General features: G+C 70.1%; 45 protein-coding genes and 2 pseudogenes (2 of these 47 cut by a window edge). 22 read left to right on the top strand and 25 right to left on the bottom strand.

From position 1 onward, the window contains the following. On the bottom strand, positions 1-312 hold the 5' end (the start) of the coding sequence (locus HALOF300_RS01225) for an ABC transporter substrate-binding protein (RefSeq protein WP_156738824.1). It extends 1,146 nt beyond the left edge of the window; only the first 312 of its 1,458 coding nucleotides appear in the window; the start codon lies at positions 310-312; its stop codon lies beyond the left edge, outside the window. 39 nt (positions 313-351) lie between these two features. Then, positions 352-1,986: a hypothetical protein gene (locus HALOF300_RS26835; RefSeq protein WP_197522207.1), complete on the bottom strand. Its 1,635-nt coding sequence runs from the start codon at positions 1,984-1,986 to the stop codon at positions 352-354. On the opposite strand from HALOF300_RS26835, the gene HALOF300_RS01220 reads away from it, so the two are divergent. Then, a complete protein-coding gene (locus tag HALOF300_RS01220; protein WP_197522206.1) occupies positions 1,960-2,868 on the top strand; it encodes an ROK family protein in 909 nt (302 codons plus the stop codon). The genes HALOF300_RS26835 and HALOF300_RS01220 overlap by 27 nt on opposite strands. Before the next feature lie 64 nt (positions 2,869-2,932). Continuing rightward, on the top strand, positions 2,933-4,819 hold the full coding sequence (locus HALOF300_RS01215) for a beta-N-acetylhexosaminidase (RefSeq protein WP_156738822.1): 1,887 nt from the start codon (positions 2,933-2,935) through the stop codon (positions 4,817-4,819). 16 nt (positions 4,820-4,835) lie between these two features. Here the strand turns inward: HALOF300_RS01215 and HALOF300_RS01210 are convergent, their stop codons facing one another. The 4 genes from HALOF300_RS01210 to HALOF300_RS01195 are packed head-to-tail and all read right to left on the bottom strand — an operon-like array spanning position 4,836 to position 13,953. Beyond that, on the bottom strand, positions 4,836-5,543 hold the full coding sequence (locus HALOF300_RS01210) for an IclR family transcriptional regulator (RefSeq protein ID WP_156738821.1): 708 nt from the start codon (positions 5,541-5,543) through the stop codon (positions 4,836-4,838). Between the two features lie 39 nt (positions 5,544-5,582). Further along, entirely contained in the window at positions 5,583-7,649 is a 2,067-nt protein-coding gene (locus tag HALOF300_RS01205; RefSeq protein WP_156738820.1) for a beta-galactosidase, read from the bottom strand. Further along, a complete protein-coding gene (locus tag HALOF300_RS01200; RefSeq protein ID WP_231954943.1) occupies positions 7,646-9,949 on the bottom strand; it encodes an FAD-dependent oxidoreductase in 2,304 nt (767 codons plus the stop codon). The genes HALOF300_RS01205 and HALOF300_RS01200 overlap by 4 nt, the downstream gene beginning before the upstream one ends. Further along, complete coding sequence (locus tag HALOF300_RS01195; protein ID WP_156738819.1) at positions 9,946-13,953, bottom strand: golvesin C-terminal-like domain-containing protein; 4,008 nt, start codon at positions 13,951-13,953, stop codon at positions 9,946-9,948. Before HALOF300_RS01195 ends, HALOF300_RS01200 begins: the two co-directional genes overlap by 4 nt. 211 nt (positions 13,954-14,164) lie before the next feature. Here HALOF300_RS01195 and HALOF300_RS01190 point away from each other — a divergent pair, with 211 nt between their 5' ends. Further along, a complete protein-coding gene (locus tag HALOF300_RS01190) occupies positions 14,165-15,559 on the top strand; it encodes a hypothetical protein (RefSeq protein ID WP_156738818.1) in 1,395 nt (464 codons plus the stop codon). Between the two features lie 109 nt (positions 15,560-15,668). On the opposite strand, the gene HALOF300_RS01185 is transcribed toward HALOF300_RS01190, so the two are convergent. The 3 genes from HALOF300_RS01185 to HALOF300_RS01175 all read right to left on the bottom strand — a co-directional run bounded on the left by HALOF300_RS01185 (position 15,669) and on the right by HALOF300_RS01175 (position 18,805). Next, positions 15,669-16,886: a Gfo/Idh/MocA family protein gene (locus tag HALOF300_RS01185; protein WP_156738817.1), complete on the bottom strand. Its 1,218-nt coding sequence runs from the start codon at positions 16,884-16,886 to the stop codon at positions 15,669-15,671. 120 nt (positions 16,887-17,006) lie between these two features. After that, positions 17,007-17,828, bottom strand: a complete 822-nt coding sequence (locus HALOF300_RS01180; RefSeq protein ID WP_156738816.1) for an ABC transporter permease — start codon at positions 17,826-17,828, stop codon at positions 17,007-17,009. Next, the gene (locus tag HALOF300_RS01175; protein WP_156738815.1) at positions 17,825-18,805 is read right to left on the bottom strand and encodes an ATP-binding cassette domain-containing protein; all 981 of its coding nucleotides are present in this window, start codon (positions 18,803-18,805) and stop codon (positions 17,825-17,827) included. Before HALOF300_RS01175 ends, HALOF300_RS01180 begins: the two co-directional genes overlap by 4 nt. A 250-nt stretch (positions 18,806-19,055) precedes the next feature. Between HALOF300_RS01175 and HALOF300_RS01170 the strand changes: the two genes are divergently transcribed. Further along, positions 19,056-19,724 (top strand): hemerythrin domain-containing protein, encoded by a 669-nt coding sequence (locus HALOF300_RS01170; protein ID WP_156738814.1) that lies wholly within the window; start codon positions 19,056-19,058, stop codon positions 19,722-19,724. A gap of 472 nt (positions 19,725-20,196) precedes the next feature. Beyond that, complete coding sequence (locus HALOF300_RS27665) at positions 20,197-20,355, top strand: hypothetical protein (RefSeq protein WP_408636716.1); 159 nt, start codon at positions 20,197-20,199, stop codon at positions 20,353-20,355. Here HALOF300_RS27665 and HALOF300_RS01160 read toward each other — a convergent pair. The 6 genes and pseudogenes from HALOF300_RS01160 to HALOF300_RS01135 form a co-directional block, all read right to left on the bottom strand. Then, positions 20,288-23,224 carry a glycoside hydrolase domain-containing protein gene (locus HALOF300_RS01160; protein ID WP_156738812.1) on the bottom strand — a complete coding sequence of 979 codons (2,937 nt, stop codon included), beginning with the start codon at positions 23,222-23,224 and terminating at the stop codon, positions 20,288-20,290. The two genes, HALOF300_RS27665 and HALOF300_RS01160, sit on opposite strands and share 68 nt — an antisense overlap. A gap of 4 nt (positions 23,225-23,228) precedes the next feature. Beyond that, entirely contained in the window at positions 23,229-24,401 is a 1,173-nt protein-coding gene (locus HALOF300_RS01155; RefSeq protein ID WP_156738811.1) for a Gfo/Idh/MocA family protein, read from the bottom strand. Beyond that, positions 24,398-25,441, bottom strand: coding sequence for a LacI family DNA-binding transcriptional regulator (locus HALOF300_RS01150; RefSeq protein WP_156738810.1), 1,044 nt, complete (start codon positions 25,439-25,441; stop codon positions 24,398-24,400). The genes HALOF300_RS01155 and HALOF300_RS01150 overlap by 4 nt, the downstream gene beginning before the upstream one ends. Positions 25,442-25,517: 76 nt before the next feature. Further along, positions 25,518-27,194 (bottom strand): type 2 periplasmic-binding domain-containing protein, encoded by a 1,677-nt coding sequence (locus HALOF300_RS01145; protein WP_156738809.1) that lies wholly within the window; start codon positions 27,192-27,194, stop codon positions 25,518-25,520. A gap of 37 nt (positions 27,195-27,231) precedes the next feature. Further along, entirely contained in the window at positions 27,232-28,134 is a 903-nt protein-coding gene (locus tag HALOF300_RS01140) for a carbohydrate ABC transporter permease (RefSeq protein ID WP_156738808.1), read from the bottom strand. A 1-nt stretch (position 28,135) separates the two neighbouring features. Continuing rightward, a pseudogene (locus HALOF300_RS01135) lies at positions 28,136-29,018 on the bottom strand (ABC transporter permease). A 274-nt stretch (positions 29,019-29,292) separates the two neighbouring features. Between HALOF300_RS01135 and HALOF300_RS27195 the strand changes: the two are divergent. Beyond that, complete coding sequence (locus HALOF300_RS27195; RefSeq protein ID WP_408636714.1) at positions 29,293-29,427, top strand: hypothetical protein; 135 nt, start codon at positions 29,293-29,295, stop codon at positions 29,425-29,427. Positions 29,428-29,751: 324 nt separating this feature from the next. On the opposite strand, the gene HALOF300_RS01125 is transcribed toward HALOF300_RS27195, so the two are convergent. After that, the gene (locus tag HALOF300_RS01125) at positions 29,752-30,195 is read right to left on the bottom strand and encodes a hypothetical protein (RefSeq protein ID WP_156738807.1); all 444 of its coding nucleotides are present in this window, start codon (positions 30,193-30,195) and stop codon (positions 29,752-29,754) included. A 147-nt stretch (positions 30,196-30,342) separates the two neighbouring features. On the opposite strand from HALOF300_RS01125, the gene HALOF300_RS01120 reads away from it, so the two are divergent. After that, positions 30,343-31,290, top strand: a complete 948-nt coding sequence (locus tag HALOF300_RS01120) for a helix-turn-helix transcriptional regulator (protein WP_156738806.1) — start codon at positions 30,343-30,345, stop codon at positions 31,288-31,290. Positions 31,291-31,393: 103 nt separating this feature from the next. On the opposite strand, the gene HALOF300_RS01115 is transcribed toward HALOF300_RS01120, so the two are convergent. Beyond that, positions 31,394-33,196 (bottom strand): gamma-glutamyltransferase family protein, encoded by a 1,803-nt coding sequence (locus tag HALOF300_RS01115; RefSeq protein WP_156738805.1) that lies wholly within the window; start codon positions 33,194-33,196, stop codon positions 31,394-31,396. A gap of 129 nt (positions 33,197-33,325) precedes the next feature. Between HALOF300_RS01115 and HALOF300_RS01110 the strand changes: the two genes are divergently transcribed. Continuing rightward, positions 33,326-34,666 carry an ABC transporter substrate-binding protein gene (locus HALOF300_RS01110; protein WP_156738804.1) on the top strand — a complete coding sequence of 447 codons (1,341 nt, stop codon included), beginning with the start codon at positions 33,326-33,328 and terminating at the stop codon, positions 34,664-34,666. Between the two features lie 75 nt (positions 34,667-34,741). On the opposite strand, the gene HALOF300_RS01105 is transcribed toward HALOF300_RS01110, so the two are convergent. The 4 genes from HALOF300_RS01105 to HALOF300_RS01090 form a co-directional block, all read right to left on the bottom strand. Continuing rightward, the gene (locus tag HALOF300_RS01105; protein ID WP_197522205.1) at positions 34,742-36,463 is read right to left on the bottom strand and encodes a collagen-binding domain-containing protein; all 1,722 of its coding nucleotides are present in this window, start codon (positions 36,461-36,463) and stop codon (positions 34,742-34,744) included. A 187-nt stretch (positions 36,464-36,650) separates the two neighbouring features. Then, entirely contained in the window at positions 36,651-37,442 is a 792-nt protein-coding gene (locus tag HALOF300_RS01100) for a deoxyribonuclease IV (RefSeq protein ID WP_156738802.1), read from the bottom strand. Between the two features lie 46 nt (positions 37,443-37,488). Continuing rightward, positions 37,489-37,908, bottom strand: a complete 420-nt coding sequence (locus HALOF300_RS01095; protein ID WP_156738801.1) for a hypothetical protein — start codon at positions 37,906-37,908, stop codon at positions 37,489-37,491. Between the two features lie 92 nt (positions 37,909-38,000). Next, complete coding sequence (locus HALOF300_RS01090) at positions 38,001-38,444, bottom strand: methylglyoxal synthase (RefSeq protein ID WP_133107194.1); 444 nt, start codon at positions 38,442-38,444, stop codon at positions 38,001-38,003. Positions 38,445-38,646: 202 nt separating this feature from the next. Here HALOF300_RS01090 and HALOF300_RS01085 point away from each other — a divergent pair, with 202 nt between their 5' ends. Then, positions 38,647-39,102 (top strand): DUF402 domain-containing protein, encoded by a 456-nt coding sequence (locus HALOF300_RS01085; RefSeq protein WP_197522204.1) that lies wholly within the window; start codon positions 38,647-38,649, stop codon positions 39,100-39,102. On the opposite strand, the gene HALOF300_RS01080 is transcribed toward HALOF300_RS01085, so the two are convergent. After that, positions 39,062-39,697 (bottom strand): transcriptional regulator, encoded by a 636-nt coding sequence (locus tag HALOF300_RS01080; protein WP_156738799.1) that lies wholly within the window; start codon positions 39,695-39,697, stop codon positions 39,062-39,064. The two genes, HALOF300_RS01085 and HALOF300_RS01080, sit on opposite strands and share 41 nt — an antisense overlap. 2 nt (positions 39,698-39,699) lie before the next feature. Then, positions 39,700-40,086, bottom strand: a complete 387-nt coding sequence (locus HALOF300_RS01075; RefSeq protein ID WP_156738798.1) for an SANT/Myb-like DNA-binding domain-containing protein — start codon at positions 40,084-40,086, stop codon at positions 39,700-39,702. 67 nt (positions 40,087-40,153) lie between these two features. Here HALOF300_RS01075 and HALOF300_RS01070 point away from each other — a divergent pair, with 67 nt between their 5' ends. The 5 genes from HALOF300_RS01070 to HALOF300_RS01050 all read left to right on the top strand — a co-directional run bounded on the left by HALOF300_RS01070 (position 40,154) and on the right by HALOF300_RS01050 (position 44,441). Further along, the gene (locus HALOF300_RS01070) at positions 40,154-41,377 is read left to right on the top strand and encodes a PEP/pyruvate-binding domain-containing protein (RefSeq protein ID WP_231954942.1); all 1,224 of its coding nucleotides are present in this window, start codon (positions 40,154-40,156) and stop codon (positions 41,375-41,377) included. Continuing rightward, entirely contained in the window at positions 41,340-41,939 is a 600-nt protein-coding gene (locus tag HALOF300_RS01065) for a histidine phosphatase family protein (RefSeq protein ID WP_156738797.1), read from the top strand. The genes HALOF300_RS01070 and HALOF300_RS01065 overlap by 38 nt, the downstream gene beginning before the upstream one ends. Before the next feature lie 67 nt (positions 41,940-42,006). After that, positions 42,007-43,152 carry a pectin acetylesterase-family hydrolase gene (locus HALOF300_RS01060; RefSeq protein WP_156738796.1) on the top strand — a complete coding sequence of 382 codons (1,146 nt, stop codon included), beginning with the start codon at positions 42,007-42,009 and terminating at the stop codon, positions 43,150-43,152. 60 nt (positions 43,153-43,212) lie between these two features. Continuing rightward, entirely contained in the window at positions 43,213-43,521 is a 309-nt protein-coding gene (locus HALOF300_RS01055) for a DUF6412 domain-containing protein (protein ID WP_156738795.1), read from the top strand. 122 nt (positions 43,522-43,643) lie between these two features. Then, positions 43,644-44,441: a YidC/Oxa1 family membrane protein insertase gene (locus HALOF300_RS01050; RefSeq protein ID WP_156738794.1), complete on the top strand. Its 798-nt coding sequence runs from the start codon at positions 43,644-43,646 to the stop codon at positions 44,439-44,441. On the opposite strand, the gene HALOF300_RS01045 is transcribed toward HALOF300_RS01050, so the two are convergent. Further along, the gene (locus tag HALOF300_RS01045; RefSeq protein WP_156738793.1) at positions 44,423-45,517 is read right to left on the bottom strand and encodes a hypothetical protein; all 1,095 of its coding nucleotides are present in this window, start codon (positions 45,515-45,517) and stop codon (positions 44,423-44,425) included. The genes HALOF300_RS01050 and HALOF300_RS01045 overlap by 19 nt on opposite strands. A gap of 230 nt (positions 45,518-45,747) precedes the next feature. Between HALOF300_RS01045 and HALOF300_RS01040 the strand changes: the two genes are divergently transcribed. Continuing rightward, the gene (locus tag HALOF300_RS01040; RefSeq protein ID WP_156738792.1) at positions 45,748-47,697 is read left to right on the top strand and encodes a hypothetical protein; all 1,950 of its coding nucleotides are present in this window, start codon (positions 45,748-45,750) and stop codon (positions 47,695-47,697) included. Positions 47,698-47,757: 60 nt separating this feature from the next. Then, the gene (locus HALOF300_RS01035; protein WP_156738791.1) at positions 47,758-48,513 is read left to right on the top strand and encodes a phosphotransferase; all 756 of its coding nucleotides are present in this window, start codon (positions 47,758-47,760) and stop codon (positions 48,511-48,513) included. 303 nt (positions 48,514-48,816) lie between these two features. Here the strand turns inward: HALOF300_RS01035 and HALOF300_RS27190 are convergent. Continuing rightward, positions 48,817-49,668 (bottom strand): annotated as a pseudogene (locus HALOF300_RS27190) (heparinase II/III domain-containing protein); the annotation flags it as partial. 1,113 nt (positions 49,669-50,781) lie between these two features. Here HALOF300_RS27190 and HALOF300_RS01025 point away from each other — a divergent pair. The 6 genes in view from HALOF300_RS01025 to HALOF300_RS01000 are tightly spaced (each overlapping or abutting the next) and all read left to right on the top strand, a layout consistent with a single transcriptional unit that may run on beyond the window. Beyond that, on the top strand, positions 50,782-51,984 hold the full coding sequence (locus HALOF300_RS01025; RefSeq protein WP_156738789.1) for a glycosyltransferase family protein: 1,203 nt from the start codon (positions 50,782-50,784) through the stop codon (positions 51,982-51,984). Beyond that, positions 51,971-53,260 carry a glycosyltransferase gene (locus tag HALOF300_RS01020; protein ID WP_231954941.1) on the top strand — a complete coding sequence of 430 codons (1,290 nt, stop codon included), beginning with the start codon at positions 51,971-51,973 and terminating at the stop codon, positions 53,258-53,260. Before HALOF300_RS01025 ends, HALOF300_RS01020 begins: the two co-directional genes overlap by 14 nt. Beyond that, entirely contained in the window at positions 53,257-54,483 is a 1,227-nt protein-coding gene (locus HALOF300_RS01015) for a glycosyltransferase family 4 protein (RefSeq protein WP_156738788.1), read from the top strand. The genes HALOF300_RS01020 and HALOF300_RS01015 overlap by 4 nt, the downstream gene beginning before the upstream one ends. Next, positions 54,470-56,350 (top strand): ABC transporter ATP-binding protein, encoded by a 1,881-nt coding sequence (locus HALOF300_RS01010; protein WP_156738787.1) that lies wholly within the window; start codon positions 54,470-54,472, stop codon positions 56,348-56,350. Before HALOF300_RS01015 ends, HALOF300_RS01010 begins: the two co-directional genes overlap by 14 nt. Continuing rightward, complete coding sequence (locus HALOF300_RS01005; protein ID WP_156738786.1) at positions 56,334-57,635, top strand: phosphotransferase; 1,302 nt, start codon at positions 56,334-56,336, stop codon at positions 57,633-57,635. The genes HALOF300_RS01010 and HALOF300_RS01005 overlap by 17 nt, the downstream gene beginning before the upstream one ends. Then, positions 57,632-57,671, top strand: partial view of a phosphotransferase family protein gene (locus HALOF300_RS01000; protein WP_156738785.1) — the start only. Its footprint extends 1,091 nt past the window's final position; only the first 40 of its 1,131 coding nucleotides appear in the window; its start codon is at positions 57,632-57,634; the stop codon falls past the right edge of the window. The genes HALOF300_RS01005 and HALOF300_RS01000 overlap by 4 nt, the downstream gene beginning before the upstream one ends.

Here is a 57,671-nt window from a genome sequence, read left to right as displayed (position 1 = left end):
CGGCGCGTTGCCCTGCTGGAACATCAGCTCGATGGCGCTGAGCTGCTGATCGGACGGATTCTCGACGACCTTGATCGTGATGCCGGGGTTGGCGGCCTCGAAGGCGTCGAACTGCGCGCGGTAGAACTCGCTGGCACCCGGCGGGTCCGGGATCAGCGCGATCGTCAACTCAACGGGGGAACCACTGCTGGAGCCACCGCCGCTCGGGCTGTCGGAGGATCCACACGCCGCGAGGCCGAGACCGGCCGCGGCGCCGAGGCCCCCGGTGAGCAGTCCGCGACGAGAGATCTGGGCAGGTCGAAGGTAGGTCATGTCGATGCTTCCTTGTGAGGTGAGGTGAGGTGCGGTGGCTCAACGGTGGGCCGACCGCACGTCGGCGAGGCCGACCCGGGATCGTTGGGTGAAGGGGTCGGTGTCGGTGAATGCGACGAACGCGCCGTCCGGGGAGAACCCCGGATGCCCGTGTCGCGGGTGCACATCGCCGAAATGCATCTCGGCGAGCGTGATGGGTGCGAACTCTCCGGTCATGCTGATGAGTTCGATGCGGCCCGCAGATGCCTCGGGATCGATCGGGTCCTCGGGTGAAGTCGGGAACAGCCATGGGGGGCGAGTCGGTCCGGCGTCGACGACCGCGAGGTCGCCCTGCCGGCTGATCGCTGCGTGGTTGTAGTCCGCGGCCTCGGAAATCAGCCGTGGCTCGCGCCCGTCGGGCCAGATCTGCCACAGGCCCGGCGTCCCTTCGCACGGCGTGTTCGAGGGCTGGGTTGTGTCCGCCGCGACGGTCACGCAGCTGACGTCGTGGAAGGCCCACGCCTCGTGACCGGTGGGGACGATGCCGGCACCGGCGATCTGATCCCAGATCTTCATGCCACGCGGAGCGTGCACCGGGTGCATGACCCAGAGTCGGTTGTAGGGACCGTAGTTGTGCTTGAAGCGACTCTGGTTCGCGAATCCGATCCAGTCCGGGTCTGCCTCGCAGTACTGGAAATGGGCGAGTTCGGTTGCGGAGTCGAGGAGCTGCGTCGCTTCACCAGTGGTCAGGTCGATCTCCACGAGCACCGTCGGGCCCGTCTTCTTGCCGAGCGGGTAGTGCGACGCAAGACAGCGGTCGAAGTCGGGATGGAGCGTCACGATCACCGAGAGTTCACGGTTCGGCGGAGGGGTGAACACCGGCCGGGTCCGTACGCCGTCGGCATCGATGTCGACGGCGATGACCTGGTTGCCGGACATGGTGACGATCCGGCTGCCATCGGTTGCGACGTCGTACCAGCCGTAGGGGTTGGCATCGTCGGCAGGGCGCTCGAAGCGGCAGAGCTCGCGGTCTGTGCCGGTGGCGATGTCGATGAAGTGCAGGCTCATCTCGGCGGGAGCTAGGTCGATCTGTCCGACCACGACCCCGGTCGTGACGCCCCCGGCGTCGGTCACGAACCCGTTGAGATGCGGGTAGGTGAAGTACCTGTACTCCTCGAACTGAGAGAGGTAGCGCGCTGAAGACATCTGAGGTTCCTCGTTCGTTGGGGGGCGACTCTTCGGCGGCTGCAGCGCCACGTACTGGCCCTGCTGAGGATCCTGCCCGTCCAATTGTGCGGCTGTCAACCCCGTGACCTGCATGTTCTTAAACAAGTTTGTTTTATGTGAGTGAGCCTGACGACCATGTAGGCTCTGCGTGTGAGCACAGTGAGGCGTCCCGCACAGACAAGGAACACCCGCCCGACCGGCGGCGACCAGTCCCTGTTGCGGCGGATCAACCTCGGCGCCGCACTGGTTCGATTCCGGTCGGGGGCGGCAACGGTCGCGCAGGTCGGGGACACCATCGGCGTCTCCCGCACGTCGGCACAGCAGATCGTCAACCAACTTGTCGAGCTGCGCTGGGTCACGGCCGAGAAGCCCGTGCCGCCCTCCACGCCGCAGATCGGGCCCGCACCCCGCCGCTTCCGCTTCCGCTCGGAGGCCGGCTACGTGGCCGGGGTGGATCTCGGTCGTCACCGAATCCGTGCAGTCGTCGCCGATCTCGGTGGCGAGCCGCTGGCATCCTCGACTGTGGAGATCGGCCCGGGAGCCGGGCCCATCGAACGCCTGCAGGCGGCACGCGCCGTAGTGGAAGCCTGCTGCCAGCGGGCGCGACTACGGTACAGCCAGGTCTGGGTCGTCGCCGCCGGCGCTCGCGGCGTGATTCACAAGGGACGGGTCGTGGCCGCCGGCGGGATGCCGAACTGGACCGGCCTCGACCTCGAGCATGAGTTGCGAGCCGTGCTCGACCGGCCCGTTCTCGTCGGCAACGACTGCAACATCGCGACCGTCGGTGAGCATTGGCGCGGCGCGGGCACAGACACCGGAAGCCTGGTCAACGTCGCAGCGGGCCAGTCGATCGGGGCCGGGATCATGATCGACGGCACGCTGCTGACCGGGTTCGCTGGATACGCGAGCGAGATCCACCATCTACCGTTCCTACGCTGGCGGGGCGCCGCTGCACGGCTGAAGGCGGACCCGAGCGAGGAAGTGGACATCAAGGCGGTCTTCGACCAGGCGCGGGCCGGTTCAACCTCCGCTCAAGAGCGCGTCGAGGACTACGCCCGCGTGCTCGCAGAGGGCATCGCCACCATCATCGCGACCGTGGATCCCGAACTGGTCGTCATTGGGGGCGGGCTGTCCGCCAGCGGCGCAACGCTGCTCGAGCCGGTACGACGACACCTGACTCCGCTCACCGCGCGCATGCCGCGTCTGGAGCTCTCCCCTCTCGGTGCGGACGCGGTGACCTTGGGCGCGATCCGCATCGCGCTGAACCACGTCGACACTCTCATCGATGCCGCCGCCGATCGGCTCGACGACTTCCCCAAGCCGCTGCGCCGCGTCATCGCTGCGAGCTGAGTCCAGCCGAGTGGTGCTGATATAGTGCCGCTCTAGTACACGCCACGAGACATTGGGACGCTCCATGCAGATCACCGTTCACACCGACGACGTAGACCCGATGCACCAAGCCGTTGCTGACGTGCTCGGCGAGTTCCCCGATCGACTCGGCGACGATGGGTTCGATATCTCGCTACGTCGGGGCACCGACAGCGGCTTGCGGATCACTGCGCGCGACCGCGGTGCCGACGTGGAGTACGGCACCATCCCGCAAGGCTTGCGAGGCCTCGGCGCCGCCATGGGTGAACTGCTCGTGGCAGGCTCGGTGAGCGAGCGATCCGAGCAAACCCCCTTCGAGACGATCACCGTGATGTTCGACGTCTCGCGCAACGCGGTGCTGACCGTCGACGCCGTGATCGGCCTCATCCGCCGGGTCGCCCTGATGGGCGCAACGAGCGTAATGCTCTACACCGAGGACATCTACGAGATCCCGGGCGAGCCGTACTTCGGGCATGCGCGCGGGCGGTACGCGGCCAGCGAGCTCACTGCGATCGACGACGCGGCCGCCCGCGTCGGCATCGAGCTCATCCCGTGCATCCAGACCCTCGGCCATCTCGCGAACGTGCTCCAATGGCCCGTGTACGGTCCGGTCCGGGACAACGCGCAGGTGCTGCTCGTCGACGAGCCGAAGAGCTACGAGCTCGTCCGGGCAATGCTCGAGGCCGCCAGCGCGCCGGTCCGGTCTCGTCGGATCCACGTCGGCATGGACGAGACCTACGGGATCGGCAGCGGAGCGCACCGGTCCCGGTACGGCTCCGAGGAGCCGATCGAGCTGGTCAATCGTCACCTCCGGCGGGTGACGGAACTGTGCGACGAGCTCGGCCTTCAGCCGATGATCTGGAGCGACATGTATCTGAAGTTCGCCTCCGTCCGTCACGACATGCATGACCTAGCCGTCGCGTTCCCCGCCAAGGACATCGCGCCAATCCCCAGCAATGTCACACTCGTCCACTGGGACTATCTGAGCCTGGACGAGGACCATTACGTCCGGCAGCTCGAACGGCACCAGGCGGCCGGCCACGAGCCCGTGTTCGCGGCAGGGGTCTCGTGCTGGTCGCGGCTCTGGTCGCAGAACACCTCCTCGATCGCGGCGCTCACGCCGGGCGTGCGAGCAGCCCGCCGCGTCGGGCTCGCCGAGGTGATGGTTACGACATGGGGCAACGACAGCTCACAGGCCGACCTCTACTCGACCCTTCCCGCCATCCAGCACTTCTGCGATGAGGCCTACGCCGGTGCCGAGAACGCGGGCTTCTCAGCGACGAACTTCCGAGGGTCCTGCGACGGCACGCTACGGACGTGGCTGCTCGCGGACGACCTCGACCGCGCCTTGTCGGACTCCGACGCCGGCCCTGATCACCCCGAGTTGTTCGGAAACCCCGGCGCCTGGTTGCTGTGGTCCGACCCACTGCTCGACCTGATGCCCCTGCCCGCCGAGCCGTTGGCGCCGAGGTTCCGCCAGCTCGCAGACGACCTGACCGCCGCCGCGGGGAGCGGGACTGCCGCCGACCAGATCGTCTCGGCCGTGATCGATGCCGCTCGCGTGCTCGAGCACAAGGTGGAGCTGCACCAGCGTCTGCGCCCGGCGTACCGCGCGGGCGACATGGAGACGGTACGCGACCTCCTCGACCGTGTGATCCCCGCCGTCGCCGACGGCGTTCGTTCCCTGCGGCGCTCAGCGCACGCCCGATGGGTCGCCCACAACAAGGTCTTCGGCTGGGAGGTTCTCGACTTGCGCTACGGGGGTCTGCTCGCACGGCTCGACACTCTGCACGACACACTGATCGTGTGGCTGGCGGACCCGACACGACGCATCGAGCAGCTCGATGTCGACCAACTACCGATGTTCCGTCCGGGCGCGGGCGGTCAGATCATGCGCCACGACATGGTCGCCAGTCCGAGCCCGGTTAACTGACGCCGCTGCGATCGGTTCAGCTCGCCTGCGCGAGCTGGGCTGCTGCGGACCTGAGTTCGCGCACCAAGCCGGGCACGTCATCGTCTGGGAACGAACCCGAGACGCCGACGGCCACCCGATGCCCACCCTCGAGCGCGATCGCGACAGTGCGCTTGCCGTCACCGGCATCGAAGAGTGCGTACCCCTGGCGACGGACCCTGGCAACCCTCTCGAGCAGACCGTTGCGGCCCTCGAGGTACGCACCGCTGCGGGTGGCGTACTGCGCTCGTAGCTCGTCATCGCTCTTCTGCGCCATCAGCACGAGCCCGAGTCCGGAGGTCGACGCCGGAACGGGCCGGTGCCGGATAGTCCCGCCATCGGTGTTCGAGGGGTACTGGTGATACAGGTAGCAGATCAGGTCCTGCCAGAGCACGCCCATCGCGACCGTGAGGCGCTGGTCGTCGAGGCCCTTCAGGACTTCGACGGCGCGATCGATGAAGCCCGACGTGTGCAGGCTCTCGACTCCGAGCACGTGGATGGCGGGACCGACGCGATACTTGCGCTTCTCGTCCTGTTCCGCCAGCCCGAGGTGCGCGAGGGTCTTCAGAAGCCGGTTTGTGCGCGTGGGCTCAAGATCGAGCATCCGCGCGAGCTCCCGCGAACCGACCGCGGTCGGACTGACGGCCAGCGCGTGAAGGCAGGCGAGCCCGTCGATCAGCGACTGGTTCGGTTGGGCCGGAAGCATGGCTTCAAGTCTACGGCCGGGCGTCGGACCTGGAGTCCGTCATCGCGGTAGAGCACGGCACAGCACGACGGCATCCCTCGCCTTCACTCCGATCGCACCGTCCAGTTCCTCACCCGTCAACAGATCGCGATATCGCCCCTGGAGCGTCACCGTCTGCTCGACCTCGCCGCCGTTGACGACGAACACGTACTCTGTGACCTCTGGCGGTCCGGACCCTGGCCCGAACCGCCTCCTGAGGTGCACGTCCGGGGGCAGGTCGTGCCACTCGACGTCCCGTTCGGCGAGAACCTCGGTCAGCAGGCTTCTCACGGCGACATGGTCCAGCGCCGTGCCCACATACATAGCGGTACCGCGCCCGTAAGTGTGCGAGGCGATTGCAGGCGTGCCGGCGTACCACCGGTTCCGGTACTCGAACTTGACCTCGGCGCCAGCGAGGCGCAGGAGATCGCAGCAGAGCACGCCCTGCAGATCGGGGACCGGTGCCTCACCGGCGCCGACGGGTCGTGCGAGCACCACGGTCTCGCCGTCGGCGAGGAAGTCCTGATCGGTGACCGAGAGCCCGAAGACGTCGGTCAGACCGGCCGGGACCGCGGCCGCGACGAGGTTGTCGTTGTCGTCTACGTGCGCGGTGAACGGAGTCGCGACGAGGCACCCCCCGCCGGCCACATACTTCCTGACCGAGGTCGCCAAGTCGCCACTCGCAATCACCTGGCCGGCAAGGATGACCACGTCGTAGTGCGCAAGGTCCCGTCCGCACGGGATGACGTCGACGTCGACGCCGAGGCTCTGCAGGGCACGGTGGTACGGGCGCACGAGATGTTCGAGGTGGCTGAGCAGCTGCGAGCGCTTCTTGACCAGGTGTGGCAGCGGGCTGGTAATCGCCACGCCAGCGGTGGTGTCGTACACGATCGCCACCCGGGCACGCACCTGCGACCCGGCGACCGCATCACCGATCTGCCGCAGCCGCGGCACCGAGGACGCCAACTCGCGGTAGATGCGGGTGTCGGTGCCGCCGCTGCGGTCGAGGATGCCGCCGTGGGCGTTCTCGGCCCCGAACAGCGCCTGCTCGAGCCGGAAGTAGATCGTCGCGTCGGAGCCACACGCGATGTTGTGCAGGGTCATCGTGGTGACCTCGCCTTCGCGCAGCAGCGGCACGTGCTGCCGGTTGTCCGGTGGCGCGCACCGCTGCTCCGGGGTCCACGTCGGCTGCGACCCATGCTTGGCACCGCGGACCACATCGTGGTTGAAGGACGCCCCGTACAGGTCGAGTTCGTAGTTGTCCCAACTGGTGAAATCGATGCGCTTCGCCATCACCTCACGGTCGAACGCGGCCGTGGTCAGGCTGGTCCAGTTGGTCGTGACCGGAACCTGCGGGAACCACTCGCGCAGAGCGTCAGCCTGATCACCCACGAAGTCGGCGAGCGCGTCGGAACTGAACCGCCAGAAGTCCAGCAGTGCCGACTTGTTGGATCCCGTCCAGCCATTCATAGCCGGCCGCGGGATCTGCACCTCGTCCCAGCCTCGCACCTCCTGCGACCAGAACACGGTCCCCCACCGCTGGTTGAGCGTGGCGACATCGTGGTAGCGGGCCTCCAGCCAGCGCCGGAACGCGGCCTCGCACAGATCGCAGTAGCAGAACGTCGACCGGTAAGCCCCTACCTCGTTGTCGACCTGCCACGCCACGATGTCGGTGCGCCCGGCCAGGTGGTTCGCCAGCTGCTCGACGACGCCACGTGCAGCGGCGCGGTAGCGCTCGTTATGCAGGCAGTAGTGACGCCGTCCACCCGGTTGTCGCCGGAGGCCGTCGGGGCCGACGGGCAGGATGTCCGGGTACGCGCTGATCAGCCACACCGGCGGCGCCGCTGTCGGAGTTCCGAGCATCATCGAGAGGCCGAACGTCTCGCAGAGGTCCGCCGCACGGTCGAACCAGTCGAAGCGGTACTCGCCCGGTCTCGGCTCGAGCCGGGACCAAGCGAACTCCAGCATGCGCACGGCGGTGAAACCGAGGTCGGTCATGGCGCCCAAGTCCCGCTCCCACCGCTCCTGCGGCCAGTGCTCGGGGTAGTAGGACGCTCCGATGTGGAAGCCCTTCGGCTGTCCGGTCATGACTCCACCTCCGGGCAGTACGCGCGTAACGAGACCACGTGCGCGTTCGCCGCACCGTTGGTCGAGCCGACCACGAGACGGATGCGATCTGTCGTGACGGCGTGCTCGAGCACGTGCAGGTGCCGTCTGCGTCGGTTCTGGCGCACGCGCTCCAGCACCCGCCACTCACCATCCACGTAGGCCTCCAACTGGTAGTCGCGGATCAGGGTCGGCATGGTCCGGAACGGGGTGCGGTGGTGGTGGAGATTGACCAGGTCCTCGTTCACGTCATCGTCGAGCACCACCTCGATCCGGCCTACCCTCACGGCCGCGGGCCAGGCGAGCTGCAACCACTCCGGCGTCCCGGGGCGCATCGGCTCCGACACCCACATCTGCGGGCCTCCGTAGGGTCGGCTGTAGCCGCCCACGGCGCGCTCGGGCGCGAAGGCTCTAGTGGCACCGCCGAGTTGGACCGCGAATGCTCGCCGATCGCTCAGCTTCATCCATTCGATCAGCGGCTGGTCACCGTCCACCCGGTAGGGGATGTCACGACGAGCAAAGCTGAGCACCCCGGGGGACTGCTCGGTCGTCGTCGCCAGCGAGACGTCCGGGTTCTCCCGCACGACGACGAACGCGTTGCAGGGCACGCGGGGCCGCCAGCTGATGTCCAGGTGCACCCACCGCGGCCGGCCCGCCTCGAGAGGCACGTCGACCGTCGCCACGAGACGGCCAGGGACATAGTTCTGAGGGAGGTCGGTCTCGTGGACGTCAACCGTGACCGACGTCGGCCGGGAGACCTCCAGGAACAGCCCGATTCCCGCAATCTCCGGATCGACTGGGACCACGAGGCCGGCCGGCACCTCGAGGACGAAGGGGACGCCGTCCGCCGCCGAGGCGACCCGGCCGAGGCTGCTCGAGGAGGTGACCCGCGCTGTTCGAGCCAGGTCGAACCGGTCGGTGTTGGCGACCCCGAGCAGCGAGGCATCCTGACGCAACATCAGCTGTTGGAGTTCGCCGATGTGTTCGTGCGCCACTTCCCGCGGTGTCGCGTTCTTGGCGATGGCGAATGCCGCGGCACTGCCGGCCGCTTCGCCGATGACGGCGCAGGTCGCCATCACCCGCGTCGATCCGAACGCGACATGGCTGGCACTGATGTTGCGGCCGGCGAACAGGAGGTTCTGGACGTTCACCGAGTACAGAGAGCGCATTGGGATGTGGTAGTTCCCGTCAGGGTGCCAGCTCTTGCTCCCGCGCTCCGCTGCGTAGACCCCGCCGGGAGGATGCAGGTCGATCGACCAGCCGCCGTGGCCGATCCGGTCGAGGAACTCCGTCTGGCCGAGGATATCCTTCTGGGTGAGCGTGTAGTCGCCGACGAACCTGCGGTACTCCCGCTTGCCGGGGACCGAACCCACCCACTCCAAGGTCAGCGGCTCCGCCTCGGGGAACTCACCCGAGTTCTTGATGTAGTCCCAGACCCCATAGATCACCGCCCAGAGCTCGTCGCGGATCCGCTCGTTGTCGCGGACGGCATCGACCTCACCGCCCCACTCGATCCACCAGTTCCAGCAGCCGTCCTTCTCGACGCTGATCACGCGATGCTCCGGTATCGACGTCTTCGTGATGTCCCGACTGAAATTCGGCGGCACGAACGGGACCGGGCGGCCGGCGTCCTTGGAGTGGAACAACATCGTGCTGCCGAGCGTCAGGTCGTCTGCGGCCTCGGGCGCCCACGGTTCGTCATACTCGGCTCGTGCCTCACGACCGATGCGGTACCTGGCACCGGCGAGGTGGCCGACCAGGCCGTCGCCGCTGCAGTCCAGGAACATCGCCGCCCGGAACCGGAGCCGACGCTCGGAGCCGGTCATCCAGCCGGTGACCGCCTCGATGCGACGCTGATCGACTGGCCCGCTGGCCTCGACGTCATGGACCTCGGTGTTGAGGAAGAGGGAGATGTTCGGCTCCGCTCGCACCGCCCCAAGCACGACCAGGTCCCAGTAATAGGGATTGCCCTCGGGGTTCGTGAACTGGTTCTCGACGAACAGCTCGCCCATGATCCCGGTCTCACGCGCATAGCGCTGGCGACCGTGCGACGTGCCGCCGACCACCCAGACCCGGACCTCGCTGGAGGCGTTGCCGCCCAGCACCGGACGGTTGGTGACGAGCGCGACCGATCGCCCCAGCCGGGCGGCGGCGATCGCGGCACAGACACCGGCCAGTCCGCCTCCCACCACCACGACCTCTGCGGTCACCTGTTCCGTCGGGATCGTTGTCTCGGCGTGCATCTCGTCCTTGTCCGCCACCTGGCTCGGTGGCTGTCTCATGAGGCTTGCTGGAACCGCACGGCACTGACGCGTGTGACCAGCCCGGTGATTGCAGTGAGCGTGACCGACGAATCGGACCCGGTCGGCAGTGCGAACGTCCCGAGCATGCGCCAGCCGTCGGCTTCCTGTGTCTGGTCGACGTGGAAGTCGGTGCTGCCGTCCGGCGTCGTGACCGTGTACAGAGCGTCCGTGGTGGTGTCCGGGTTGGTCGGGTACCAGACCGAGATCTCGTAGTCGGCGGCGTCGGCGATCGTCGGCGTGAACGTGGCGGTGCCGCCGTACTGGCTCTCCGGGCTGTAGCGGGATCGGATGCCGTCATATCCCTCGAGGCTGCTGGGGAGCCAGGTCCCGGTCTCGCTGTAGGCGGTGTCGCCGTACGCGACGATGTATCTGGTTCCGACCGAAACCTGTACCGAGCGGCTCGGGAGACCACCTCCCGGCTGGATCATGAGCGTCGCGTCACCGAAGGGAGCGGCAGTCGGAGTTGCGACCATCGTCACGGCGACCCACGACCTGGGGTCGGCGGTCCAAGTCACGGCCGTCTCGTCCGCCGTCCAGCCGGTCGGCAAGGTCAGCGTCGCCGTCCCGGTCGCGGCCGCGGCGCCGCGGTTCAGGATCGAGGTCCTGATGGTGACGTCGTCGGTGAGGGAGGTGACGGCAGCGGGCGAGGCCGAGACGTCGAGGAGCTTCATCGCTGTGAGGTGCTGGACGACGAGCGACGCCAACGGCTTGCTACCGCCGCTCCAGCGGATCCGGCCGGTGATCGACCGGTCGACTCCCGTCGCCCCGGAGTATGGGCCCGGTGTGACCGTGGCGGGAAGCTCGAGCACGGAGTTCGCGGGAATCGTCGTCGGCACCGTCGGGTCGACCTTGGTCCACCCGCTCGGGACCCCCAGCCAGGCCGTGACACCGTCGAGATCGACATCGGTCTCGTTGCGAAGCACCACCGTGACGTCGATGGCGTCGCCGGGGGTCGAGGAACCTCGATCGGTCCGCAGCTCGCCTCCGACCGTCTGCCCATAGGGCAGCCCGCCGGAGATGAACCCTGGAAGGTAGAGGGTGCGCTCATCGCGAGCCACACCGTCGACCGTCGCGACATAGCTGAAACTCGAGCGGAGGTCCTCGACGCCGAACGTCCACTCACGAGGGTAGGTCTTGGCGGGAGCGTCGACCCAGGCGCCGTCGTCGACGCGGTAGCGCAGCGACATCGGAGTCGCGTCCGGGATACTCGACTGGATGTAGATGTCGTAGCCACTACGGTCCGGGCGTGGGATCGTGACGCCGTAGACCTTGTCCTCAAGGGTGGTGCCACTGCCATCGATGTCGTCGAGGTGATAGCTCGCCGAGGTCCAGTCGGTGGCGCCGCCGCGCTGCCACGGCATGCTCGGCACAGCCGGGACGTCGATGACGAGCGCGGCGATCCCGTGACCCGGCACCGTGACGTCGACGGCGGCCTGTGCGATCGTGACGGCCGTGCTGGCGCCGTTCACGATCAGCGACGCGGAATAGGTCTGATCGGGTTCGATGCCCGTGAGGGCCGCGTCGAAGTCGACGTGCGCGGTCTGCACGGTCCCGGTCGCGTTGGTCAGGCTGAGATAGAACCGCTCAGTGCCGACGGCGGTGAGCCAGTTGAGTTGAGCGTTGTCCACCGCGATGATCCCCTGGGGGAAGTACGGCCAGACGCCGTCGTCTCCGTAGAAGGTTCCCGGCTGGTGCCCGTAGGTGTGGAACGTGAAGTACGCGAAGGTGGACTCCCACGCATAGGGAAAGACGATCTCGCCGTCGGACCTGGTCTGGTGCTCGCTGATCAGGTAGTCGATCGCGAGGCCGATCTGCGCTGGGATGTGGTGGTAGTAGATGGCCGAGGTGCCGAAGGGACCCTCGAGCGGATAGTCCGGGTGCATCGGCCACGAGACGAACTGCCGGTTGTAGTAGCCCGGGTAGTTGCTGAACCTTCCGATCACCATGTTGTGGGTCATGTCCCGGATGAAGTCGTCACCGACCAGGTGCGCGAGTCGGAGCAGGAACGGAGCCCAGACGGCGTTCAGCGTGAAGCCGCCCGCGTCGCCCTCGGTCTTGAAGGTCCGTAGCTGTTCGTAGGTCAGGCCGGTCGTCGAGACCATCCACTTCTCGACCGTCTCGGTCGGCGGAACGGTGCGCGTGTAGGTCGGGATGCCTGGGCTGGTGACCCACTTGTAGTAGGCGTCGTCGATCGGAGCCCCGACCGGGGAGACCACGGTGCCCTCAGGCACCGGGCGGACGTCGAAGGCACCCATGTACCGCTTGGCCTCGGCGTGCGCCGCATCGAGATAACGCTGCTCACCTGTCACATCGTGAAGGACCACCAGCTCCAGCCAGTGCCCGACGGTCTCGGCGCTGAAGTCGACCTCGCTGTGGTTGGTGGTGCTCGGCGTGAGGATCCGGTCCTCGATGTAGATGTCCGCGACGGCCTTCGCCTCCGCGAGCCAGCCGGGATCCTGCGTGAGCAGGTGCGCGGACAGCGGGGCTACGAAGTTCGGCCAACGTCGTTTCGCGGTGGCCAACCGGGCGATGTGCCCGAAGCCTGCTGACTCGCCCCGGGTCATCTGCCACATCGGCACCGTCGAGCAGGCGTCGAACGCATACCCTCCCAGCGGGGCATCGGCGCCGAAGCCGTGCTTCGGCGAGTGGGCCATGCTGCGCCGGGAGAAGTTGTACTCGGCCTGAGGGCGGGCGCGGTGCTCCCACAACCAGGCTGCGTCCTGCGGGCCGCATGCCACCAACGCAGCGCTCGCCAGCACACTGGACGTCGCGGTCCTGGTCTGCTGGTCGGCCTCGATGTTGGCGAACCCCTTGGCGCGGTTCCACCAGCCGGAGACCGAAGGGACGAAGTCGACCGAGTCGTCGCCATCCGGCTCGACCGCGACCAGGTCGAGCATGTTGTGCACACTCGCGGTCAGCGAGGTGTCGTACACGTTGCGGCGATACCGGGTCAGTCCGTACGAGCCTCGGCTGATATCGACCTGGGTCTCATAGAGGGATGACAGGCTGGCGACGACCCCGAACACGTATCCGACGCTCTGGTCCGCTGCCAGCTCCGACCGCAGACCACCGGGCGGCGCGTAGACCGATGCTTGAATCTGCCCCATCGAATTCCGCAGACTCATCGCGAACGGCTGATCATCCCAACTGAGGAAGCGCTCGTGCTCGAAAGCCATCACGTCGCCTGGTACGTAGACCCCGGTGGTGAGCGTCCGGTTGTCGACCTCGGTCTGCAGCAGTGCCATCGGCGCGAAGAGCTCCCACGCGAGCAGGGCAGTCGAAGAGCCGATCGACCGGGCGTGCTGGAGCGCACCGCACAGGACCTCATCGACAGCGTCGAACTCGAGCCGAGGAGTGGCGTGATAGCCGACCACATAGGTGCCGGCGGACTGAACGTGCAGGCTCCATTGCACCTCCGGCTGGGCACCGGAGACATCCCAACGGACCGTGAGATCGAGCACGCCGGGGATCTCGGCGGTCAGTTCGGCCACGGATGCGGACAGCTTGGTCACCGACCCCAGGGCCAGCCAGAGGTTCGCAGCCTGCGTGTAGTCGCCGGCGCTAATCGTGCTGCCGTCACCGCTGACCACACGCCATTGCTCATCGAGACGGGACCCGGGGCCGGACACCGTGACCCACTGCGAGCCATCGCGGACCTCGATGTCGCGGACGATCGCCGAGGCGGGATGGCCGTCCGACCCGTTCCAGAACGCACGGAGGAAGCTCACGCGGTGGCTCGGCCCAGCGATCTGGACGACGCTCTGGTAGTTCAGGTCGGTCATCGCGGTGTCCGCGAGCGGCTCGTCGAGTTCGGCAACCGGGCAGGGCGGGTCCGCCCTGGCTGAATCCGGAGCGGCTAGCGCGATGACGGGGAGCGCCCCGACACCGAGCAGGCCCACGAGCACCTGACGACGGCTCAGTCCGGGCGCTGCGGTCTCCGCGGCAACGCGATCCGAGGCAATGTTCACGCGAACCTTCGACACGATCTGACTCCTGACCCTCATTGGCTAGACATCGATCCAAACGGCACTGTAACAGCACTGATGTTGCTATAGCACCATTGACCAGGGACGAGAGCGTATCTGTGCGGTGCTACTATAGCTCCGTACCCGGGATCCGGCAGCCAGGCCAAGCGGCCCTCCACCTCACCCCGGGCGCAAATCCGCCGTCGACGACACACCGAAGGAGCAGCGCGTGAGCGGCCAAATCTCGCAGCCCAACGTCTCGGGGGTCTTCCCTCACCTGGCACAGGTCGGAGACCTGGGTCCCCCGCGCAGTGAGATCGGAGTCGGTGCCCTTATGCCCTGGGCCGGAGAGCTGTACGTGCAGAACTACAACTCGCACAAGCGGCAGAGTGGCAGCGGTGTCAGCCTGCGCAGGATCAGCTCCGACCTCTCGATGGAGGTCGTCCCGGACGCCATCGGCGTCGATGGCACCTACACGAACCGTTTCGTGCACTACGCGTCGAACCAGATGATCATCGGGCCGCATGTGATCGACGCCGAGCACAACATCCGCACGGTGCCGGAACTCGAGCTGATCCGGGTGTGCGGCACGACGCGCCACCTGACGAACCCCGATGATCTCGTCTATGTGCTGGGCATGGAGGGCGAACTCTTCGAGCTGAACATGCGGACCCTGGCGTGCGAGCAGATCGCGGACCTGAACGTCGAGCTCGACACCGGCAACGGTGCACGCGTCCACTACAAGGACTGCTACACGGGCTTCGGACGCTTGGTCGTGTGTTCCAACGAGTACGACGAGCAGGACTGGGCCGGGACCCGCAGCGAGGGTCGCCTGGCCGAGTTCGACGGCGAACGTTGGACGGTCCTGGAGCGCAAGCCCTTCACCGCGATCAGTGGCCGACACGAGTTCGGCGGCACAATCTTCGCCAGTGGATGGGACCAGGCCTCGGCGATCCTGAAGGTCTACACCGAGTCCGACGACACCTGGACCACGTACAGGCTGCCCAAGGCCTCACATACGTTCGACCACAAGTGGCAGACCGAGTGGCCACGGATCCGGGAGACCGAGCACGAGCGGCTGCTGATGGATCACCACGGCATGTTCTACGAACTGTCGCCCTGGGCCTACGGGGGAAGGATCTGGGGTGTTCGCCCGGTCTCGACGCACCTGTGGGTGCTCGGCGACTTCTGCTCCTGGCGCGGCATGCTGGTACTCGGCGCCGACCACGCCTCGCCGAGCCGGGGCCTCAGCCCGACGACGGCGGAGCCCCAGTCCGGCCTCTGGTTCGGCAAGACCGATGACCTGTGGGGCTTCGGCAAGGCCTCGGGCTGGGGCGGGCCGTGGTGGATGGCCGAGGTCAGAGCAGCGGTCCCCTCCGACCCTTACCTGATGACCGGGTTCGAGAACAAGTGCGTGCACCTGGAGAATCAGGGAGAGCAGGACGCGCGGTTCACGATCGAGATCGACTTCCACGGGCACGGTCGGTTCAGCGCATACGAGACGCTCACCGTCGAACCGGGGGCCGCCGTGACCCACACCTTTCCCACCGGTTTCTCGGCGCACTGGGTCCGGATCGTAAGTGACGTCGACACCGTCGCCAGCGCGCAATTTTTCTACACCTGAGCCGCCTCGGGTCACTCCGGCGTCTTGGGCAGCCGCTGGCGTCGGCAGTGGACCGGGGTCGTTATCCGGCAGCTCTGGTGGCAGCGCGGCGGCTACGCAGCCGGCCGGATCACCAGTTCGGCATCGCCGGACCCGCCCCGAGGTCGGGGATCGGCAGGCGCACGCCGCCCTGCTTGGCGGACTCGTACGCGATAACCCCGGGAAGGGTGAACCGGGCCGCCGTCCAGGCGTTGATCGGCGGCTGGGTGTTCGTGGTGACACCGCGGACGAAGTCGTCCGCGAGGAAGTGGTGCGCGCCCTCGTGCCCGTTGTGGGCGCCGTCGAACTCCTTCGGCAGCCGCGACTGGTCGTGCACCTTCGCCAAACCGGAGCTGAAGCTCTGCATCAGAGCCGGGTCGACGTCGCCGAAGTCCTCGGGCAGCTGCCCTGCCTTGGTGTGGAACAGGTCGCTGATGTCGAGGGTCTCGCCCTTGGCGTAGTCCTCGCCCTCGGTCTTGACGCTCAACGTGGCACCCGAGCCGGACTGCTCCATGACGGCCTCGGTCCCGAAGAAGCGGAACCGCGACTCGTGGCCCTTCCAGTAACCGACCCGACGGAATTCGTTGGTGCGCATCGCCCCGCCGTCGGCGAGGTCGAACAGTGCGGTCATGTTCGAGAACGTGTTGCCCCAGCGGGACACGTCCGCGTCGAAGACGCCGTCGCCGCGGTCATCGACGATGCCGATGCAACTCACGCTCGTCGCGTACGTGGGCAGCGCACCGAGCACGCCACCGATCGCGTGCGTCGGGTACAGCATCGGCGGGTAGCTGGCCGTCGACTTCCAGTCCTCACCGCCGCTGTACTTATAGGCGGCGTAGAAGCCGTTGTCCATGTCGTGCACGTAGTCGCCCTCGGAGTAGAAGACGCGGCCGAGTTCGCCCGCGCCGATCTTCTCCCGGGCCCACACCACGGCGGGGTTGTAGTAGCTCGTCTCCCCCATCATGTAGATCAGGCCGGTGGCCTCGACCTCGGCCACGATCGCGGTGATCTCCTCGGCCGTCATCGCCATCGGCACCGAGGAGTACACGTGCTTGCCCGCCCGGAGCGCCTGCAGCACGAGCCCGCCGTGGCTCCACCGCTGGGTCATCACGGCGACCGCGTCCACGTCGGACGCGAGCAACTCCTCCGCGGTCGCGAACGAGCCGGCGAGGCCGTACTTCTCCACATGCTCCGCGGCCCGCTCCGGGACGAGGTCGCAGACGTAGACCGCCTCGACGTCCGGGTGGAGCTGCCACAAGGAGATGAAACTGCGCGCGAACTGGCCGGTTCCGATGACGCCGATCTTCATAGGGCAATCCTGGCACGATCCGCGGCTCCGTCGCGCCACGGGTCCGCGGATCACCCGCTGCACCGACACGGAAGCGGCGCGCCGGTCCGGTCCCGGTGCGCCGCGTCTGCCCGGATCGGATCAATCGGCGCTGCGCCGCATCCCCCGGATCCCGACCGCGAGCCCGACGGCGAGGGTCGCCACCGCGGCGACCACGCCCCACGCCACGGTCGCCGTGGCGATCTCGCCAGAGAACAGCGCCCGCTCGGCGTCGACGATGTAGGTGAGCGGGTTGAACCGGGACAGGACCTGCATCCACCCGGGACCGGACTCCAACGGCAGCAGCATGCCGGACAGGATCATCAGCGGGAACAGGAATGTCTGCTGGACCACCCAGAACATCCAGTCCTGCTTGCGCACGGCGATCGCGAGCGCGTAGCTGAGCGAGCCGAGCCCGATGCCGAACACCGCAAGCAGCGCGAGCCCCAGCACCGCGCCGGCCGGGTACAGCCGGAACCCGAACGGCACCATCACGGCCACGATCAGCACCGCCTGCGCGCCGAGGGTGACCATCTCCTTCAGGGCCCGGCCGACGAGCAGCGACGAGCGGGACAGAGGGGTCACGAGCATCCGCTCGTGCGCGCCGGTCTGCATCTCGTAGAGCAGGTTGGAGCCCACAGTCGAGGACCCGAACAGGGCGGTCATCACCAGGATCGCGGGAACGAACCACTGCCAGACGCTGCCGCCCGGCACCGACCCGGCCAGACTGCCGCCGAGCAGCGGGCCGAACAGGGCCAGGAACACGATCGGCTGCACCAGCCCGAAGACCAGGGAGAACGGGTCCCGGAGCATCGGCCGCAGCTCGCGCATCAGGACGATGCCGGTGTCCCGGGCGAAGGAGCTCCGCTCCATCCGCGAGTCGGTCGTCACGGCCCCGGTCGGGGTCAGGGTCGTCGCGCTCATGCCGCCACCTCCTCGTTCTCGGTCCCGCTCTCGCGCAGGCTCCGTCCGGTCAGGTTCAGGAATACGTCGTCCAGGGTGGGGCGGCGCACCTGCACGTCGGAAAGCCCGACGGCGGCCGCGTCGGCCGTGTGGACGAGTTCGGCCACGCGCGTGGTGCCGTTCGCGATCCGCGCGCTGATCCGGGTGCCGGTCAGGGTCACCTCGCTCGCCCCCTGCCACCGTTCGACGACCCGCGCGAGTTGCGCCGCGCCGTCGGGGGCGTCAGTGGTGACCACGAGCAGGTCGCCGGCGAGTTGGGTCTTGAGCGCGTCCGGGGTGTCGTCGGCGATCACCTCGCCGTGGTCGACCACGACCACCCGCTCGGCCATCGAGTCGGCCTCGTCGAGGTAGTGCGTGGTGAGCAGGACGGTGATGTCGAACGTCGTCCGCATCGCGGTGATGTGCTCCCACAGGTTCGCCCGGTTCTGCGGGTCCAGGCCGGTGGAGGGCTCATCGAGGACGAGGAGCGGCGGAGCGTGCATGAGTCCCATCGCCACATCGAGACGGCGGCGCTGACCGCCGGAGAGGTCGGTCACCTTGCGCTGTGCCTTTCCGGCGAGGTCGAGGGACTCGAGCAGTTCGCCGGCCCGGCGGCGCGAGTCGGCGCGGGACAGCCCGTAGGTGACGCCCTGCGAGTACAGCTCGTCCGCGGCGCGCTGGTTGTGCCCGGCGCCGTTGCCTTGACCCACATAACCGATCCGGCGGCGCACCTGCCCGGGCTCGGTCACCACGTCGAACCCGGCAACCCGCGCCGAACCGGACGTCGGGGCGAGCAGCGTGGTGAGCATCCGCATCGTGGTGGTCTTGCCGGCCCCGTTCGGGCCAAGGATCGCGACGAGTTCCCCTGGTGCGACGTCGAGATCGATGCCGCGCACGGCGTGCACGGTCTCCTTGCGACTGACGACGAAATCCTTCGTCAGGCCTTCGGTGTGGATCATGGCGCAGTGCCTCCTCGGTCGTTGTGGGAACGACGCTACGAGCAGTAGAGGTCAGGGTCGGTCCGCTACCTCAGGGACTTCCGGAGGACGTCCGGCTGCCTGAGTTCGCCCCCCTTACGGCCCCCTCCGCGCGCGTACTTTCACCCGTCCGACCTGCGCTTTCACCCTGTCCCCGCCCGGCCGCCCGAACCTACGCTCGGCTCACTCCCCACCCGAGCCGGTCGGCTCGCCCACGTTCGAGAGGTCCCGCATGGACACGTCCGCACTGACCTGCAACACCGATGACATGTTCGTCATCCACCGTCTCCTGCGCCGGGTGTTCACCGACGCACCCGTCCTCGTCCGGGGCGTGGCCGAGGGTGACGTGCCCCGCGCCACGATCGTCGCCGACCACGTCTCGGAGATCGCCGACGGCCTGCACGGTCATCACCACACCGAGGATGACCTCCTCTGGGACAAGCTCGAGTCACGCTCGCCCGGCTGCGCACTGCACGTGGGACAGATGCGGGCCCAGCACGCGGAGGCCACTGCCCTGATCACCGATCTGCGCGAGGTCCTGCCTGCCTGGCGGGCCGGCGCGTCCGCCGCTGACCGGGAGCGGGCCGCCGCGGTGCTCGACGAACTGCTAGCCACGCTGCTGCGCCACCTCGGCCAGGAGGAGGACCAGATCCTGCCGATCGCGCAGGTGTCGATGACGCAGGCCGAGTGGGACGTCCTCGGTGAGCACGGCCGCGCCTCGGTGCCGCGGGACCGCCAGTTCATCCAGCTCGGGATGATGCTGGACGCCTTCGACGACCCGGCGGAGCGTCAGGCCTGGATGCGCGCGAACCTGCCGGTGCCGGCCAGGGTGCTGTTCAGCCTGGTCGGACGGCGCCAGTTCGAGGCACACCGGGCGAAGGTCTACGGGCTCGCCGGTTGACGAATGGACCGATCTGCCCCGCCCCTGGGCTTGTGACGAGGAGGGTGGATCTCGATCGAGCCGTTCGGCTCTCGAGCGGGATACCTGGACATGGAGCTGTTCACGGCTGCCGTGGCCGACCCAGCGGTGCTGCGTCGCCTGGAACTGGCACTCGAGAGGCGCGGGCCGAGTCGCGTGCGATCGAATGGCTCGTCGGGCTCGACCTGGTCGGCGCCGAACCAGCAGAGATCCTGCGCGACCGCGCAGAGGCCGCCGACCGGGCGCTCGCCGAGGGAGCGGGCCAGGTCGGGCTGCGGGTCGAGGAGCGGGACGCCCCACGCCGCTGGGCCGAGATCGCGGCGGTGCTGGGTGCTGGTCGGCCCGTGCAACTGAGCCGCGACGCGAGCCATGGGCCGTGATCGAGCCGCTGGCCTGAGCCAGGACTCCGCTCTCGTAGAGCAGTTTGCTCGCGCCCTCGCTCACGTCGGTCGCGGTGCCGGCAGCAGAGTTGGGCAGCGCCGCCGTCGACCTGCTGCTGGGTGCGGGTCCTGCCGAGCCCGGCCTGCGCACGCTGCCAGTCGAGCTCACCGTCCGGCGCTCGACGGCGGAGCCCGGTGGAGGTGCAGCAGGAGGCCGCGACCGGGCTCGATGAGGATCGGCTCGTCGATCCGGTAGCGGGCCGCGGGCTGGAACCCGGCGATCTCAGGCGCGGAGACGACGATCTCGTCCATCGACATCCCGAACGTCGATCCGTCCACGACCAGGGACACCTCGCACGGCTCCGGGGCCCAACTCGCGACCGCGACGACGGCCCGGCCGTCGCCAGCGAACGTGGTGGCCAGGACGTCGTCACGGTCGGTGCGTACCGGTGCGTCCGCCGACCACCAGCCGGTCATCGTCATCGCGGGCAGGCCCAGCTGGTCCCAGGCGTTCCACAGCGGGCGGTTGTCCACCCGCGGCGCCCGTGCGGTCATCCCGAACGCCATGCCCCGCCACGGGTTGCCGCCGTCCTGCAGCATCTCGCCCATCAGCCCGAACGGGATACCCGACACCTCGACGAGCCAGTAGGCAGGGTCGGTGCCCTCGTAGTCGACATACTCGCCGAGCCACAGCCGGTCCAGGTACGGGAACAGCTCGAGATACAGGTTGGCGCTGGAGGCGTAGCCGTCGGACGCGTTGAACTGGTTGGCGGAGTGCAGGTCGACCAGGGGATCCGGACGGTGCCGCGCCAGCACCGTGCGCAGCCGCTTCATGGTGGTCCGGTCGAAGGCGACGTCGTCGAGGTACAGCCCGTCGACGCCGACGTGCTCAGCGAGGTGCTCGACGCTGCGCACGTAGACGTTGTGCCAGCGGGAGTCGCCGGTCGTGACCACGGCGACGTCCTCGACGTCGGGGGCCACCCAGCCGGGGACATGGTCGCCGGGCAGGTGCTCCTGCAGCCAGGGGTGACCGCCGCCCGGCCCTGCCGCGAGCACCTCGTGGTCGAGGGCGATCAGCGCGGCCAGCTCGGGCACGTGCCGCGTCAGCTCCCGCACGGTGTCGTAGACCTTGACCCGCTGCCCGCGCCGGTGGGCCTCGTCGACGAACGCTCGCAGGTCCTCGATCGCCCGCATCGGGTCGTTGATGTAGGGGTTCACCGGGGTGGCGTGGTGGAGGTTGATGACGTTGCCACCGTACGTCGCGACCGCGGCGGGCTCGGTGTAGGCGTGCACGTACCGCTCGTTCAGGTGCCGCTCCGGCGTCAGCGGCTTGAAGGGTGTCAGCAGCAGCCGGACATCGAAGGTACGGGTGCCGCCGGCCGGCAGCTGCAACGGACCCGTGAACGCCGACAGCGACCGGACGTCGCCCTCGGTGCGCAGCCGGACGCCGCCGCGGCCTGCGTTGCCCCACGACTCGGGCTCGAGCAACGGCCGCTCGGTGTAGTAGTTCGTGTTGAGCGGCCTGCGGTAGTGCTGGTCCCGCCACGACACCTGCACCCCGGCGTTGACGTCACCCACCCAGAGCGCGTCCTGGTTGGCGGTGGCCACCTGCCAGGTCCAGTCGAGGCTGTCCGGGCAGGATCGACCGAGCTGACCCAGACCCATCAGGTAGCGCGCCACGTCTCGACGCAGCGGCACCGAGAGCGACACGTCGTCGAGGTTCAGCGCGGCGTCGGTGTCGGCGTGGAGCACGATCCGCTGCTGCAGGCAGCCGTCTGCCTCGAGCGAGCCGGTCAGCTCCAGTCGCATCTCGGAGGACTGCCCGGTGCGCTGCCAGGTCACCCGGCCCGGGACGCGCTGCTCGTAGGCGACCGGTCCCCAGCGCACGTCGGCGCCGACGTCGAAGGTGATCGGTCCGGCCAGCAGCTCGCGGGGCGCATGGTCCACCGCGGTCACGGCGGGTGAGAACGACGAGCTGAGCCGGCTCGGCAGCCCGTTCGCGCCGACCTGCACGGTGCGGCCGAGGATCTGCAGCAGGTCGCCGTCGCGTCGCACCGGCAGGAGCGGCTGGACGACCTCGCCGTCGTGGCCGGTGGTGGAGTCCAGCCACCCGAGCCGCGCCATCGGGTCGATGGCGATCCCGCCGTCGGTCACGACCCGCTCGCCGACGACGAGCGTCACCTCGACGACCTGGCGCACTCCGCCGGCGGTGACCGCGATCTGGCCGGGGTGCGGACCAGGAGCGGCGTCGGCAGGTACCTCCATCCCGATCCACAACGACCGCGCGTGACCGGCGGTGGTGGGCAGCGCGGCCGAGAAGCTCCGGCCGCGGGCGTCGGTCCCGCCGCCGGTGAGGTGTCGGGCGGGCAACGGCAGGCCACCGACCTCGACCTCGATGTCGCTCAGGTCCTGCCGTGCCCAGACGCCCAGCTGGAAGGTCCGGAGGGTACCTCGGTCGGTCTCCAGCCGCAGCGGCGCCCCAGGTTCAGCCCGGCTCCACCGCGCGGGCAGGTAGTCACCGCGGCCGAAGGGATGGTTGCTGTCCTCGGGGTAGAGCACGAACGGGAGGTCGCGACAACGCTCGGCGAGAGCGCCTTCCTCGGCGGCGGTCGCCGCGAACCCCATAGGTGCGAAGGAGTCGATCGCCGACCTGGCCTCGTAGCGCACCGCGGTCGCCAGCGGCAGCTCCGGCCACCTGGTGCCATCGCCCAGTCCGGTCCGATGGATCCACGCGGGGTCGGCGGTCGGGGTCACGGTCCGGTAGGCGGCCCGCGGGTAGTGGGCGCTGCCGGTGAGGGAGTACGGCAGGTAGTAGACGTGGTACTCGCCCGGGCCGGCGATCGGCTCGAAGGCAAGCTCACCGGCGTCGAGATCGATCCGGCCGCGGACGACGTTCCGGATGCGAGTCCCGCCGGCGGCGACGACCCAGGTGTCGACCAGGTGGTGATCGTGGTCGTGCCGGCGCCACGGCACCACCACCCGGACACACGGGGCTTCCTCGAGCACCGACACCACGATCCGGTGGTTCCCGTAGGCGTACGCGTCCCACTGCCCGAGGCCGCAGGTCAGTTCAGGATGGCCTTCTGGGCCTGGGTCGGTCACGTCCTCAAGCCTCCACCTGACCGCGCTCGAAGTAGTCGATCAGTTCGGCGGGCAGTGGCGGCACTGGACGGGCGGAGCCGTCGGAGCGCAGTGACTCCGTCGCGACCACCCCGGCCGCCACCGACATCCGCGCGGCGACCGGCGATGTGTCAGTGTGCCCGCCGTTGCTCACGAACCGCAGGAACTCCGATATCAGCAGCGGATCGGCGCCGCCGTGGCCACCCTCGGCCGCCGGGACCGTGAACGTCTCGTCGGGCTCGGCGTAGCCGGAGTGTCGCCGGTTCCACAGCCCGATCGTGTCGCCCGGGCCGTCCCCCTGGTTCTCGATCCGGCCCTCGGTGCCGATCACGGTGTAGTTGCGCCAGTAGTCGGGGGTGAAGTGGCACTGCTGGTAGGACGCCAGCACGCCGTTGTCGAGCCGCATGGTCATCATCGAGATGTCCTCGACGTCCACCACCGGGTGCAGCCCGGTCTGTGCGGTCGGCGGCCAGTTGTCGAGGCTGTGCCAGTCGCCCATGCGCTGCTGCCCCCGGTCCTGGCGGTCGGTGATGTCGCCATAGACCATCAGGTCGCCTATTGCCGCCACGGTCGTGGCGAACCCTCCGGCCAGCCAGTGGATGACGTCGAGGTCGTGGGCACCCTTCTGCAGCAGCAGACCGGTGGTCTTGCTGCGGTCGGCGTGCCAGTCCTTGAAGTAGTAGTCGCCACCGTGGCCGACGAAGTGCCGGCACCAGACGGCCTTGACCTGCCCGATCCTGCCTTCCTGGATCAGCCGGCGCATCTCGACCACCATGGGCATGTGACGCATGTTGTGACCGACATAGAGCCGACTGCCCGTGCGCTGCGCGGTGGCCAGCATGTCGTCGCACTCCTCGACGGTGATGCCGAGCGGCTTCTCGCAGAACACCGCAGACCCGGCCTCGAGCGCCGCGATGGTCGGCGCGTGGTGCTGGTGGTCGGGTGTGGTCACCAGCACGGCATCGAGACCGAGACCGAGGAGCTCGTCGAGGTCACCGGTGACCAGTGCCGTCGCGGGCAACGCGGCGACGGCGTCCGCGCGCCCACGCTCCGAGGTGTCGCAGGCCGCCACCACCTCGACGCCCTGGTCGGGGCGGTGCGCATGGCGCCAGAGGCCGGAGCGCAGGCCGAAGCCGATGATGCCGATCTTGATGGTCACGAGGATGCCTTCATGTGGTCGGTGGTGCCGGTCGTGGACTCGCGAGCGAAGAGCTCCCAGACGAACTCGTGTAGCTCGCCCGGGCTGTCGTCGCCCTGGGCACGACGCGTCAGCAGCGTGGCCAGCGAGGTGAACAGGTCGCGGGGACCGACGGAGGAGATGCTGGGGGAGACGAGCTCGGTCTCACGAGCGTTGCCTACGCCGATCACGGCGACCTCGCCCGGGACGTCGAGACGCAGCCGCTGAGCGGCGTTCACCGCGGCGATCGCGGCGAAGTCCGTGGTGGCGTAGATCGCCGTCGGTCGGTCTGAGCGGCTGAGGAGGTCGATGGCAGCCCGGTATGCGCTCGCCGAGCTGCCGCGGAACTCGGCGACCAAGGAGTCGTCGTGGGGCAGCCCGGCATCCTGCATCGCCTTCTCCCAGACGCCGTGCCGGACGTTGCGGCCTCCGCTCGATCCGACCGAGGTCAGGCTACCGATCCGCTCGTGCGACGTCAGCAGGTGCGCCAGGGCGATCCGACAGCCGGGCACGTCCGAGGAGCGAACCACGTCGAACCCGTCCGGATCGAGCGTCTCGGAGAAGGCGACCAGCCGCAGCTGACGGGCCAGCGCACGCAACCGCGGGGTCTGTGCGGGCGTCACCGCGTCGATGAAGACAGCGTCGGCCTGCACCCGGTCGAGGGCGGTGCACCAGTCGGAGTCGGGCAGCACCAACGCGGTCTTGCCACGGTCACGCACGGCCGGGACCACCGCGTCGATCACGCTCTGGCTCCACGGGTCCGCGAGCATGGTGAGCGAGAGCAGCACCACATCGGTCCGGCCGGTGCGGACCGCGCGGGCGGCCTGGTTGGGTACGTACTCGAGCTGGGCGGCCGCGGCCCGGACCCGCTCGCTGGTCTCGGCAGAGACCTCCGAGCCGCCCCGCCTCCCGGACAGCACGTAGGAGACGGTCGCTGTCGACACCCCCGCCAGGTCCGCCACCTGGCGCAGGGTCACTCGTCGGGGGCGCGCTGGTCCAGCGCGATCGGCGATATCGGTCATGTCTCCATCCGAAGCTGGCTCTAGGTGGACTGGTCGGGGCTGTTCATCCTGACCCGTCCGGCGTCGCGCCGTGGGGTCAGGCCGTGGGTGTCACTGGGACGTCGTCGGGCAGGATCGCCTCGAACTCCTCGCGGATCTTGTCACCGCCGTCCCTGTTGTACCGCTCGATCGCGGCCTCGAAGTCGGCGATCGTCGCCCGCCCCGTGATGACGTCCACGACAGTGTCGCTCACGGGGACGGCGATGCTGGCGCCGTCCCTGGTGTTCGTGTCGGAGTAGAGACCTCGGACCGGCGAGTACATCGCCTGCTTGAGCAACTGGCCCTCCAGCTCGTGCGAGGCCCGGGTGTCGTCGCCGTAGCCGGGGGTGTAGAGGACGGTCTCGCAGCTGGTCATGATGTTGAGCGCGCTGACCAGACCGGGAACGTTGGTCTGCGCCGAGTCGGTGGGCTGGATGTCGCCTGCGCTGTCACGCGTCCAGTCCTCGCCCTCGGCTCCGAACTGCTTCTGCACGTACTCGGCGCTCCCGAAGGGCGCGGAAAGCCAGTTGACGAGGGCGAGCAGCTCGCGGATCTTGCTCTCGTCCGCCTGCTTGAACGGCGTGAACCCGACGGTGCCGTAGCCCATGTTGTAGGAGGCTCGGGACTCGCTGGTGGCGGCGAAGGGCACGAGCGGCACGGCCTGCAGCTCCGGGTCGTGCACGCGCAGCTGGTTGACGCCGATCGGGCCGACGGAGACGAACGCGCCGACCGTGCCCTGGGCGACCAGTGGCTGGGGGTTCGCCAGGGTGAGGTCCTGGTAGATCAACCCGGCGGCCCAGAGGCGGGCCACGAACTCCAGCGCGGCCTTGTACTCCTCGGTCTCATTCGCCCGGGTGAGGGTGCGGTCGTCGTTGACCCGCCAGGCGTTGGGGACGCCGAAGCACTGGCCGATCACGTTGAGCACGTTGACGACGGCAGGCTCGAACGCGAACGTGTTGCCGTCGCTGATCTCGCTGGCCTTGTCGAAGAGGTCCTCCATGTCGGTGAAGGTGAACCCACCGACCCTCTCCCACACGCGGGGGTTGGCGCACATCACCTGCCCGAACGGGGTGGACGGGATCGGAGCACCCCAGATCTTGCCGTTGACCACCGCCGTCTGCCACGAGCTGGGCTTGAGTGCAGCGAGATTCGGGTACTCGAGCACCGCGTCACCGGAGAGGTAGTCGGTGAGGTCGGTGAACTTCGCCTCGAGCATCTGCCCGACGTTGGGGATGCCCTGGTTCGGCGGCACCCACATCATGTCGGGCAGGTCGTCGGAGGCCAGGATGGTGGCGAACTTCTCCGGGTAGCCGGGGTCGGTGCCGATGATGAGGTCGAGGTCGCCACCGAGAGCCGAGTTGAGCCGCTGCCAGAACGGGTTCTGACCCATCGCGGGCGGCGGTGTGGCGAACGTCTCGGTCAGCCCTGTGGCGGTCTGGGCCAGCGGCGGCGCATCCGTTGTCGCGGCGAAGTCCTGCGGGAACGTGAGGTAACCAGGCTGAACGCCCTCAGCGGTCCCGGCGAGGTCGGGGGCGGCCCCGGTGGCCTCCTGGTAGGTGGGAAGGGTGAGGTCGGCGGACTCGGCGGCACCCCCGCTCGACCCGCCCGATGGGCCGCAGCCGGTCAGTCCGCCGAGGGTGGTGGCGCCCAGGCCGGCGGCGCCGGCGATCGTGAGGAAGCTGCGGCGGCTGACGCCAGGTCGGCTGGGGCGGGGAGTGGTGCGGATGGGAGACATGAGATTCCTTCGGTCGGTGACGGCTCGGACGGACAACTCAGCCCTTCACGGCGCCGGTGATGACGCCCTTGGTGAAGTGCCTCTGCAGGAAGGGGTAGACGAGCAGGATCGGAACGAGGGCCACCATCACGATGGCCATCTGAAGGGACTGCGGTGGCGGCACCTGTGTGACGCCGAGCTGGTCGGCGGTGAGCGAGTCGCCGCGGATGACGTAGGAGCGCAGGATCACCTGGATGGGGTACAGGTCGGTGCGCCGCTGGATGTAGAGCAGGGCGTTGAAGAAGGCGTTCCAGAACCCCACGGCGTAGAACAGCCCGACGACGGCGACCACCGCCTTCGACAGCGGCAGCACGATCCGCCGCAGCACGTAGAAGTCCGACGCGCCGTCGATCTGCGCAGCTTCGAGCAGCTCCCGCGGTATCGACATGAAGAACGAGCGCATCACCACGAAGTTGAAGGCGCTGATCGCACCGGGCAGGACCAGCGACCAGACGGTGTCCAGCAGGTTGAGCTGGCGCACCATCAGGAACATGGGGATGAGGCCCGGCGCGAACAGCAACGTGAAGAGCACCGCGAACAGCACCGGCCGCCCGAACAGCACCGGTCGGCTGAGTGCGTAAGCCATGGTGACGGTGGTGAAGAGCGCGAGGGCCGTGCCGACGGCGGTGACGAAGATGCTGACCCCGATGGCCTGGACCATGAACGGTCCGCGGAACAGGACGCGGTAGGCCTCAAGGGTGGGATCTGTCGGGAACAGCACGTAGCCGCCGGCCGCGAGGATCTGATCCTCGCTGGCGAGCGAGGTCGAGATGACCACCAGCATCGGGATGAGGATCGCCGCGGTGGTGAGCACCACGACGACGGCCTTGGTCGAGCTCAGGACGGCGGAGGGCTTCTCCTTCCACGCCGGGCGAGTGGACGCTGTGACGTCGCGAGCCATGTCAGGACTCCTTCCGGCTCTGGAAGATCCCTGGCTCGCCGAACCGGTGAGCCAGCTTGTTGGCGCCGATGATCAGCGCCAGCCCCACCACGCCCTTGGCGAGCCCGGCAGCGGCACCGGCGCTCCAGTTGCCGCCGATCACGCCGGAGAAGTAGGTGAAGGTGTCCAGCACCTCTGCCGCGCCGGCGCCGACGGAGTCGCGCTGCAGGAGGAACTGCTCGAAGCCGACGCTGAGGATGTCGCCGATGCGCAGGATGAGCAGCAGGATCACGATGGCCCTGATCGAGGGGAGCGTAATGTGCCACAGCCGACGCCACCGGCCGGCGCCGTCAGCAGCCGCGGCCTCGTAGAGCTCGACGTCGACGTTGGCGAGGGCGGCGAGGAAGATGATCATCGCCCAGCCGGCGTCCTTCCAGATCACCTGGAACGTCGCCATCAGAGGAAAGATGCTCGGATCGGTCATGAAACCGATCGGGTCCATCCCCAGTGTGCGCAAGCCGTTGTTGACCAGCCCGTTGGCACCGAGCGCCTGCTGGAAGAGGGCGATGACCCAGCACCCAGGAGAGGAAGTGGGGCAGGTAGACGATGCTCTGGAAGGTGCGGCGGACCTTGGTGCTGACCAGCGAGTCGACCAGGAGAGCCAGCGCCAGCGGGAACGGGAAGAACAGCACCAGCTGGAACAGCGCCAGGGTCAGCGTGTTCTTGAGGGCGTTCCAGAAGTCCGGGTTGTCGTAGAGATCGACGAAGTTCCCGAAGCCCACCCACTCCGAGTCGGCGATGCCGAGATAGGGCTGATAGTCCTGGAAGGCGACGACGTTGCCGAGGATCGGGATGTAGAAGAAGAGCAGCAGTGCGGCCACCCCGGGCACCATCATCAGCAGCATCCGCCAGTCACGCCTCAACCGCGTCCGCAGCGTCCGCCGACGCGGCCTCTCGGGCGTGGGAGGCTCCGGCCCGTCTGGAGCGGTGACCGGCTGCTGCGATATGCCTGTTGTGACCTGCATCATCTGCTGTCCCGTCGACGGCATCGTTCGAGTTCCGAGGAACCTAATCGATTAACCGCAACGAGCGCAAGTACCTGTCCACGTCTTCTGCGCGGCGCTCGTGGCCCACCTGCCCCTAGGCCCGGGCCATGGATCGGGACATCACCGTGATGCTGTGGACGACCACGGGGTGGTCCGCCGCGGCGTCGCCGAGGTGATCGACCGGGCCGACGTGCTGCAGGTCGTGGCCGAGGCGGCGAGCGTGGCGGCGGTACTGCGAGCCATCACTATCTGGCACAAACGGTTGTGAGACACGCCCCAGCGGCCGTTCGGCTGGACGGTACGGGACTCGGCCACCAGGTCCGCGGAGAGCAGACGAGCGCCGTCCGTGGTGAGCCCCCGCGTTGCTGCATCGCCAGCCAAGCGCCCATGTCGCGGGCAGCGCTGATCACACCGCCGGCACCGTCGATGTCACGCGCCAGGTCCGGCTCCGGTGGGCGAGCAGAGCACAGCGGCCATGCTGCAGATCAGGGCGATCAGGACTGCTCCGAGCCGCGCGGGTCAACTCGGCAGCATCCCGGGCAACCCAGCACGTGCACTGACACCGGAGAGTTGACCAGCGCGACCCCTTGGATCAGGAGGTGGCGTCCGTCTCGAGCGGTTCCTCGGGGGTCTCGCAGAACGCCAGGTCGTCCTCGCCGGCGCCGTGGTAGGCGTACTCCTCGCCCTCCGCGGTGAGGATCAGCCGCCGGCCCTCGACGAGCGCCTGCGTGTACACCTGATCCGGCACGGGGCAACCGACCGCGCCGTCGCGCCAGGTGACGGACTCCAGAGTGCCGACCTCGATGTCGCCGGCGTCCACACCGAGGCGGTCCGCCAGGTCGTCGACGGCGGCGCTCACCGCGGGATCGTCGGCGTCGCCCGAGCCGGTGGTCTCGTCAGTGGGTTCCTCCGTCGGCTCCGTGGAGCCGCCAGTGGGATCGCCCCCGCCGGGTTCCTCCGTGCCGCCGCACCCGGACAGACCGAGCAACGCACCGAACAGGAACACCCCAGCCAACACCGCTCTGGATCGCGCCACCCTGACCACCCCTCCGACGACCGTTTGGCTCCCGAGTCTAGGGTGCGGGGGCGACCCGCCGCTATGACGGTTCGGCAACGATCCGGCCGGACGAGGCGGCTTGGGAAGCGGACAGGTACTGGCCGCTTCCAATGCCAGACTGGCCACATGTGGGAGACGTCCGGACGACTGCTCAAGCTGCTCTCGTTGCTCCAGGCGCGCCGGGACTGGCCCGGCGCGGACCTCGCCGAGCGGCTCGATGTCAGCCCGCGCACGGTCCGCCGCGACGTCGACCGCCTGCGCGAGCTCGGCTACCCGGTCCAGGCCACGAAGGGGCCCGACGGCGGATATCGCCTCGGCGCCGGCACCGAGCTGCCGCCGCTGCTGCTCGACGACGAGCAGGCGGTGGCGGTCGCCGTCGCCCTGCAGACCGCGAGCAGCGGGGTGGCCGGGATCGAGGAGGCGGCACTGCGGGCGCTGACCACGGTGCGCCAGGTGATGCCGTCCCGGCTGCGGCATCGCGTGGACGCGCTCCAGTTCACGTCGGTACCGACCGTGACCGAGGCGCCCCAGGTCGACGCCGACCTGCTCCTGGAGCTGGGCGCGGTGTGCCGGGACCACCACGTGCTCAGGTTCGAGTACGTGGCCAAGGACGGGACGCCGTCGTTGCGGCGGGTGGAACCGCACCGGCTGGTCAGCTGGGGCACCCGCTGGTACCTCGTCGCGTGGTGCCTGGACCGGGAGGCGTGGCGGACGTTCCGAGCGGACCGGATGACGCTCCGGACCCCGCACGGCGCCCGGTTCACCCCGCGCGAGCTGCCCGAGGCGGATCTCGCCGATTACCTACGCAGCCAGGTGCGGGGCGCCGCCCAGTGGCCGGCGCGGGGCCGGGTGCTCCTGTACGCGCCGGCCACCACGGTGGCCTCGTGGATCCAGCGGCAGGGCACCCTGGTCGCCCGCGACGAGGAGTCCTGCTGGGTCGAGGCTGGTTCCTGGACGTACAACGCGCTGGCCGCGTGGTTCTGCATGTTCGACGCGGACTTCACGGTCGAGGGCCCCGACGAGCTCAGGGCAGCGGTCGGCGCCATGTCGGCCCGCCTCGCCCGCTCCACGTGAGCCCGGGCAGGTCCAACTTCCGCAGGGCTGCGTCCGCCGAGTCGACGCGGCGACGGCGTGGCTCGCCTGTCGCCTCGTCCCTGCCCGACGGCGGTGGGTCGCCTCAACGCCCGACGGCGTAGCCCTGCATTCCGCGCGGGTTCGCGGCCGCCATCAGCATCCCGTCGGCGCGGATCCCGGCCGCGCTGATCCGGCCGAGCGACCACGGGCCGGCGTCGCTCACGTCGTGCCCACGGCGGCGCAGGTCGGCGAGCACGTCGGCGCCGAGCCGGGTCTCGGCGCGCACCCCGCGCGGCTGCGCGACCCGCGGCGCGAACGAGGACGGGCCGTGGGTGGAGTGCCAGGACGGGGCGTCGATGGCGGCCTGCAGGTCCATCCCGAAGACCAGGTGGTTGATCAGGAACGGCACCGTCCACTGGTCCTGCTGATCCCCACCTGGAGTGCCGAAGGACAGGTACGGGCGCCCGCCGGCGAGCAGCAGGCTCGGGCTCAGGGTGGTCCGGGGGCGGGTGCGCGGCGCCAGTGAGGACGCCAGCCCGGGTTCCAGCCAGAACATCTGGGCGCGGGTGCCGAGCGCGAACCCGAGGCCGGGGATGGCCGGGGAGGACTGCAGCCAGCCGCCCGATGGCGTCGCGGACACGACGTTGCCCCACCGGTCGACCACGTCCAGGTGGCAGGTGTCGCCGCGGGCGACGGTCGGCTCGCCCTGACCCGGCGCCGGCGGTGTCGCCAGACCATCCGGCCACGCACCGCCGTCGGCCATCGCGGCGAGTACCGCCTGCGGAAGGCGCGCCGACCGCCCTGCAGGTGACCCAGGGCGCAGCGTCCCGTCCGCGGTCGGACCGATGAGTCGGGCGCGCTCAGCGGCGTACCCGGCCGAGATGAGCTCATCGGTCGGGACGTCCACGTGGTCCGGGTCGCCGTAGAAGGCCTCCCGGTCGGCGAACGCGAGCTTCGCGGACTCCACCACGGCGTGCACCAGATCCGCCGAGCCCGGTCCCATCGAGACGAGGTCGACCTGCGCAAGGATCTGCAACTGCTGCAGCAGGACCGGGCCCTGCCCCCAGGCCTGCGTCTTCGCGACCTGGACGCCGGCGAAGTCGGCGATCACCGGGTCCTCCTCGCCGGCCCGCCAGGCGTCGAGGTCCGCGCCGGTGAGCAGGCCGCGGTGGGTGCCGGTCGTGTCCCATTGCTCGGTGGCGGCGAACGCGTCGATCGCCTCGGCGACGAACCCGGAGTAGAACGCCCGCCGGGCGCCCTCGATCTGTGCCTCGCGCGTGTTCCCGGCCGCCTCGCCCTCGGCGACCAGACGCGTCAGGGTGTCCGCCAGCATCGGGTTCGCGAACCGGGAGCGCGGCGCGGGCGCCCGCCCGCCGGGGGTGTAGATCTGCGCGGAGGTCTGCCAGTGCTCGGCGAACACCGGGGCCACCGCGGAGATCGTGTCCGCTGCCTGGCGCACGAGCGGGTAGCCGTCGCGGGCGTAGCCGATGGCGTAGCCGAGCACGTCCCGCAGGCCAAGGGTGCCGTACCGCTCGAGCATGAGCAGCCACGCCCCGAACGCTCCGGGGACGGTTGCGGCGAGCAGCCCGGTGCCGGGGATCGCATCGACGCCCTGCGCGGCGTAGGCCTCCGGGGTGGCGGCCGCGGGCGCGGTGCCCTGCCCGCACACGACGAAGGTGCGCCCCGACCTCGCGTCGTGGCAGATGGCGGGCATGTCCCCGCCGACGCCGTTGAGGTGCGGCTCGACCACGTGCAGCACGAACCCCGCGGCGACGGCCGCGTCGTAGGCGTTGCCGCCCGCCTCCAGCACGGCCATCCCGGCCGACGAGGCGAGCCAGTGGGTCGAGGCCACCATCCCGAAGGTTCCGAGGAGCTCCGGGCGGGTGGTGAATGCGCTGGCGGACATCAGGCCAGTATCGCAGCGACGGTGTATCACGATTCGGTCGCAACCTGGACCGCCGTGGGGCCGGGCGGCCAGACGGCGCTAGCGTGCCGGGTGGGACGGGCATGCCGCCCGGCACGAGAGGACTGATCGATGGACATCCGCAGGAGACGACTGCTCGGCGCCGTGGGCGCGCTCGGGGCGACCGCGCTGGTGCTGGCGGCCTGCTCGCCCGGCAGCTCGGACGACTCCGGGGACGACGGCTCCGGTGACGGCGAGTCCACCACCGTGACCTTCCGGCTCTGGGACGAGGCTGCCGCGGCCGCGTACGAGGAGTCCTTCGCCGCGTTCACCGAAGCGAACCCGGAGATCACCGTGGACGTTGAGGTGGTTCCGTGGGCGAACTACTGGGAGCGCCTGCCGCAGGACATCGGCTCGGGCACGATGGCGGACATCTTCTGGGCGAACACGTCGAATTTCGCGCTCTACGCCGACAACGGCAACCTGATCGACATCACCGAGACCCTCGGCGACGACCACGACGAGTGGACCCAGTCGATCGTGGACCTGTACACCCGGGATGGCTCGCTGTGGGGTGTGCCGCAGCTCTCGGACTCGATCGCGCTGTTCTACAACAAGGACCTCGTGGACGCGGCGGGCATCGACCCGACCACGCTGCGGTGGGACCCCTCCGGCACGAACGACACGTTCCTGCCGGCCGCCCAGCAGCTCACCGTGGACGCCGCCGGCGTTACCGCCGCCGATCCTGCGTTCAACCCCGACGACGTCGCACAGTTCGGCTTCAACGCGCAGAACGACCTGCAGGCGATCTACATCGACTTCCTCGCGTCCAACGGCGGGGTGTTCCAGGACGAGGACAACCAGTTCGCGTTCAACTCGCCCGAGGGCGTGGCCGCGTTCCAGTACGTGGTCGACCTGATCAACACCCACCACGTCTCCCCCTCCGCGGCGGACACCAGCCAGAACGGAGACCTCGCCCGCGACCTGTTCGTGCAGGGCAAGATGGCCCTCTTCCAGTCCGGCCAGTACTCGCTGCCGGCCATGGCGGACGCCGAGTTCGAGTGGGGCCTTGCCCCGATGCTCGAAGGGCCTGAGGGGCGCGTCGGAGTCGTGCACGGGGTGGCCGCGCTCGGCAACGCCGCGACCGAGAATCTCGAGGCGACCACAACCGTCCTGGCGTGGCTCGGCTCGGCCGAGGGTCAGCTCCCGCTCGGCGCGAACGGTGCCTCGTTCCCGGCCGCGACCGATGCGCAGTCGTCGTTCACCGACTACTGGACCGAGCAGGGCGTGGACACCCAGGTGTTCCTCGACGCTGCCCAGGGCGACACCACGGCGGCCCCCATCGGGCCGCGGGTGCAGGCCGGCATGACCGCGTACGGCCCGTACTTCGAGGAGATGTTCGCCGGTCGCCTCGACGTCCCGACGGCGCTCCAGCAGGCCCAGGACGCCGGCAACGAGGCGCAGGCCGAATAGGAGACGCCAGAGCCCGACGGCGGCCCGTCACCCTCGTGGGTGACCGGGCCGCTCGCACTGTGGCCTGGCCGGAGGTCAGGACCTCCGGGTCCGGACAATGCGGCGCAGACCGAGTCCGGCAGCCGTGAGCGCGGCGGCCAGCACGATCGGTGCGGCGAGATCAGCGCCGGTGGCGGGCATGCTCCCGGTCACCTGGCCGTCGGCGTCCGGAGCCGACGTGCCCTGCTCATCGGTGCCGGGCACGGTCGGAACCTCGGTGTCCGGCTCCGGGTCGATCGGGTCGATCGGGTCGATCGGGTCGATCGGGTCGGTCGGGTCGGTCGGGTCGGTCGGGTCGGTCGGGTCGACGGGTACCGGCGCCGCGGTGTTCGTCACGGTGATCGCGACGGCGGTGGAGCCGTCCACGGTGAACGCCACCCAACCCTGCGCGTCCGGCACCGTCGAGGTACCGCCGATGCTCCAACCGGGTGTGCCCCAGGTCACCGCCTCGGTGTTCACCGGCGCGACCTCGCGTACCGATACCTCGGTACCGAGAGGCAGTCCGTCGATCGCGGCGGACGTCTCACCGGCGGTGAGCGTCAAGGCAACCGGTGCCGCACCGGCGAGGCGGTACTCGACGGTGAACTCGGTGTCGGCCGGGACCAGGGCCGCACCACTGCCGGTCACCTGCTTGGTCACGATGAACGCACCGGTCTGCTGGGGCTGCTGCCCACACGGGATGGTGCCGCGGAAGAAGTAGGCGTGCGCCTCACCGGAACTATCGCTGAGATGAAGGTTCCCGGCGATGATCTGGCCGTCGATCGGCTGGGCGTGCACGGTCAACTCCACGTCCGGCGCGTACACCGAGCCATCGATGCGCGAGTTCGCGGCTCGGACCTCGACCGCTCCACTGAGCGCAGAGAGGTCCCACATGAGGTACGGCGCGGACGCGAAGGAGTCCGTCCGTGGTGCGCTCACCAAGGCCGTGCCGGGCTCCACGCGGATGATGAGCGGGTTCTCGGCTCCGGGGGTCACGGTCCCGCTGAACTGGATCAACCCGGCGCCGGCGATGGCGGTGTAGTCCACCACGTTCGGCCGGTCCGCGGCGAGGTCGGTCAGGACCACCCGGTCACCGGCGTTCTCGGCGAGGCCGACATGGTTCGCAAGACCTGTCGTCGGATCGGTGACGGCGGCCAGGCACTGGGCTGCCTCGTCGTAGGTCCAGGTCATCTCCGACTCTACGTAGCGGGCGACGCTGGGCTGCTCGGTGGTCATCGCGGCGGACGCAGCCGCGGCGTCGCCGGGCCAGGCCTGACCCTGGGCATCGATCAGCGGCGGCTGGTCGGCGTCGGCGGCGTCCGTGAGCCGGTAGCGGATCCATCCGCCGCGCTCGTAGAACCCGAAGGGGGAATCCTCGGCCTGGGGCGCGATCTTCACGGCACCGGCCTCGGTCGAGCCCGCGCCGGTGACCTCCACCCGCCCGTTGTCCGCAGCCGCGAAGCCGCCGATCAGGAGCCGGGTCGGCGCGCCGTCGACGACCGGAAGCGGGTAGTCACCGGTCCCCGCCGAGACGTGCAGGACGGCGTATGCGCCGCCTTCCGTGCGGACTCTCATCGTGCCACCGACGGCGATCGCACCCTCGGTCTCGGCATTGCCGAGGGTGGCGTTCTCGCGCGCGTAGATGCTGTACCCGCCGGCCGCATCGAACGGGTTGAACTCGTCACCGACGGCGGCCCCGGCAGGTGCTGCGGCACCAGCCACGGCGAGTGCCGCGACGAGCGCGGCACCGAGCGCGCCGACAGTCTTCCTCTTGCTCATGTCACCCTGACTTCTGGCGCCGGTCCGTCCGTGCGCCACATCCATCAGATCACCGAAGATGTGAGCAGATCCGGCCGTTGGTCCCGGTCCGGGAGTGTCCTTGATCACGCTCCCTCGGGCGTGCTCACGACGGCACGTCGGGGGTGTGGACGACTCGCCTGCGCGTGCCCGGTCGTCGCCCGACGGTTCAGATCCGCTCGCGCAGCCAGGCGATGTCGGCAGCGTGCTCCGGGGCCTCGCCCGGGGTCTCCACGATCACCGGGGTGCCGGCCTCGCGGATGAGGTCGATCAGGTCCGCCTCTGGCAGGGAGCCCTGGCCGAGGTTGGCGTGCCGGTCGGCGCCGGAGTCGAACGCGTCCCGGCTGTCATTGGCGTGCACCAGGTCGATCCGCCCGGTGACGGCCTTCACCCGCCCCACCAGTCCGGCGAGCTCCTCGCCGCCGGCGTAGGCGTGGCAGGTGTCCAGGCAGAAGCCGACGTCGGCGCCGCCCTTGGCCTCGAGCACCGACGCCCACAGACGCTCCAGCTTCTCGACGCCACGGGCCATCGAGTTGGTGCCGCCGGCGGTGTTCTCGATGAGCACCGGGATCGGCATGTCCATGCCGTCGATGCACTTGCGCCAGTTGTCGTACCCCTTGGCCGGGTCGTCCGCGGCGAGCACATGCCCACCGTGCACAACGATGCCCGCGGCCCCGATCTCGGCCGCAAGGTTCACGTGCTGCTGGAGCAGCTTGCGGCTCGGGATCCGGATCCGGTTGTTCGTGGTCGCGACGTTGATGACGTACGGCGAGTGGACGTACAACGTCACTCCCGCCTCGGCGGCGGCCGCCTTGAGAGCCGGCGCTCCGCCGTCGAACCGGACCTCCGGCCCCTTCCACCCCTGCGGATCGCCGAGGAAGATCTGCACCGCGTCCGCGCCGCGGGCGCGGGCCTGCGCAATGGGGTCGGTCTGGTCGACGTGGGCTCCGATGACGGTCATACCGTCGAGCCTAATCGCCACCCCGGACACCGCGCCGGGCGGGCGCTCAGCTCGTGAAGTTGAGGAAGATCGGGATGAGTCCGATGGCAGCGAGCACGATCCCGAAGTACTGCATCGGGATGAAGAAGATCGTGTGCCGGTTGCGCAGCTGCTTCCTGACGGTCCCCTGCTCCTGCTCGAGCATCTGCGTGGCGAGGTGCTGCGCCTCGGCGTGGTCGCGCGGCTGGTAGCCGGGCACCGGCTGGAACCGGCCGGAGGCGACGGTCGCCTCGACCTCGGCCTGCCGGGCGACCATGTAGTTCTTCGTGCGTCGCTCCGCGTCCCAGTCCTGGAACCAGCGGCCGGCGAAGAAGCACGCGACCCCGCCGACGATCAGGCCGAGCCCGAGGCCGAGCAGGGAGTTCTCCTCGCCGAGGATGAGCGTGAACAGTCCCCCGAAAGCGACCGCGCCGAGGGGGATGAACAAGATTGCGAGGATTCCCCATCCTCTCCAGATGACCATGAGAACCGAGGCTAGCGGCTCCGGGTGACTGAACGGTCAACTGCCGATGGGGAGCACTACCCGCCTGCGGGACGGCCGTCCTCCCAGGCACGCGGGGTGAGGTCCGGGCGGCGGTTCTCGTAGTCACTGCCGAGCAACGGGGAGGAGATCATCAGGTCCGCCGAGGCCACGTTGCACGCCATCGGCACGTTCCACACGGTGCCGATCCGCAGCAGGGCCTTGACGTCCGGGTCGTGCGGCTGCGGCTCGAGCGGGTCCCAGAAGAAGATCAGCATCGTGATCTGGCCCTCGGCGATCTTGGCGCCGATCTGCTGGTCGCCGCCGACCGGTCCGGAGAGGAACCGGTGCACTGGCAGCCCGAGCTCGAACTCGAGCATGGTGCCGGTGGTGCCGGTCGCGTACAGGACATGCTCGGCGAGGGTGTCCCTGTTGAACTCCGCCCAGCGCAGGAGCTCGACCTTCATGTTGTCGTGGGCGACGAGTGCGATGTGGCGGGGCATGGGGGTCTCCGTCGGTCGACGTCGTGGGACTTCAGCGTAGGAGCCCGATGTTGCAGTGCGGTGACATGCCCGCGCACGACTACGACGGCATCTGGCTGTTTCACGCCGACCGGGTCCCGCCAGAGGTGGCGCTACCGGCACGGTCGACGTCTGCGGCCGGATCTCCCTGGCATGGGTGGCCGGTCTGGGTAGCGTTCTCCGGGTGTCGCTCAGCCTCGCAGCTCTCGAGCCCGTCACGGTGCTGCACCGGACCGGGCAACGGTGTCGAGGGCTTCGCACACATGAGTACGTCATCGTCTACACGGGTGCGCTGGAAGGAGCCTGGTACATCGATCTGGTCACCGTCCTCGATCGCGGTGCCGAGTGCGAGATCCGTGACTGCTTCGTCGACCTCATGGTGTTCCCGGATGAGCGCCGGTATGAGGTTCTGGACCTCGACGAGCTGGGTGATGCGCTGGCGTCCGGTTCCATCGATGGTGCGACCGCGGTCTCGGTGCTGCGTAACGCCCAACGCTTCGTGGAACGGCGATTGGGCGGCACCAGGAGCGACGCACTGGCCGTCTGGCCACCGTTCCCGCCGGCCTCCGTCGTTCCTCTGCTCGAGCTGCCCGACCCGCTCAGGCCTCCGCACCGCGGTCCAGACCGAGGGTCGCGATGAGGTCCTCGTGGAGCTGGAACCACACGCGGTGGCAGGAGTCGATGTCGGTCCCGTCGACCCATTCGGCCTGACCGCCGCGGGCTCGGTCAAGGGCCGCGTCGAAGCGGGCGTGGTATCCGCCGAACCGCTCCAGTACGCCGGTCAGGCGCTCGTCCAACGGAGCCAACGCGTCGCCGATGCTGGTGAGCTCGTCGAGGACTCGGGCATCCCAGCCGGTGTCGGTGTGGTTATTGGGGGCGAGCCGGCCAGCGGCGGTCGGCATCAGCTGCCAGTCGGTGCACGCGCGCTGGAGCAGGGCGTTGTGCGGGAGGAACTCGCGGTAGGTGGTCGCGATGATGCCACCCGGGTCGGCCGATTCCCGCTCCCGGGCGAGTCCACGTTCGTTCTCGCCCTTCCCGTCCTCGGTCAGCCACCAGCCGCCGACGTCGGCGAACGACGACCGTTGCAGCCAGCCGCGGTCGGCAGCCTCGTTCAGGAGTGTGGCGGTCTCGCGCCGGCCGGTGCCGGCACGGTCGGCCACCTCGGGAGTGTCGCCGAACCCGAGGAGTCGCACTGCGTGCAGCACGAGCAGCCGCGGCTCCGAGGTCCTGACCATGGCTACTCTCCCTGCCTGTCGGTGAGTCGCGCGAAGTGCTGTTGACACGCCTGAGGGGACCGGAAACCCATCGCGTCGGCGATCTGCGCCCAGGTCAGTCCCGCGCTGCGGGCCGTGAAGAGCAGCCCGGCCTCCATGCCGTCGACCTCCGCCCGCGCCGCGGGCAGCAGGGTGAGCGCGCTGAGCAGGTCGTCCGGGGTGAGGTCGGCCGAGCGCCAGAGCGCGAACTGCGTCAGGTCGACGGCGGTGGGCGGCACCGGGGCGGGTCGCCATGGTCGTGGGTCCAGCGCGTCGGCGCCGATCGCGAGGAGCCGGTCCTGTGCCTCATGTTCTCGTCGTGCCCGGGTCTGGTCGGTGCCCTGCGCTTGGACCTCGTGCTTGCGTGCCATGCCCCGATCCTGCAGAATCAACACAGTGTTGTCAACACAATGTTGCCAATGTTTCGTTGATGGGTGGATGATGCTCACGGGCCTCGCAGACGCGACTGCCGCTACCTGCGGCGGCAAGGCGGCGGCGCTGGCCGTTCTGCTGCGGGCGGGCCTGCCGGTGCCCGACGGCTTCGTCGTGCCGTTCGCCGTGCACGGCGCCGGGGCCGGGTCGGTCGGCTCCTACGCGCTCAGGGACGCGGTCGCCCGGCACCTGGCCCGGCTCGGCGACCCGACGGTGGCGGTGCGCTCCTCGGCCGATGCCGAGGACCGGCCGGACGCCTCAGCGGCCGGCATGTACGAGAGCGTGCTGGGCGCGCGGGGAGCGCCCGCGGTCGTGGCGGCCGTGCGAACGTGCTGGACGTCGCTGCACTCCGCCCGCGCCCTGGAGTACCGGAGCAGCCGCGCGGCGTCGCCGGCGGGTGGGTCGATGGCCGTGCTCATCCAGCGCATGGTCGATGCCGACAGCTCGGGCGTGATGTTCACGCCCGCCCACCCCGACGCGAGCACCCGCATCGAGGCATCCTGGGGCCTCGGTCCGAGTGTGGTCGGCGGCACGGTCACCCCCGACACCTACGAGATCACCATGGACGGAACCATCAGGCGCACCGTCGGACGCAAGGCCACGCGCCTGGATCGGGGTGGCGATGGCACCGGTGTCACGGCGAGCGACGTGCCGGAGCCCCAGCAGACCCGACCAGCGCTCGACGACGCCACCGCTCTGGCCCTCACCGCGCTCGGGCACCGGATCGCCGCCGAGCTCGAGGGCCCCCAGGACGTCGAGTGGGCACTCGCCGACGGCGTGCTCTGGACCCTGCAGTCCAGGCCGATCACGGCGCCCGTTCCTCCGCTGCCGACGGCGCTACCCATCACCCGCGGTGCCACGCTGACGGGCACGCCGGGCGCCCACGGCACCGCGACCGGCATCGCCCGCGTCCTGCGCGGACCGTCCGACTTCGGGCGGGTCCAGCCCGGGGACATCGTGATCTGCCCCTACACCGACCCGGCCTGGACGGCGTTGCTGCGCATCGCCGCCGGCGTCGTCACCGAGACCGGGGGCGTCCTGTCCCACGCGGCGATCGTCGCCCGCGAGCAGGGCATCCCCGCCGTCCTCGGCGTGCCCGACGCCACCACCGCGATCCATGACGGCGACCTCATCAGCATCAACGGCACCGAGGGGACCGTCACCCCACCACGACCCGCATCGGAGGACGATCATGGCGACCAGGTTCCTGTACCTCGCACGCCACGGTGAGGCCGATGCCTTCGGGGAGCTCACCGAGAGAGGTAGGGAACAGGTGCGGCTCCTCGGCCGCCGCCTCGCTTCCTTGCCGATCGACGCCGTCTGGCATTCTCCGCTCCCGCGTGCCGAGGCGAGCGCGCACGAACTGGCCGGGCAGCTACCGGAGAGAACACCCGTCTGCGCCGCCGCGGAGCTCATCGACCACGTGCCCTACGTTCCGGGGCCCGAGGAGACGCCGCCCGCCTGGGTGCCGTTCTTCGACGGCTACGACACGGACGAGGCCGCCGCCGGCCACCGGGTCGCTCGGAGCCTGACCGTACGGTTCGCCGTTGCCGTCGACGGTGCCGATCTCCACGAGGTGCTCATCACGCACAGCTATCCGATCGCGTGGCTCGTTCGCGACGCGCTTGAGGCTCCGCCGGCACGCTGGCTCGGCCTCGACAGCGCGAACACAGCCCTGACCGTCCTGGAGTACCGACCCGGCCTCCCGCCCACCATCAAGATGTTCAACGACATGAGCCATCTACCCGCCGAGCTCCGCTGGACCGGATTCCCGCGGACGGTTCGCCTCTGAATGGAGACCTGGCTCAGACGGAGGTTCCCCGGCGATCTCTCGGCCGCTGTCGCTAGGATCATCCGTCATGGCCGAGAGCCGACGTAGGACTCTGGATGTCCGGCGGCGCGCCGTCGCGGCCGGGGTCACGGCCATCGCCGTCGTGGGCGGTGGCATTGCGCTCTGGCTCACGGTTGCTGACAACACGGCCTATCCCGACGCCGCGTGGGAACGGGTCGTGCTGGGAGGTGACTGCCACTGCGCCGACGGCAGCGAGTTCGCCATCTGGGACCGCCTGGCCGACCCGACCAGGGTTGTGCTGTTCCTGAACGGCGGCGGCGTCTGTTGGGACGAGACGAGTTGTGCCTTCACCAGCGCGGGCCCTCCCGGAGAGAGCGACTTCTATGCGTGGAACCAGCAGTCCGATGGTCCGGGAGACAACTTCGACGAGGAAGGGATCTTCGACTTCAACAACGGCAGCAACCCATTTGTCGACTACTCGTTCATCTATGTGGCCGGCTGCACCGGCGACGCGCACCTCGGCAGCGCCTCCCAGACGTACTCGGACACCCTGACCGTCGAGCACAACGGCTACACCAACGGCACCGCGGCCTTGGACCGCCTCGCCGAGCACTACCCCGACGCCGCCCAGGTCGTCGTCATCGGCAAGACCGCCGGGTCGATCGCCGCTCCGCTCTACGGGGGCCTGGCCGCCGACCGGCTCCCGGACGCGCAGGTCACAGTCTTCGGTGCCCAATCCGGCGCCTGGCCGGACCACCCTGACTTCAACCTCGAGATCCTCGACACGACCTGGGGCGCCTACGACGCCATGCCTGGCTGGGCGGTCGAAGGCCTCGCCGCTCGCCAATGGGGCGTCCCGACGTTCTGGAGCCAGGCCGGCCTGCACCACCCCGACCTGGTCCTCTCCCGCTTCGACTTCGCCTACGACCCTCACGCAGCGGTCGAGATCACCGGCTGGGAAAGCGGCGACCCGACGAACCTCGATCCCGTGCCCAACTCGGACGAGCTCGCCGTCATCGATGCCAACGAGGAAGCGATCGAGGCCACCGGGGTGACCGTGCACAGTTACACCGCGCCCGGCGAAGGCCACGGACTGTTCGAGTTCGAGGACTTCTACCGGATCGAGGTCAACGGCATACAGCTGGTCGACTGGCTCGGCGATCTGACCACCGGCGACCCGCCGGCCGACGTCCACTGCGACGACTGCACCTGATTCGGCGAACGGCCGTCGGTGTTAGCCTCGACCGGACACGCGTGGACCACCGAGAGCCATATGCCGCAGATCTTCGAGCAACTCGAGCACCTCGCCCGATTCCTGATCGTGGTGCTCGGCTTCGACGTGTCCGCGCAGGGTATCGGCACCCTCGCCGTCGCCGGGGCCGTTGGCCTGGCCGCGGTGGCACTGCTCGCCGCGACGCTCAACCACGTCGCGGTGGCGGCTACCTTCGGAGGCCTGCGTGGCCCGCGGATGCGCCTCGAGCACGCTCGCGCACCCGAACCGCGCCCGCAGAGCGCGCCGGACACGCCAGGCAAGCCGCGCCCCCGGGCACCGGGCCGCTTCCTCGCGGTCGCCACGCACTGACGCCCAGCCCCACCGCCACGACCGGCGGCAAGCCCGACCAACGCCGTCGGGCATCGGCATGGCGGCGTCATGCCGCGCGACCATACGGCCCCCACCCGCCCGTATGACGCTAGGACCCACCCATGAACCTGTACGAATTCGCGCCGATCAGGGCGCTCATCTCCGTTGCCAACTCCGTCGTCACCACGTTGACGGACCTGCTCGAACCGATCGCCGCCGGGAGCGCGGCTGCCCTCGCGATCGTGGTCTTCACCCTGCTCGTGCGCGCCGTCCTCATCCCCGTCGGGGTGTCCCAGGCCCGTGCGGAGCGGACCCGGCGCCGGATCGCGCCCAAGCTCGCCGAACTGCAGAAGCGGTACAAGAAGCAGCCGGAGGTCCTTCAGCGCAAGATGATCGAGCTCTACCGCGAGGAGAAGTCGAGCCCGTTCGCCGGGTTCGGCCCCGTCCTACTGCAGATGCCGGTGCTGCTCGCCGTCTACGGGCTGTTCATCACCCCGACGATCGGCGGCGAGCCCAACCACCTGCTCGAGAACGAGCTGCTCGGCAACCCGCTCGGCACCAGTCTGATCAGCGCCATCGGGGCGGGCACGACCAGTCCCCTGACCTGGTTGCTCTACGCCGTGATCATCGTGGTCATCGTCGCCGCCGCGCAGACCTCGCGCAGGCTGCTGATGCCGCCGCCGGTGCCGGCCGCGGCGGAGCGAGCGCCGGGGGTGCCGGACCTGTCCGGGCTCACCAGGATCCTCGGGTTCCTCCCGTTCCTGACCGCGGTGTTCGCCACGTTCGTGCCGCTCGCGGCCGCCCTCTACCTGATGGTCACCACGACCTGGACGCTGGTGGAGCGCGTGGTGCTGCGCCGGCTCCTGAACCCACCCGCCCCGGCTGCGGCAACCGGCGAGGTTCAGCCGAACGCCGGGTAGCCGGCCGGACGTAGGGCGCCCCAGTCCCGTTCGACGCCCGCGACGGCATTGGTGAGGAACGCGGTCGCGGCCGGGAAGTCGGCGGCCAGCTGACGCGTGCCCCAGCGCCATCGGAGCAGCACGTGCTCCCGAAAGGTCAGGGCTGGGGAGTCCTTCGGGCCCAGCCGGCGCTCGGGGTCATCGGTGTACTTGAGCAGGATGCCCGTCATCATCAGGAGCCAGCCCAGGCAGGCCGTGCGGACCTGACCCGGCCAGCGCGGGTCCGCGGCGACCGCGGGCAGGTGTGCCGCGAGCCCGCCGGTGAACTCGACGAGCAGGTCCTCCACGAACCCGGGCGGCGGCTCGTAGACGCACCAGCAGGTCGCGAACGGGAGCAGGGTGTAGGCGGCGTCGAGAGCCGGGTGGTGGACGTCCGTGCCCTCGAGGTCCAGGAACACCACCCTCCCGTCCGGCTCGAGCAGCGCGTTGTCCGGGCATGTGTCCCCCGGGGAGGCCACCAGCACGCTCCGGTCGTTCAGCAGGCCGAGGACGGCGGCGAGTTCCGCCTCGAGGTCATCCGGGACGACGGCGCCGCTCACCCGGGCGATCGCGTCAACCCCTGCGCGGATCCTCGCCTCGATCCCGGGATCGGCGCTCTCGCCGATGGCCGAGGTGACGGCCTCGACGGCGGAGCTCGACCCGCCGCACAGGTCACCGAGGGCGTGGGCCCAGCGGGCCGCCGCGGACCAGGCCGCGTCCGGTTCGGAGCCGCGCAACAGGTCCGCGAGCGTCGGCGCCGAGCCCGCGTCCGTCATCACCACCAGTCGCGCGGCCAGGTCGGCGGCGAGCAGGTCCGGGGTGTGGTCCAGGTGCGCCAGCCCGGCCGCCTCCCGTCGGCACGCGCCGTCGCCGTCCTCGCCGTTCGCGCCGCCGCCGTCGGGCTCGAAGTGCTTGATGACCACGCTCGTCCCCACGGGCGTCCGCGCCCGCAGCACCAGGGACCGGGTCGACCCGCCGAGCGGCATCGGGTCGGTCAGTGGGCGCCCGAGGGCGGCGGAGGCGAGGCGCAGCGTCGCGGTGACGTCGGATTCGGACATCCCCCAACTCTGCCATCGAGGCGGCGCAGCACGAGTACCGCCGCCCGTCCAGCCAACTGCTCCAGCAGTCTCTTCCACCTCGGCCCTTGCGCGGGTTCCCAGCCGCTCGCTACGTTGATGCAACGCGACATCAGAGGTCGCGGCCTCTCATCGGCAGCGCACGGATCATCGCCCCGTGCGCCGGTGAGTTGCGCCCACAGGGCGTCCGTCACGTCATCGAAGGAGATACCGTGCACAGCCAGGAATCCGCCGTCACCCTCCCGTTCTCCCGCCGCACGCTGTTGCGCATGAGCGCAGCCGGCGTCGCGGGCATCGCCCTCGCCAGCCGGGCCCGCCCGGCGGCAGCCGACATCGGGGACGTGCTAACCCTGCCCATCCCGGACATGGACCCGTACGACATCGCCACGCTCGACCGTTCGCTGTTCACGCCCCAGGAGCAGCGCATCACCCAGTACTTCGTGAGCCTCGCCGACATCGCGAACAACATGGAGGACACCGACCCCGAGACGGTCGGGTGGTTCAACGGTGGTTACTCCGCCTACGCCCCGGACCCGTGGAACGCGCGGAACCAGGAGTCCGTCTACACCCTGGCGTTCTTCTACACACACGAGGCGGACTGGAACCCGTACTACCTCGACCCGGTTCTCCGCGATCACGTGTACGCAGCGATGCGCTACTACCTCCGGCTCCAGGGACCCGAGGGGTGGTGGCCCGCCTACAGCTACACCGACAAGAACCGGGCGGCGACCGGGTTCGGCCTGATCTACCTCGGTGAGGCGGCGGTCATGATGGAGGAGGTCGGCTGGGACCCAGAGGTCCGTGCGGAGGTGCTTGCCTCGCTTCAGCTCGGCGCCGAGTACCTGCTCGACCCGACCGTCGCGGACGTCTGGGACGCGGGCATGCGGTACGTGAACCAGATCATCGGGGGGATGACCGGGATCTCGGCATTCCTGCATCTGATGCCCCCGCACATCGAGGCCTCGTACCACGAGCGGCTCGACTACCTGATGGCGAACGGTCAGAGCCAGGGGGCCGGCTACATGTACGAGTACGCCGCCTTCGACGCCCACTACTCCCTCTACACCGCGCTCCGGGACCTCGCCGTCGCCTACGAACGCACCGGCGACGATCGCTACCGACAGATCGCGCTCAAGCACCTCGACTGGTGCCAGTACAACTACCTCTGGGAGCCCGACGGCGCCGGCTGGACCGTGAACGGCATCTCCAGCCGCACGTCGATGCGGTCGCTGGCCGCCCTACGTGAGGCCGACACGAGCAACTACCCCGACCACCTGAACATCTTCAACGAGTCGCACGTGGTCCGGGCCCTCAACTGGCCCGCCGAGCACCTCGCGGCGCTGCAGCACGCCTGGGCTGACGGGGGGGTCGAGGTGACCAGGCTCAGCGCCGGTGGCACGGCCCCGCAGAACCTCCGCCTCACCGTGGACGAGCCGGTCTACCCGACCGTGCTCGAGCGGCAGACGGCGATCGCGGCGTTCCCGTACATGGGCTCCGATTCCTTCGTCGAGGCCCGGTCCGACGAACGGTTCGACGCGCACTACGTGTTCACCAAGCGCGCCGGGTACTACTTCGCTACGCATCATGGTCGGGCCCTCTCGCCACGGGTGGTCCGCGGCCCGTCGTTCTTCTACCACCACGCCACCGGGGCCTTCGTGGCCACCCAGATGGGGACCGAGAGTGCGTGGACCACGATCCTCGCCGACGGTTACACCGATGCGTCGGTCAGCACCGTCCAGACCGGTGGGCGGTATCACCAGAGCCTCCCGTTCACCTACACCTACGCCGACGCCGGCGACCGGATCCACCGCACGTTCCGGTGCCTGCCTGAGTGCGTCAGGATCGTTGTCGACGCACCGGCCGAGACCTCCTTCACCGAGCGGGTCCCGCTCGTCGTCGGGCCGAGCGACACGGTCAGCTTCCTCGTCGGCGATGCTGAGACGCTCGCCGAGGGCGCCGGGTCGGCCGTGGCCCGGGGCGTGCGGATCCGCCGCGGCGGCAGCACGTTCGACCTGACGATCGGCGACGGCGGCGCCGTGGACATGAGCATCACGCCGACGGCCGTCACGCTCTTCGGCGGGACCCAACGACGGGTCATCACCAATCTCGACATCTCGAGCGTGGGCACGTCGCTCACCTACAGGCTGCAGATCCGCCCGTAGCAGGTCGCCAGCCACGTCGGCCGTGGATCGATGGCGGGCGGACCGAGCTAGCCTCGGTCCATGGCTGACGAGGAGACCCTGGCGGGCGGCAACGTCAGCGAGGTGGTGCGGGTCGGCGCGACCGTGCGCAAGCCCTGGACGGAGGCGACCGCGCACGTCCATGCCTTCATGGACACCGTGCGCGACGCCGGCGTGGACGTGCCCGAGGTGCTCGGCCGCGACGAGCGCGGTCGACAGATCCTCGAGTTCGTCCCCGGCCGACTGGCGCTCGGCGCCGACCCGCTCACCCCGGTCGAGCTGACCCGGGTAGGTCGCCTCGTCCGTGCCATCCACGACGCCGCCGCGGCGTTCCGCCCCACCCCGGACGCGCCCTGGGACATCGCGATCCCCGCTCCTGGCGATGACCTGATCTGCCACAACGACCTGACCCCGTGGAACCTGCTCATCGGCGAGCGGTGGACGTTCATCGACTGGGACGGCGCCGCACCGAGCACCCGCCTGTGGGACCTGGCCTACAGCGCTCAGGCCTTCACACTCTCCGACACCACGCAGGCGCCCGCCATCGCGGCTCGCAGACTCGCCGCACTCGTCGACGGCTACGCCGCCGACCCCGCCGTGCGCACGCGACTGCCGGATGCCATCGTCCGCCGGACCGCGGCGATGTATGACCTCCTCGAGACCTCACATCGCTGTGGCCGGGAGCCCTGGGGCTCCATGTTCATCGCCGGCCACGGCGACCACTGGCGGGCCGTGCACCGGTACGTCGCCCGGCATCGCGAGGTCTGGCGCGAGGCGCTGACCCCGACGCTCAGCTGAACGGACCTCGGTCGGGACGGACCGCCCGACCGTGATCTCCACGACCGTGCCCTCGGGGCTGCTGATGACCGCCCGGTCGTCCTCGATGTGCGCGTGCCACCCACGGATCCGGGGTTCGTCGTCGGCGATGATCGCGTAGACGGCGCGGTGCGTCCGGCCGGACCCTGCGGTGCTGAAGGTCTGCACCACGCCGCTGCCCTCGCGGCCCTGGCCGGGAGCGAGGGGTAGCGGGTCGTACACGTCGTGCAGGGCCGTCGCCGACAGCACGACCGGAGCAGCGGACTCGGCCCCGTCGGTGCGCGCATCGAGCCTGAGGATCTTCGCGGCCTGGCCGCGGCGACGGATGACGACGCGCGATCCGGTCGCGACGTGGGTGGACAGGTCATCGTCGCTGTTGTCGGTGACGAACCGCGTGTGCATCTCGACCGGGCGGTCCGCGGTGATCTCGTCGACCACGACGACGACGTGCGGCACCAGCACGTGCCAGGTGCGCCGCGCCGTCGAGATCGGTGCGTCATACGCGGACGCGACGTCGACGCCGACGCTGCGCAGTGGCCCGAGCGGCGTCTGCCCGAGCGCGGCGACCTCGCCCGGCTCCGGCCGTCCGGGCACCGCCGTGACCTGATGTTGCTCGATCGGCCCGGACGGGTCGCTGAACGTCCACGTGCTGTGGCTGGTCGCAGCCGTCGCGTCCCGGTAGGCGGCCAGGCGGTAGGTGCAGTGCCCCGCATCCGCCAGCAGGCTGACCCCGCGCCGGACCAGGACGAAGGAACCCACGTCGGCATGCCGGTGCGAAGCGGCGCGCAACGCATCGTGCCCGGTCTGCAGCGCCACGAGCGTCTCGGGCACCGTGCTCCAGTCGGTGCGCACGACCGTGGTCCCCGCCGTGTAGGTGACGGCCCGGGCCGCCTCGCCGGGCGCCACCGCGGGCACCCGCCCCGGCGCGTCGAGCACGGCGCGCCAGCCGGCCCGGTTGAAGAAGCCGAACGTGCTCAGCTCCGAGGCGAGCGGGACCGGAGACTCCGGATAGCACCGCTCCAGCAGCCAACTCGCCAGCCCGGCGTGCGGCAGCGGGCGCCGGGAGACGGCGGCCAGCACCTCGGCGGGCGGGCGCCAGGTGCGCGCGGAGTCGCCGAGGTTGACCGCCCCGGGCATGCGGTCCGTGGCCGGGTCCGAGTGGGCGGTCAGCGAGGCGGCGACCCAGGGCAGGCACCGGGCCAGCGGCTCGAGCAGCAGCCGGTCCAGATCCGCGCGGTCCAGCCCGGCGACGGCATCGCCACCACCGGATGGGTCCAGCCACCCGGTCAGGCGGGCGTGCAGTTCCGTGGCGTGCCGCGCCGCGTAGCCCCAGTACTGCAGCGACTCGCCGTAACTGTCCGTCTCGAAGAGGTCGTGCACACGCTGCAGCCGTGCGGGCAGCCGGTCCAGATCCTCCGTACCCCCGGCGTGCAGCGCCGCCGCCACCTGGCCATCGAGCAGGACCACGTACCAGTTGTTCAGCCGGCCACCGCCGTCGGCATGCTCGTCGCGCCGGCGCAGCCACCGCTCGCACGGCCCCAGCGCCTTCGTCCGCAGCGCCTGAACGGCACGCTCGCGCAGATTCCCGACGGCGTCCGGAGCGATCTCGAGGACCGTGGCCAGTGCGAGGGCGACGTGGGCGGTCTCGAGTTGTCCGAGGGACGGGCTCTCCCGCTCGCGGAAGCCAGGGCCGATCCAGGCATCCGCGTCGGCGTCGACGATCCAGGCGACCTGATCGCGCAGCCAGTCTGCGAGCGCCTGATCGGGTTCGAGGAGATGGCTGAAGGCGACGTCGGAGAGTCGATCCCACGCCACGTGCCACCACCGTTCCCGGTCCGGCCGGTCCGCCAGCGTCGGGCGTGCGGTCGCGGCGCGGGCGTGTGTGCGGATCTCCTCGGCGGCCCGGCGCGCCCACAGGTCCTCCCGCACGGCAGCACGGGCGACCGCACCGGGCACCCGCGGGACGCGCACCTGCCTCACCTGCGACATCTGTGATCCCTTCGGTCGGCATCCAGCCATTCTCGCCTTACGCAGCGCCACGCCTCCATGCACGGACGGAGCGTGCCTTTGCACGTTCCGCCACGCCGCCGGATTCGTGCAGGCCGGCCCCGCTCGCGTGCGTGGCCCGGGCGCGACCCGGAAGATGAGGGTCCTCTCATGCGTCGTTCATCTCCGTTTCACCGGCGCGCCGGATCGTGGTCATCCTCGCGGCAGTCCGACCCGGGCTGCCTCCGACCACTTGGAGGACCGATGACGCGTCGGCGGATCGCGCTCTACTCGCACGACACCCAGGGCCTCGGACACATCCGGCGCAACATCGAGCTGGCGGCCGCCCTGGTCGATGCGGACGCCCACACCGATGTCCTCCTCCTCACCGGTGCCCCCGAGGCCACCGCCCTCCCGCTGCCCGCGAACACCGAGGTCCTGACCCTGCCGACCGTGGGCAAGGACGCCGACGGCGGTTACGGCGCCCGCGTGCTCGACCTGAGCCTGGCCGAGGTGCTCGAGTTGCGCGGCCGCCTCATCGCGGCAGCGGTCACCTCCTTCACGCCGGACCTGTTCATCGTCGACAAGGTCGCACGCGGCCTCGGCGGTGAGTTGGATCGCGCCCTGCGGGCGCTCCGGGGGAACGGACGCACCCGCGTGGTGCTCGGCCTGCGCGACGTGCTGGACAGCCCCGACGTCACCCGGCGCGAGTGGCGGGAGGCGAACACCACCTCGGTCCTGCTGACCGCCTACGACCAGGTCTGGGTCTACGGGGACGCCGGCGTCTACGACATGGTGGCCGAGTACCGGCTCCCCGAACCGGTCGCCCGGATGATCCGTTTCACCGGCTACCTCGGTCACGGCCGCGGTCGCTCGCTCGGTGCCCGGCCCGGCCGCGTCGCAGCCGCCGCGGGCGCCCCGGACGAACCGTACGTACTGTGCATGGTCGGTGGCGGTCAGGACGGCGCGGACCTGGCCCGCTCGTTCGCACGGACCCCGCTGCCGGCCGGCCACCACGGCGTCCTGGTCACCGGTCCGTACATGGACCCCTGCGCCCGCGCCGCCGTCCACCGGGCCGCGACCCGCCGTGCCGACCTCCAGGTGCACGAGTTCGTCACGGACACGCTCGACCTCATCCGCGGCGCACGTGCCGTGGTCACGATGGGCGGCTACAACACCGTCTGCGAGGTGCTCGCCTCCGCCCGGCCGGCGCTCGTGGTCCCGCGGGAGCGGCCCCGGCTCGAGCAGGCCATCCGTGCCGACCGGCTGGCGCAGGCCGGCAACCTCGACACCATGCGCTCGGACCGGGCCGACCCCAGCCGCCTCGGCGCGTGGCTCGCCGAGGCCGTCGGCCGTGGGCCGCAGCCCCACCGGATCGACCTCGACGGACTGAGCAGCGTCCCCGCGCTCGCCCGCCGCCTGCTCACCGCCCCCACCAGCTTGGAGTCCTCCCGTGTTCCCGCCTGAACCCCGCATCGGCTACGTCCTGAAGATGTACCCCCGCTTCTCCGAGACATTCATCGTCACCGAGATGCTCGCGCTCGAGGAGCGAGGCGCCGACCTCGAGATCTTCTCGCTGCGTCCCCCCGCCGACGGCCGGTTCCACGAGGCCCTCGCCCGGGTCGCCGCCCCGGTGACCTATCTGCCGCACCACCTCAGGGCGGTCGAGGTGTGGCGCGTGCTGAGCGCCGCGAGGCCGGTCCTGCCTGAACTCGCCCAGCACCTCGACGAGCTCCTCGCGGCGGCCCCGGACGACGCCGCGGCCGCCGTCGAACTCGCCGCTCAGGTGCGCCGCCGCCGGATCACCCACCTGCACGCCCACTTCGGTTCGGTCTCCACCACGGTGGCGCGGCTCGCGGCCCGCATCGCGGGCATCGGCTACAGCTTCACGGCGCACGCGAAGGACATCTTCCACGCCGATGTCGACCCGGCGGACCTGACCCGCAAGCTCACCGACGCGGCCTTCGTGATCACCGTCAGCGACTACAACCTCACCCACCTGCGCCGCGAGTACGGCACGGCGGCGGCGGGTGTGATCCGCCTCTACAACGGCCTGGACCTGGACACTTTCGCCTACCGCGTCACGCCGCCCGACGCGCGCACCGATCCCGTGATCGTCGGCGTGGGGCGCCTCGTCGAGAAGAAGGGTTTCGTGCACCTCGTCGACGCGCTGGCACTCCTGGCCCGGCGCGGCTCGCCCGTGCGCCTCGAGCTCGTCGGCACCGGCCCGGAGGAGGCCGCGCTGCGCGCGCAGGTCATCGCGCGCGGGCTCGCCGGCCGCGTCACCTTCCACGGCCCGTTGCCGCAGGGACGGATGGCCGACGTCGTCTCCCGCGCCGCCGTGTTCGCCGCACCGTGTGTGATCGGTTCCGACGGCAACCGCGACGGCCTGCCCACCGTGGTTCTCGAGGCCCTCGCCCTCGGCACCCCCGTCGTCGCCACCCCCGTGACCGGCATGCCCGAGGCGGTCCGCGACGCCGAGACCGGCCTGCTCGTACCCGAGGCCGACCCGGTCGCGCTCGCGAACGCCCTGGAGCGGGTCCTCACGGACCCCGACAGCGCCCGCGAGCGCGCGAGCACGGGTCGGCTCCTGGTCGAGGACTTGTTCGACAGCCGCCGCAATGCCGCCGCGCTGCACGCCTTGTACGCCGGGACCGCCGTCCGCACTCCGGACCAGATGTCACCGCCGGCACCGGCGCGCCCCGCCATCCGGGCACACGAGCTTGCGGAGGTGGCCCGATGACGCGCATCGCCTACGTGAGCACCGATCCCGGCATCGGCGTCTTCGGACGCAAGGGCGCCTCGGTCCACATCCGGGCCGTCGTCCGGGTCCTGGCCGCCGCCGGAGCGCAGGTACACCTGATCACGCCCCGGACCGACGGCGAACCACCCGAGGACCTGCGCGGCGTCACCGTGCACCTGCTGCCCGGGGTTGCCGGTGCGGACCGGGCGGCACGGGAACGCTCCGCCCGGGACAGTGACGCCGCGGTCGCCGTGGTTCTCGACGACCTGCGCGCGGCAGGCCAGCTCGACCTCGTCTACGAGCGGTATGCCCTCTGGGGCCGTACCGCGACCGCATGGGCGGCCGAGCACGGCATCCGCACGGTGCTCGAGGTGAACGCGCCGCTGGTGCAGGAGGCGTCCCGGCACCGGGGGCTGGTCGAGGTCGCCCGCGCGGAGCGCGTCGCAACGGACGCGATCGGACGCGCCGACGCCGTCGTCTGCGTCACCGACGCCGTCGCCGACTGGGCCCGCGCACACACCCACACCCCCGAACGGGTGCACACCGTCGCGAACGGCGTCGACACCAGGGCTATCACCCCGGCCGAGGCGCCGGTCACCCCGGCCGACGCCGCGACCTTCACGGTCGGCTTCGTCGGGACCCTCAAGCCGTGGCACGGCGTCGACGTGCTGCTCGACGCCCTCGCCCTGCTGGTGCGCCGCGATCCCACGTTCCGGCTGCTGCTCGCGGGTCACGGCCCGCAGGCGCGGGCACTCGCCGACCGCGCGGTGTACCTCGGCATCGACCATGCGGTCGAGGCCACCGGCTCCGTCGACCCTGCGGACATGCCGGCTCTGCTGCATCGCATGGACGTCGCCACCGCGCCGTACCCGGCGCTGGCCGACTTCTACTTCTCACCGCTCAAGATCTACGAGTACCTCGCCGCGGGTCTGCCGGTGGTCGCGTCCCGGATCGGCGGGTTGCCCGCGCTGCTCGGCGACGGTGACCTCGGCACGCTCGTGCCACCGGGCGACGCCGAGGCACTCGCGGAGGCGATCGTGGACCTTCGCGCCGACACCGCCCGCCGTGCCGACCTGCGCCGCCGCAGCGCGGCGAGCGTGGCCGTGAACGACTGGACCCGCGTGGTCGAGCGGATCCTCGGCCTCGTGGCCGCGAGGACGGACCTGCCGACGAGCGGGCCGACGGACAGGCGAGCGGTCGTGGAGTCCCATGAGCTCGTCTAAGCCCACCACGTTGCGTGGTGCCCTGCCCGGGCTGCGCCGGACCGTCAAGCACGTCGCGCCGCATCTGCGCTCCGAGCGCCCCCTGCTCGTGGGCGGGCTGGCGGCCATGTTCGCCGAGGTGCTCATGCGGCTCCTCGAGCCGTGGCCGCTGAAGTTCGTGCTCGACGGGGTCATCGCCGCCAGCGGGGCCGAGATCGCCGGCGAGGCACCGGCCAGCCTCCCCATGGTGCTGCTCCTCGCCTGCATCGGCCTGCTGGTCGTGGTGTCGCTGCGGGCGTTGGCCTCCTATCTGATGACGATCGCGTTCGCGCTCGCCGGGAACCGCTTGCTCACCAAGGTTCGCGGCCACGCGTTCACGCACCTGCAGACGCTGTCGATGGCGTTCCACGACAACTCCCGCACCGGTGACCTGGTGGCCAGAGTCACCTCCGACGTCGGCCGGCTCAAGGAGGTCGCGGTCACGGCGGCCCTGCCCCTGATCGGCAACGTCGTCACCATGATCGCCATGGTCGTCGTGGTCTTCGTCCTGGACGCCCCGCTCGCGCTCGTCATGATCGCGGTACTGCCGATCTTCTTCCTCACCGGGGCACGGGTGTCCAGGCGGATCAACGGTGTGTCCCGGCAGCAGCGCAAGGCCGAGGGCGAACTTGCTTCGATGGCCACCGAAAGCCTGTCCGCGATGCGCGTGATCCAGTCCTACTCGCTCGAGGACAAGATGAGCGGCGCGTTCGCGAGCAACAACGCCAAGACCCTCAAGGACGGTGTGAAGGCCAAGAAGCTCTCCGCCGGTCTCGAGCGCAAGACGGACGTACTGGTCGGCCTGGCCACCGCCGTCGTGCTCTACATCGGAGCCAACCGTGTGCTCGCCGGCGCGCTGACCCCCGGTGAACTCGTCGTCTTCATCACCTACCTGAAGGCCGCGTTCAAGCCGATGCGGGACCTGGCCAAGTACACCGGCCGGATCGCGCAGGCGGCAGCCTCCGGGGAACGGCTCGTCGACGTCCTGGAGGAGACCCCGAAGGTGGTGAACACGTCCTGGGCACGGCACGCTCGCCGGTTCCGCGGTGACGTCTGGCTGCGTCGCGTGTGGATGTCCTACACGCCGGGTCACCCGGTGCTGCGCGGGCTCGACCTGCACGTGCTGCCCGGCGAACGGGTCGCCGTGGTCGGACCGTCCGGGGCCGGGAAGTCCAGCCTCGCGATGCTCCTGTCCCGGCTCCGGGACCCGGAGGCCGGCCAGGTCTGCATCGACGGGATCGACGTCCGCGACCTCACCCTGGAGTCCGTGCGGCCGCAGATCGCGATCGTGCTCCAGGAGAGCCTGCTGTTCGCGACCACGATCCGGGAGAACATCGCCGACGGCGCGCCCGGGACGAGCGACGCGCAGATCGAGGCCGCCGCCCGGCTGGCCGGGGCGCACGACTTCATCATGGCCATGCCGCACGGTTACGACACCGTCGTGGGCGAACGCGGCACCACGCTCTCCGGTGGCCAGCGCCAGCGGATCGCGATCGCGCGGGCCGCGGTCCGGGACGCACCGATCGTCATCCTCGACGAGGCCATGACGGGCCTGGACAAGGGCACCGAGAAGGAGGTGCTCGCGGCGATGAACCGCCTCACGGAGGGCCGCACCACCATCATCATCACGCACGACCTGGCCGCCGCCCGCGACGCCGACCGGGTGTTCTGGGTCGAGGGCGGTGTGGTCACCGACTCGGGTCGACCGGGTGCCGTCATGGACCGGCGGGCCGGACCGGCCGGAGCCGGAGGCGCCAACGCGGCGGCGCCCGCAGCGTCCTCGTCGCCACCCACGGACCCCGCCGCGCACATCGAACGGAAGGAGCAGGGCCTTGCTCTCCCGAACTGACCGCGCCCTCGCCGCACGCGACCCGCGGCTGACCGCGCTGCCCGTGCTGCTCGACCGGGTCGCGCTGCAGGAGTGGCTGAGCGACCTGCTCGGTGCGGACCTGCGGATCGCCCCCCGGTACCTGCGGTACAAGCCGGGCACGAGCTGCGTGGCCGCCGTCGAGGTCATAAGCGTTGGCGGCCCCGCCGTTGCGCCGCTGCCGCCGGCACTGGCGGCCGTCCCCGCGACCCCGGCGGGCACCCGCACCGTCATCGTGACCGCCCATGGGCCGAACGGCGTCCGCAAGCTCGGCAAGACCGTCGAGCGGGCGCCGGGCGGCTCGGTCCTCGCCACCGACCAGGACCTGACCGCGATCCTGACCACCGTCGTCGCCGACCGCGACCTGCCCGCCGTTGCCGCGCTGCGCGACCCGACCCGCACCGATCGGCTGGTCCTGCGGGTGGCGGGCGACGCCGTCGGGGGTCTGCGCTCCAGCGCCGGCGTGCGCCAGCTCGCCTACAAGCCGCAGCGTCGGTGGGTCGGTGCGGTGCGCTCCGACACGGGCACCGACTTGCTCCTGCGGGCCTACCGACCCGGCGACCTGGCCGCCACCACCGACCGCGTCCGCGCGCTCGAGCGGGCCGGTGCCGCGACCCCGCGACTGCTCGGCCGGAGCACGAGGTCCGGCCTCGCGGTACTGGAGTACCAACCGGGCGCGGCGCTCGAGGCCTCCGTCGCCGCCGGGGACCTCGCAGCGGTCGGCGCCGCCCTGGGAGTCCTGCACGCCACCGCGGCGGACCTCCCGACCCGCGACCCCCGGACCGACCTCTCGGCCGCGCGGCGCACCGCCCGCCAGGTGACCATGCTGCTCCCGCGCCTGGCCGAACGGCTCGAGCGGGTCACCGATGCCCTTTCCGGTGGTTGGGCCCTGGCGGCTGTGGACCGGCAGATGAGCCTGCACGGTGATTTCTCGCTCGACCAGGTGGTCCGGGCCGGCGACGGCACGGTGACCCTGATCGACCTCGACCACGCCGCTCGCGGCCCGGCCGAGGTGGACGTGGCGAGCCTCGCCGCGCAGGCCGTTCTCGACGGCACGGCGGAGCCGGAGGCGCTCATCGCCGCCGTCGCGGCGGGCTACCCGGCCGCGCTGGACGCGACCCGCCTGCGCCTGCACCTCGCGGCGCAGCTCCTGCGCCGGGCCGCCGAACCGTTCCGCAGCATGCGCGGCGACTGGGCGGAGGCGACCGAGGACGTCCTCTTGCGGGTCGAGGACCTGGTCCGCGAACGACTGGTGGTGGCGTCGTGACCGGCTCGCTCGAACAGCTGGTCGACGACCTGCACG

Source organism: Occultella aeris (assembly GCF_902703175.1).
In the GTDB taxonomy this organism is placed as follows: Bacteria; Actinomycetota; Actinomycetes; order Actinomycetales; family Beutenbergiaceae; genus Occultella; species Occultella aeris.
This window is presented reverse-complemented; position numbering and strand designations above follow the sequence as displayed.

What these genes read in the sequence shown, in the direction of transcription:
- HALOF300_RS01025 (WP_156738789.1), top strand. Translation starts at nt 50,782, where the DNA reads ATGACGCGTCGGCGGATCGCGCTCTACTCGCACGACACCCAGGGCCTC.
- HALOF300_RS01080 (WP_156738799.1), bottom strand. Translation starts at nt 39,697, where the DNA reads ATGGTCAGGACCTCGGAGCCGCGGCTGCTCGTGCTGCACGCAGTGCGA.
- HALOF300_RS01105 (WP_197522205.1), bottom strand. Translation starts at nt 36,463, where the DNA reads ATGAGCAAGAGGAAGACTGTCGGCGCGCTCGGTGCCGCGCTCGTCGCG.
- HALOF300_RS01100 (WP_156738802.1), bottom strand. Translation starts at nt 37,442, where the DNA reads ATGACCGTCATCGGAGCCCACGTCGACCAGACCGACCCCATTGCGCAG.
- HALOF300_RS01035 (WP_156738791.1), top strand. Translation starts at nt 47,758, where the DNA reads ATGGCTGACGAGGAGACCCTGGCGGGCGGCAACGTCAGCGAGGTGGTG.
- HALOF300_RS01210 (WP_156738821.1), bottom strand. Translation starts at nt 5,543, where the DNA reads ATGCTTCCGGCCCAACCGAACCAGTCGCTGATCGACGGGCTCGCCTGC.
- HALOF300_RS01200 (WP_231954943.1), bottom strand. Translation starts at nt 9,949, where the DNA reads ATGAGACAGCCACCGAGCCAGGTGGCGGACAAGGACGAGATGCACGCC.
- HALOF300_RS01145 (WP_156738809.1), bottom strand. Translation starts at nt 27,194, where the DNA reads ATGTCTCCCATCCGCACCACTCCCCGCCCCAGCCGACCTGGCGTCAGC.
- HALOF300_RS01055 (WP_156738795.1), top strand. Translation starts at nt 43,213, where the DNA reads ATGCCGCAGATCTTCGAGCAACTCGAGCACCTCGCCCGATTCCTGATC.
- HALOF300_RS01050 (WP_156738794.1), top strand. Translation starts at nt 43,644, where the DNA reads ATGAACCTGTACGAATTCGCGCCGATCAGGGCGCTCATCTCCGTTGCC.
- HALOF300_RS01115 (WP_156738805.1), bottom strand. Translation starts at nt 33,196, where the DNA reads ATGTCCGCCAGCGCATTCACCACCCGCCCGGAGCTCCTCGGAACCTTC.
- HALOF300_RS01175 (WP_156738815.1), bottom strand. Translation starts at nt 18,805, where the DNA reads ATGATCCACACCGAAGGCCTGACGAAGGATTTCGTCGTCAGTCGCAAG.
- HALOF300_RS01070 (WP_231954942.1), top strand. Translation starts at nt 40,154, where the DNA reads ATGATGCTCACGGGCCTCGCAGACGCGACTGCCGCTACCTGCGGCGGC.
- HALOF300_RS01120 (WP_156738806.1), top strand. Translation starts at nt 30,343, where the DNA reads ATGTGGGAGACGTCCGGACGACTGCTCAAGCTGCTCTCGTTGCTCCAG.
- HALOF300_RS01075 (WP_156738798.1), bottom strand. Translation starts at nt 40,086, where the DNA reads ATGGCACGCAAGCACGAGGTCCAAGCGCAGGGCACCGACCAGACCCGG.
- HALOF300_RS01110 (WP_156738804.1), top strand. Translation starts at nt 33,326, where the DNA reads ATGGACATCCGCAGGAGACGACTGCTCGGCGCCGTGGGCGCGCTCGGG.
- HALOF300_RS01060 (WP_156738796.1), top strand. Translation starts at nt 42,007, where the DNA reads ATGGCCGAGAGCCGACGTAGGACTCTGGATGTCCGGCGGCGCGCCGTC.
- HALOF300_RS01185 (WP_156738817.1), bottom strand. Translation starts at nt 16,886, where the DNA reads ATGAAGATCGGCGTCATCGGAACCGGCCAGTTCGCGCGCAGTTTCATC.
- HALOF300_RS01205 (WP_156738820.1), bottom strand. Translation starts at nt 7,649, where the DNA reads ATGACCGGACAGCCGAAGGGCTTCCACATCGGAGCGTCCTACTACCCC.
- HALOF300_RS01045 (WP_156738793.1), bottom strand. Translation starts at nt 45,517, where the DNA reads ATGTCCGAATCCGACGTCACCGCGACGCTGCGCCTCGCCTCCGCCGCC.
- HALOF300_RS01140 (WP_156738808.1), bottom strand. Translation starts at nt 28,134, where the DNA reads ATGGCTCGCGACGTCACAGCGTCCACTCGCCCGGCGTGGAAGGAGAAG.
- HALOF300_RS01170 (WP_156738814.1), top strand. Translation starts at nt 19,056, where the DNA reads ATGGACACGTCCGCACTGACCTGCAACACCGATGACATGTTCGTCATC.
- HALOF300_RS01015 (WP_156738788.1), top strand. Translation starts at nt 53,257, where the DNA reads ATGACGCGCATCGCCTACGTGAGCACCGATCCCGGCATCGGCGTCTTC.
- HALOF300_RS01090 (WP_133107194.1), bottom strand. Translation starts at nt 38,444, where the DNA reads ATGCCCCGCCACATCGCACTCGTCGCCCACGACAACATGAAGGTCGAG.
- HALOF300_RS01065 (WP_156738797.1), top strand. Translation starts at nt 41,340, where the DNA reads ATGGCGACCAGGTTCCTGTACCTCGCACGCCACGGTGAGGCCGATGCC.
- HALOF300_RS01180 (WP_156738816.1), bottom strand. Translation starts at nt 17,828, where the DNA reads ATGAGCGCGACGACCCTGACCCCGACCGGGGCCGTGACGACCGACTCG.
- HALOF300_RS01010 (WP_156738787.1), top strand. Translation starts at nt 54,470, where the DNA reads ATGAGCTCGTCTAAGCCCACCACGTTGCGTGGTGCCCTGCCCGGGCTG.
- HALOF300_RS01215 (WP_156738822.1), top strand. Translation starts at nt 2,933, where the DNA reads ATGCAGATCACCGTTCACACCGACGACGTAGACCCGATGCACCAAGCC.
- HALOF300_RS01150 (WP_156738810.1), bottom strand. Translation starts at nt 25,441, where the DNA reads ATGACCGATATCGCCGATCGCGCTGGACCAGCGCGCCCCCGACGAGTG.